Genomic DNA, 56024 nt, shown 5'->3' with positions numbered 1-56024 from the left:
TCCGGCAGGCGATCACGCGTTCGATCGCCGACCAGGCGCGCACGATCCGCATCCCGGTCCATATGATCGAGACGATCAACAAGATCGTGCGGACCTCGCGCCAGATGCTGCACGAGATCGGCCGCGAGCCGACCCCGGAAGAGCTGGCCGAAAAGCTGGCGATGCCGCTCGAAAAGGTTCGGAAGGTCCTGAAGATCGCCAAGGAGCCGATCTCTCTCGAAACCCCCGTGGGTGACGAGGAAGACAGCCATCTCGGGGATTTCATCGAGGACAAGAACGCGCTCCTGCCGATCGACGCTGCCATTCAGGCGAACCTGCGCGAAACGACCACGCGGGTCCTGGCGTCTCTCACACCGCGCGAGGAACGCGTGTTGCGCATGCGCTTCGGCATCGGCATGAACACGGACCACACGCTGGAAGAGGTCGGCCAGCAGTTCTCGGTCACGCGCGAACGTATTCGCCAGATCGAGGCAAAGGCGCTGCGCAAGCTCAAGCATCCGAGCCGTTCGCGCAAGCTGCGCTCGTTCCTCGACAGCTGAGCGGACGCGTTCGACACGCTTCGCCTGCAATGATCAGACGGCGTCCATGGAAGTGGGCGCCGTTTCTTTTTGCGGCGTGGGCGGTGTCGGGCAAGCGATGCTTCGACCGCGAGATCCTTCGACAAGACCGCTCAGGCGCACCGCGGCTCGCAGCTGGTTCGCCGGGCTTGACTTGGCGAGTTGGCTTGACACTGCGAGCTGGCTTGACGCTGCGGACGGGCCTGCATAAGCTCGCCTTCATGAACTGTCTTCACGCCATGACGACCTGCAATGTGACATCCCTGATGGGGTGCGCGCGGCGGCGGCGGGACTGATCGTTTCTCTCGCCGTCCGTGCCCTCTTTCCCAAGGGCGGCCCGGACGCGGTTTGCCCTTGATCCTCCAAGCAGCAACCTGATGCCACCCCTTTCTTTTTTCGATCGGCTGTCGCGCGCTCACGATCTGCCCGAAGGGCTTGCACTCCGTTCAGCCGAGCCCCGCGATGTCGCGGGCATCACCAGGCTCGCAAATCTCCCGCGCTATCGAGCAGGGACGCAGAGGTTGCCGTTTCAGAGCGAGGACGCCACGGCGCGGTGGCTTGCTGCAGGCGGCGAGGCGGCGTCACCGACGGTGGTGGCCGAACGCGACGGGCAAATTGTCGGGATCGGGGGGCTGCACCGTCAGACGGGGCGACGCCAGCACGTCGCCATTCTCGGGCTCGGTGTTCACGACGACTTTCAGCGCCAAGGGATCGGTCGTGCGATGTTGCACGCCCTGCTGGATGCGGCCTTCAACTGGCTGCAGATCCGGCGGGTGGAGTTGACCGTCTTCGCGGACAATGCCCACGCTATCGCCCTCTATGAACGTGCGGGGTTCGAGCGCGAGGGTCTCTTGCGAGCCTACGCGTTTCGCGACGGTGCTTACGCGGATGTCCTGGCGATGGCGCTGCTGGCGCCCGGTCTTACCGGGCCTGTGCCGCAGCGTGGGGAACGGCATGACGCCGTTGCGGGAAAGTAGCGGCGCAACCACCTTCTGCTTGGTCTCGTGTCGGAAGACGCCTATGTCCATGCCGTGACACCAGAACCGTTCCAGCGCCGTTCCCGGAGGCCGATCCTTGCGATCCTTGCCTCGCTGGCGCTTCATGCCGCGATCATCGCACCGTTTGTTCTGCAACTACCGGATCACGCGCCGGAGGCCGAGCCTGAGCAGAGCGTCGCCGTCGAGATCGTTCCGGACCCTGAACCTTTGAAGCAGCCGGAGCCTGAAGAGAAGCCGGACCAGCCGGCCCCAACCGAAAAGGCGGCGGATCAGCCGGCCTCAACTGAAAAAGCGGCCGATCAGCCGCCTGGCGAACGCAAGCCGCCACCGCCGGCCCCCGCCTCGGCCGCGTCACCGCCGCCGCCACCGACGTCGACGCCGGAACCTTCGGAGTCTGAGCCGGCTGCTGCGCCTTCGCGGCCGTTCGAGGCATCCGCGGCCGAGGAGACCGATGCGCCGCCGGACGCTGTCGATATGCCCGCACCGGAGGGCAGCACGCCGGTCCCTGCCGATCCCGTGTCGAAGCCGCCGGCGGATGCGGCCGCAACACCTGCTGATGTCCCTGACAAGCCGGATGCTCGACTGGATGGAAAGTCGGACGCAGAGCCGACGTCCCCGTCGGACGCCGACGGCGGCCAGCCGGAGGCCAATGTTTCGGCGCCGCCCGCGACGCCGCCGCCCTCAACGCCGCCGTCTTCGCCCGAGATCCTCGCCGGGAAGACTGCGACCTCCGGAGGAGAAGAGGGCGAGGCCGTCTCTCCACCGCCGGCGACCGCGCCGTCTGCCGACACACCCGCAGGTGCGGCCGAATCGGGATCAGGGGCTGCGGATCTTCGCGACGCGCCGATGACGCCCGACGAACAGGCAGCGTTCGTTCCCGAAGTGCCGGCGAAACCGATGACGAAGCCTTCTCCGGAACCGGCGCCCAAGGCGGCGAAGACGCTCTACGCCAAGAGCATCCTCGCCGATCCCCGCGTGCGGGGCGCCTTGGGCAAGCTGCCACCGCAGGACCGCATCGTCCAGATCTGCGGCATCGAAGCGCTGGAACAGGCGCGCCATTCCAGCGCGTCTTTCAGGCCGGATCTTCTCAAAGGCTTCGGCAAGAATGGCGGTCTGATCACCGGCCCTCATCTGCGTGCGCGCGGCGGCGCCGTTCGATCCCAGGGTGTCTGGCGCGAGATTACCTTCGACTGCACCGTCAACGCCGCGTTCGACACGATCACCACGTTTCGTTTCGCCCTTGGCGCGATCATTCCGCAAAGCGACTGGGCAGCGCGGGGTCTTGTGGCGAACTGAAGACTGCCGGACAGCCGGTTTTTGGCGCCCTCGATCCATTTCCCGGGAACAACTCGCGGGCCACTGCCTTCCTCGCCATATCGAAGGTGCGCCGCACGTCCAAAAGGGGGATACATGATGTATGTCGATGGCTTCGTGGTCGCCGTCCGTCGGGATCGGCTCGAAGCCTATGCGGATCTTGCGCGCCAGGCCGGCGCGATCTGGAAGGCGCACGGCGCGCTCGACTATGTCGAGTGTATTGCCGACGATCTGCCACAGGGACAGGTAACCTCGTTTCCGCGCGCCGTACAGGCAACAGGAGACGAGGTGGTGATTTTCGCCTGGATCATCTATCCCTCCAAAGCGGATCGCGATCTCATCGTGCCCAAGGTGATGGAAGACCCGCGGCTGACGATCGATCCCGAAGGAATGCCTTTCGATGGACAGCGACTGATCTATGGTGGGTTCGACATGCTGGTTCGCGCCTGACGCCGCTTGGCAGAGAGGCATCCGCAAATCCGTGTTGCCCACCTTGGCATTGACCGACGTGGCCCCGAGACGGCCTCTCCGCCGACCGGGGCACCATCACCATCCGGGAGATCTCATGCCTCTGACCACGCTCACTCTACCGACCCGGGGTGCCGGGCTCTACGCTTTTACCGACGAGGTGCAGGCCTTCGTGAGAAGGTCGCAGGTCGAGGAAGGTCTGTTGACCGTGTTCGTCCGGCACACCTCGTGCTCGCTGCTGATCCAGGAGAATGCCGATCCGGACGTCCGGCGAGATCTCGACATGTTTTTCGCCCGTCTGGTCCCGCCGTCCGACGATCCCGCGATGCGATGGATCGTCCATACCGATGAAGGGCCGGATGACATGCCGGCCCATATCAAGGCCGCGTTGACGGCGGTGTCGATCGGCATTCCGGTCGCGCAGGGCCGTCTCGTGCTCGGCACCTGGCAAGGCCTCTATCTGTTCGAACACCGCCAGCGGCCGCACCGGCGCGAGGTCGTCCTGCATCTCGGCGCCTGACATCGATCTGGTGTTTGCGCGGGCGATCCCGTCGCTTGACATCGGCGCGCCGGACCGCAACTTTTCTTCGGCGCGTCTGCCGCAACAGGCCGCGTGCTGAGGACGGAGGGAAGGATGACGGACGTTCAGACGATTGCCGAGCGGTTCATGGAGGCCCTGAACCATCGAGACTTCGAGACGATCGCCGGGTTTCTCGACGAGGACGCGGCGCTCGACACGCTGACGGGGCAGCGTGCGATCGGATCGCATCCGCTGCGCCTGGCGGTCATGAGTTACTTCCGCCACTTCGACGAGACGTTTGGGGACATGGTGCCGATGCGTGACCGGCTGGGTCAACGCGTCGCCGTTGATGTCACGGCCCGAGGCACGTACCGGGAGACGATGGCGGGCTTTCCACCTGCGGCCGGGCAATCCTATTCGATTCCGAGCGTTTTCGTCTTCGAATTCGAGGGGCCGAGCGTGACCCGTCTGACGCATTATCGCAACATCCGCATTTTCGAGCAGCAACTTCTGCGCTGATGCGCGTGCTGTGCGTCATGGACCGCAGGTGTCCGCGCGAGGGGCGTTTGGGCGCTGTCGAGATGAATGGTTTCTGAATGTGCGGTTTCACGTACATTCAGCTTCCCTCCGCTAGACAGGATGTATTCGCCGGATAACGGCGCAATTGAAGACCGCCCCGCTGTCATGCCGGCGCGGTCCCGAAGATGGAGGATACGCCATGAAGACCATGATGACCCGCCTTGCCATTGCCGCGATGATCGGCGTTTCCAGCCTTTCCGCCCTTGTCGGGACGGCTTCCGCCAGCGAGATCCGCCTCGGGCTGCACGCTGGCCCGGTCGTCGACGTCCAGTATCGCGACGAACGTGATTGGCGCCGCGACCGGCATGAACGCCGGGATTGGGGTCGCGACCGTCGTGGCGCCTGTGCACCCTGGCTGGCCGCCGACAAGGCCAGTGCCTACGGCCTGCGCCGCGCGCGCGTCGTCGCCGTGACCCCGCGCCGGGTCGTGGTCGAAGGCCGGTTCCGCGGCGATTTCCGTACGATCGCGTTTGCCAACATCCGGGGATGCCCGCGGATCGGCCGCTAAACGGCGTTACGCCCCGGTTTGAGGGGCGGACTGACATGAAAGCCTGCCCGGTCGACAGACCGGGCAGGCTTTTTGATGATGGGGCATGGATCTTCGTCAGGGACGGAGAGAGGTTCAGATCAGCCGAAGGCGATGCTTTGGCGACGGGGCTTCGCACATCCACCACCCGAGGGATCACCTTGCGAACCGGCTTTGCCGATCAACCTCAGGGGTCGATGGCGAAGGTCAGGTTGACGGTGACGGTATAGCTGTTTTCGCCATTGGCGATCGGCACGGATGCCTCGGCCATATCCTTTGCCATGGCGCGGGCCATCATGGGCATGGGTTCGGGGCGCCCGGCGTTCTCGCTGATCTCGATCACCCGTCCGAGTTTCACGCCGGCGGCCTCCGCAAGGATCTTGGCCTTGGCCATGGCATCGGCGACCGCTGCCTTGCGGGCATCGTTCAGGGTCGCGTCGGGCTTGTCGTTGGTGAACTGAATGCTGCCGCCCTGGTTGACGCCGAGCGTCACGGCCTGGTCGATGATCGCGCCGAGCTTGGCAATCTCGCGCAGCCGCACCGTCAGCGTGTTGGCGACCTGATAGCCGATGAGCGTCGGCGGCTCGTTGCCATTGTTGTTTTCGGGATAGCGATACTGGGGATTGACCGCGAAGCCGGACGTCTGGAGATCGCGCTCCGCGATGCCTCTGGTCTTCAGCGCCGCCAGCACGTCGGTCATCGATTTCGAGTTGGCGTCGAGCGCCTCCCGCGCCGTCTTGGCATCGGTCACGACACTGAAGGAGACAATCGCCATATCCGGCGCGACGGCCGCGCGGCCTTCGCCACTCACCTCGATCACGGCCTCGCGCAGCGGTGCGGATACCGGCGCGGAGAGCATGTGTCCCTGCGAGGGCTCTGTCGACGTCGACTGGGCAAAAGCGGGCAGGGCGGTCACCGCCATGACCGACAGGGTGAGAGCAGGCACGAAACCACCCAAGCGGGTGCGGCGCAGACGGAGCATTGACGACATATCCGGTTCTTTCTCTTCATCGATTTCGTCCCTGCACCCTTGTTGCGGATGGATTGTGAAGGGAATACGGCGGCGCCTTGTGACAATCCGAGAATTCCGCTAAAGCCATCCCAGCGGAGGCCACCATTGACCTCCCAGAAACGGCACCGCCGTCAGGGCCTGTAGCTCAATGGTTAGAGCCGGCGGCTCATAACCGCTTGGTTGGGGGTTCGAGTCCCTCCGGGCCTACCAAAATTTCACGATTTCAGCTGCTTAAATAGGCGTTAGCCAAGGCGGTTATCCAGCCGACTTTTCGGTCTTGATCCTGCGTGAGACGCGACTAAGTACCTCGATCGAACCCCAAGAGCCCCATTTCCTGCAGCCGGGCGCGATACAGCGGTTTTTTCGCACCTCTATCCCCGCCGGCAGAGATCGTTCTGTGGCCGTCGCCATGGTGCGATTGCCCATCTTCTGCCGGGGTGTCGTCCTCCTCATGCTTTCATAGGAACAGAGCGGTTGCGGAGAAGCTTTGGAGTTGCGGGAACGTGCCCTTGGACCTTCCGAGCCGAACCTTTCAGCAAAGCAGGCTGTGTTGCGTCGACGCACGTCCGGGCTGGTCGGTTTCTGTTCAGCTTGCATGCAAAAAGCACATGACCTCGGAGCGGGCAGGTCGAGGCGGGACCGTCAAGCCTCGGAATACGGACGCCAATTCAAGGGTTTTGCTCTGTCAGTTTCTGGCGGACTGTTGTTTTACTGGCCCTTTGTCCATGCTAGACAGACGTCCGACATAGGAGTGTAGGGTTGGGCATGCAAGTTGAGACGTCACCACTTTGGGCTGCGGTCGTCGGCCTTCGCTACGAAGGAAATTCGCGTCTCACACAGCTCATTCGCGACGTGCTCCCCGCCGATATTCCTGTTGTCGCTGAGATGTCTCTCAAGGATATGCAGAAGCAGTCGTCTGCATATCCGCTGGGCGGAGTGTCGACCTCTTCTGACAACATGTTCACCGTCGGGAAGCTGATCGACGCCGGCGAAAAGATACGCATCATTGCCTTTGTTGGGCATCCGGCGGATTTGATGACGGTACGGCATCCGGATATCCCGGATCAGTATCGCTTTTCTTTCGATCACTGCCTTCACCGGGCCGATAACGGTGTCGTAACCTTGAGCGATCTCGGCATTCTGCACATCGCAAGTTATCTGCGCGGCGTGCGCGGCCGGCGTCCCCCCACCCTGACTGTGCGATACGAGGATCTGAACGAGCGTCCGGAAAAGGTCGCAGAGACGTTGCGCGCTTTCCTCGTGGAGGGGCATCCTTGCGAGGATGAGAAGGATATCCCTGTTCCTGATCTCGGCGATCGGACGAAGGAGGATGTGTCCAGGATCGTCCGGCAATTTCGTTTGGCACCCGAGCTGTTCGACGTCGCAAAAGCCTGGGGCTATAGCGATGATCGATCATGGTTCGAGCGTATATCGGCCGGTTCACCCGAAGCCTCGGACGATAAGCCCGGAACGATCGTGGCCTATTTCACCAAGGGCACGCGTTACGAGGGGGAGGCCCATCGGATGATGGCGTCTCTCAGCAAGCTTGGTCTTCCCATTGCCTTGTCGGCAGTCGATGACGCAGGCGGATGGCTCGCCAATGTTCGGCGAAAGCCTCACTTTCTGAAGGCGAGACGAGATCAGCTTGTCGGCCCCTTGTTGTACGTGGACGTGGATGCGGTGGTTCATTCCGATCCCTGGCCGTATCTGCGGGGCTATACAGGTGATATCGCCGTCGCTGGACATCACGGCCGGAATTACATCAGCGGAACGATCCTGATCAACGATAGCGAAGGCGCCAGGGCGTTTCTCGATGAGTGGTGCGCAGATCAGTCATCCAAACCTGGAGCCTGGGACCAGCACAGTCTGCATGATGTCGTCATCGCGAATGCGATGCGGAGCCAGCCATCCTTCAAGGTGGACCATCTGCCGCCGGCAATGTGCATGGTGTTCGACCGTCGTTTCACGCAGCCAGTGACGCCTGTTATCGAGCATTTGCAGGCAAGTCGCGAAGAAAAGAAGGCAGCGGGCGATGCCGAGGTATCGAATGTTCGCCTCGACAGCCGCCTTGCGCGGGTATCCGAGCTCGAGGCTGCGTTGGGTTTGTCGAAGGCCGCCAACGTCGAGGATTTGAAGTCCGCCTATCGCGATCTCAAGGTCGACGATCGCATTGCCCGGACGGCCCAACTGTCCGTTCAGAACCAGAGCGATATCGCGCGATGGGCAGATAAGACGAACCTGTTGTCGCAATGGTCGGGCCGCGCCGAAATCGTGGCCGCCATGATCGATACACCCAATGTCGTCCTGGATCTCGGTTGCGGGGGGATGGACCTGGAACGGCATCTGAAGCCCGGCGTGACGTATCAGCCCTGCGATATCGTGTCGCGAGACGCGAGAACCATTGTTTGCGATCTCAACAAGGGGGAGCTTCCCGACTTTGATGCGTCGATCGTGTCGATGCTGGGCGTGCTCGAGTATATTCACGATCCGAAACAGCTTCTCGAGCGCCTGGCGGCAAAATGGCCGAGGCTTCTCGTCACGTATTATCCCACGGATTTCGATGGTACCCGGGACCGGTCCGCGCACGGCTGGTTCAGCGCTTTGTCTTCTGCCGGCCTCGTATCGGCCGCGCTGGGCGCCGGTTATGATCTTAAGTCAATCGTTCCGAGCAGCGACAGCCGGGAGAGAATCTATCTGTTTCAGAGCAATCGGTGCCCATCATGACCGCAGGCAACATCTACAGGCGAGATCAGACGAATGTCGGCGACTGGTACTGCGCTCCCTCTCGATACTTCGCGTTCCCGGACGCTGAAGGGGATATTCTGCATATCGAGAGCCTCCCCCTCGCGCAGCACGTGATCGTTGGCGGTGGTGGTCTCGTTGCCAAGACCTTTCATCCCCTCATGGAAAAGCTCGCGGCGCGCAAGCCGGAGATCCGCTCTTTGGTTGCGTGGGGAATCGGCGAGTCGGAGAATGTCGACAAGACCGGCAAGATCGTGCATCCCTACGACGGAGCCTATCCTGCGTATCTGAACGAATTTGATCTCGTGGGGGTCAGGGATTTCGGGACGAACTATCGGTGGGTGCCGTGCGTGAGCTGCATGTCCGAGCTCTTCGATCTGGAGTACCCCGTCACAACCGACATATGCGTTTACGAGCATAAACGAATCCCGCTCGGCATCTCGGGTTTCCCGACGATCTCCAACAGCGGCGACGACTTGCAGGCCGTGCTGCGTTTCCTCGGATCGGCTCATCTGGTGATCACCAACTCCTATCATGGCGCCTATTGGGCCACATTGCTCGGGCGGCGCGTGATTGTGATCCCTTCGATGTCAAAGCTTTATCGCTTCGCCCATGCTCCCGTCATCTGCACGGCCACGGAATGGTCGAGGTATGTCGGGGTGACACAGCAATATCCGAATGCCCTCACGGAGAGCAGGGCCGCCAATCTCGCCTTTCATAAGGATGTTCTTGCCTTGCAGGCCATGACCTGACGCATGCGATCAAGCGATGCGCTCGCTTGACGTTGCCGAAAGACAGCTCGGTCCAATTCTGGGCGATTTCGAGATTAATGGCAGATCGGCATGTCCATGCTGTGGTGTCGATGACACCACGGGCAGGGGCCGCCGCATGAGCCACCGGACACGCATCAACAGGCTCGATCCACACAGACCGCAAACTCTCCAGCTATCGTCTATAAAATTACTCGACAAATACCGAGGGGGCATTACCTTCGCTGAACGCCGCCGGTTCGGCCGGCTCGGTCTCGGATGCGGGGCTGCATGTGGGGAGGGCGGGGCTTGGCGTATGATGTGGCGATTGTCGGTTCGGGGTTTTCGGCGACGGCGGTCGGGGTTCACCTGTTGCAATCGCTGCCGGCCTCGGCCAGCATCGCAGTCGTCGGCGACGATCCGGCTTTCGGTCGGGGCACGGCCTATCGCACCGAGTTTCATCTGCACCGGCTGAATGTGCCGGCGGGCCGGATGAGCCTCTTTCCCGACGCGCCGGATCATTTCCTCCAGTGGCTCGAGCAACGGGGGCGCGGCCTGTCACGGGACTATTTCGCATCGCGCGGCGATTATGGACTTTACCTCCGCGACACGCTCGCCTCGCTGCTGCGGGATCGGGCCTCGCGGGCGAGGCTCGATTTCATCAAGGCGAAGGCGACGGGATGCGTCAGCCTGCAGGACGAGGGACTGTCGTTCCAGCTCGCCGACGGCCAGGCGCTGCAGGCGCGGGCGGTGGCGGTCTGCCTCGGCGTCGGCGCAGCCGGTCTGCCGCTTCGCGACGCGCGTATCGCCGACGCCGCCTGGCGGCACATCGTCCGCAATCCCTGGCAGTTGCAATGGCTGTCGAAGGTCAAGCCGGAGGACACGGTCTGTATTCTCGGCTCCGGACTGACGATGATCGATCAGGTGCTCACGCTGCGCGCGCGCGGGCATCGGGGCACCCTTCACGTTCTGTCGCGCCGCGGCCTTGTTCCCCATGCCCATACCCATGCCCATGCCCATGTCCATGGCCGCCAGCACGGCACGCCCGTGGTTCCCGATCTTCCAGGCGATCCGCTGACAGCGAGCGGCATCCTGGCGGCGTTGAGGGCGCAGGTTCGCAAGGGCGCGGACTGGCGCTCGGTGATGGACGGCCTGCGGCCGCGGACGCAGGCGCTCTGGCAGCGACTTCCGGCGGCGGAGCGGTCCCGCTTTCTGCGTCACGGGCTGGCGTGGTGGAACATCCACCGGCATCGCCTCGCTCCCGCCGTGTTCGCACGGTTCGACGCCCTGATCCGCGACGGCCAGGTCAAGGTCCATGCCGGATTCCTGGACGAGATCAGCATGGACGGCGGCCGTCCGTGCCTTGTGTACCGGCCCCGCGGCGGGCAGGGCGTTGCGCAGCTGACGGCCGACTGGGTGATCAACTGCACCGGCATGGAACGCGCCGGTCTCGCGCATTCACCGCTTTTGACCCAAATGGCCGACCAGGGCATCGTCGTTCCCGACGCGCTGGGGCTCGGCCTGCAGGTTGACGGCGGGTCTCGCGCGGTTGGTCGCGACGGCCGCGCGCGAACGGGCCTCTATGCCGTGGGGGCCCTCACGGCGGGTCAGTTTTGGGAGATCACGGCCGTGCCCGATATCCGGGTCCAGGCACAGAATGTCGCAAACGCCATTGCCGCCAGTGTCGCCACGACCATGCCGTCGATCGCCTGACGGTCCGGTCGCGTTGCTTCCGGGTGAAAATCCCGAGCCCTTGTGCGGATATCGGTCCGCCGCGGTTTAAATCATCGTCGCCAGGCCCTATACACACCTCGACACGCGATGATGCGGCCTTGCGCCGCGCGAAGGGTGGCGTCGACGCTGCCGCATGACAGGACGAAGGAAACGAACATGACCCTCACAGGCGAACTTCTGATCGGCGCAACGGCGCGGCGCGGGCAGGGCGGTGCGATCACCGGCACCGACGCGGCGACGGGCGAGGCCTTGCCCACGGTGTTTGCCGGAGCGACGGCCGCCGATGTCGAGGAAGCCGCAGCGCTCGCCTGGGAGGCCTTCGGCCTTTACCGCGAAACGGAACTGGAAGCCCGCGCGGCCTTTCTGGACACCATCGCCCAGAACATCCTCGACATCGGCGACGACCTGATCGCGCGCGCGATGGCCGAATCCGGCCTGCCGCGTGGACGGCTCGAGGGGGAGCGAGGCCGGACGGTCGGCCAGCTGCGGTTGTTTGCCGCCGAAGTGCGTGCCGGCGCGTTCCAGAGCCTGCGCTTCGACGCGCCGGACCCGGAGCGCAAGCCCGTGCCCAAGCCGGACCTGCGCCTGCGCAACATCGCCGTCGGTCCGGTGGCGGTGTTCGGAGCGTCCAACTTTCCGCTCGCCTTCTCTGTCGCCGGTGGAGACACCGCGTCGGCGCTCGCAGCCGGCTGCCCGGTGATCGTCAAGGCGCATTCCGCCCATCCCGGAACATCGGAACTGGTCGGCCGCGCCGTCCAGAAGGCGGTTTCCGATTGCGGACTGCCGGCTGGAACCTTCTCCATGCTGTTCGATGAGGACAGGGCGATCGGACAGGCCCTGGTGGCCGACCATCGCATTCGCGCCGTCGGCTTTACCGGGTCGCGCGCCGGCGGTACGGCGTTGATGAAAATCGCCGCCGAGCGCCCGGTGCCCATCCCGGTCTATGCCGAGATGAGCTCGATCAATCCCGTCATTCTCTTCGAGCACGCGCTCGCGCACCGCGGCGCCGCCATCGGCAAGGCGTTCGCCGGATCGCTGACGCTCGGTGCCGGCCAGTTCTGCACCAATCCGGGCCTGATTCTTGCGGTCGACGGTCCCGGCCTTAATGCCTTCATCGACGCGGCCGGCGAGGCGTTGCGCGCCATCCCCGCGCAGACCATGCTGACGAGCGGGATCTGCAAGGCCTACCTCTCCGGCGTCGCGCGCCTGTCCGGCCATGCCGAGGTGAAGACCCTGGCGCAGGGTTTGGAAGGCACGGCCATGCAGGGCCGGGCGGCCTTGTTCGAGACCAGCGCTAAGGCGTTTCTTGCGCATCACGCACTGCAGGACGAGGTCTTCGGTGCCGCCGGTCTCATCATCCGCTGCGCCGATGCCGGCGAGCTGGAAGCCGTCATCGATGCCATGGAAGGCCAGCTGACGGCGGCGCTCCATATCGATGACGCCGATCATGACGCGGCCCGCAAGCTCCTGCCGAAGCTCGAGCTTCTCGCCGGCCGTCTGCTCGTCAACGGGTTCGGCACCGGCGTCGAGGTGTCGCCGGCCATGGTCCATGGCGGTCCTTACCCGGCAACCTCGGATGGGCGCACGACATCGGTGGGGACGCTTGCGATCTATCGCTTCCTGCGACCGGTCAGCTACCAGGACATGCCGACGGCACTCCTGCCGCGCGCGCTGGCTCGGTAAGCCTTTACTTCTCCACCGCCCATTGAAGGGCGGGCGCCCGAAAGACTTGACGCCGCCCCGCCGATCCTGACAGATCGGCGGACATGCCGTGGCCCGCACATATGTTTCGCCTCCGGCTTTCTCTCGCCCCGAGGCGGCGTGCGCGCCGGCAATCTCATGATCGAACATACGCCGCTGGTGATCGCCATTGCCGTCGCTGCCGCTTTTCTGGTCGGGCTGTCCAAGGGCGGCCTTCCGATGGTGGGCACGATTTCCGTGCCGCTCCTCGCCCTGGTCATCTCGCCGGTCACCGCAGCGGCGCTGCTTCTGCCCATCTATGTCGCCAGCGACATGGTCGGGCTCTATCTCTACCGCAAGGATTTTTCGCGCCGAAACCTTGCGATCCTGACGCCCGCCGCGCTCTTCGGAGTCTTTTTGGGCTGGCTGTTCAGCGCGCATCTCTCGGCCGTGGTGATCGGTGCGCTGGTCGGGCTTGTCGGCGTGCTCTTCTGCCTGAACATCTGGTTCGGTGCGCGCTATCGGACAGTCGCGCGGGACGCCGATGTGCCGCGCGGTCTGTTCTGGGGCATGCTGACGGGCGTGACCAGCTTCGTCTCCCATTCCGGCGCGCCGCCCTATCAGATGTACGTGCTGCCGCAACGGCTGGAGAAGATGACCTTTGCCGGCACCTCCACCATTCTCTTTGCCATCGTGAATGCCGTAAAGATCCTGCCCTATTGGCAACTCCAGCAGTTCGACCACTACGATACGTCGCTGGTTCTCTGGCTGGCGCCAGCGGCCATCATCGGCACCGTTGCCGGCCGACGGCTCACGCTGGTCATCCCAGACGGTCTGTTCTTCCAGATCGTCCAGTTCACATTGCTGCTATTGTCGATCAAGCTTATTGCCGATTACGTGATCACCTTCGTCCCCTAAGCCTCTTCCTTTCGCGCTGCAGCACCATAACATTGGGTCTCGAAACGATGCAGCACGAGGATCCATGGAAGATATCGTTGAAAGCCTGATGCAGACGTTGGGACCCTGGGGCATTGCGCTTCTGATGTTCCTCGAACACATCTTCCCGCCGATCCCGTCGGAACTCATCATGCCGCTTGCCGGCTATCGCGCCTCGCAGGGAGATATGTCGATCGTGACCGTCATCGTCGCCGGCAGCATCGGCTCGCTGCTCGGCGTCATGCCCTGGTATTATGCCGGACGCAAACTCGGCGAAGCGCGGATGAAGCGGCTCGCAGCGCGGCATGGGCGTTGGCTGACCTTGACGGAGGGAGACGTCGATGCCGCAAGCCGGCGCTTTCGCGAGAAGGGCGCAACCGCCATCCTCGTTGGACGGCTCATTCCGACGATCCGAACGCTGATCTCGGTACCGGCCGGTATCGCCCGCATGCCTCTCGCCACCTTCACGATTTTCTCGCTGATCGGGACGGTCGTCTGGACCTCCGGCCTTGCTCTGGCAGGCTACCTGCTCGGCCAGGCCTATGACGTCGTTTCGGCCTATGTCGATCCCGTGTCCACGGCGATCTTCGTGCTGATCGTCCTCATCTACGCCTATCGCGTCGCGACGTTCAAGCCGCTGCGAGGCGAAAGCTGATACCCGGAAACACGACCTGTCGCAGCGGCGGGTCGATGCTGCCGACCGGCTTTCCAAAGCGATGCCTTGTCCATGACTGGACAGCGGCGAAAAGCACGGTATCTTGCGCCGCACTGTCGACGGGCGGCTTGACGGTCTGCTCTTCCTTCGAAGCCACCCGCCTTTGCGTCGGTGCGGCTTCTCCTGTGAGAAAGGCGGCTTCGTGCCAAGTCTTGATATCGCCGGTCTGATCGCAAGGGTCGCTATGGGCGACCGCGCGGCACTGGCGTCCCTTTATTCCGCCGTTTCCCCGAAACTCTTTGCCATCTGCCTGCGTATCCTCAAGGATCGGGCGGATGCCGAGGATGCTCTTCAGGATGTCTTCGTCAAGATCTGGCAACGGGCGGACCGGTATGCGGCGACGGGTATAAACCCCAATGGCTGGCTTGCCGCGATCGCCCGCAACCAGGCGATCGACATGATCCGGTCACGTCGGCCGGCAGCCGATACGATCGGCGAGGAGGGACTGGAGATCGTCGACGGCAGTCCCGATCCGGAGGCCGTTTCGATCGGCCTCGGCGAAGGGCGGCGGATCGACCGCTGCATGGGCGAACTTCCGCCGGAACGGGCCGATGCCGTCCGGAACGCCTATGTGGAGGGATTGAGTTATCAGGAACTGGCGGAACGCTATGACGTGCCGCTGAATACGATGCGAACCTGGCTGCGCCGCAGCCTCCTGAAGCTGAAAGAGTGCCTGGAGCGATGAGCGAAACCGATGACAGCGACAGAGACCGCTCCCGCGACGAAGTGCTTGCCGCCGAGTATGCCGTGGGCGTGCTGTCCTTGGCCGACCGGAAACGGTTGGAAGCGCGGATCGAACACGAACCGGCTTTCGCCCGGCTCGTTGCGCAATGGGAAGACCGCCTCAGTCCACTGGAGCCGCCGGACGAAGAAATGCCGCCTCGATCGGTCTATCCGAAGATCGAGGCCCGTCTCTTTGCCCCATCTGCCGGTATGGCGCGCTCGGGCTGGTGGCACTCCGTGGCGGTCTGGCGGGGCGTCGCCTTCGTGTCGATGGCCGCTGTCGTGGTCCTGCTTGGCTTGCAGCAAGGCTTGATGGACACGAAGCCGTCGCCTGTCTCCGCCCCGCTCGTGGCGGCCATGAAGGGCGAGGGTTCGCCGCTGGCATTGCTGGCCTCCTATGATGCCGCGAGCGGTCGCCTGGCCGTCACGCCCGTTGCTGCCGATGTCGGTCAGCCGCGCTCTCTGGAGCTGTGGCTGGTCCCCGGCGGGGATGCCGCCCCCGTCGCCCTCGGCGTCTTGCCGCAGGACGGGCAGGGCGTGATCGAAATCGCCCCGGCGCATCGTGCGAGCCTTGGCGACGGAATCACGCTTGCTGTCAGCGTCGAGCCGCCCGGCGGGTCGCCGACGGGTCTTCCCACCGGTCCTGTGATCGCCGCGGGACAGGCTCGTCATCCCTGAGCGCGATCTTATCAATCTTTCGTAAATTATTTCGGCCGGATCGCGATCCGGCCGAAACTGTTTCGGGACGGGCCTCGTATCTCCTGTGTCACCCGAGACGTGACGCCCTGAAAGGCGCTATCGCGCCGGGCCGAGAACCGAACAGGAAGAGGAACCATTCAATGTTGACATCCGCACTCCGTACCATCGCCCTTGCGACACTCGTTTCCGCCACCGCCGTTTCCGCCTATGCCGCCAATCCGAAGGTCGGCGGCGCTGCCATGTACGAAGACAAGAACATCGTCGAGAATGCTGTGAACTCCAAGGATCACACGACCCTGGTTGCTGCCGTCAAGGCTGCAGGCCTGGTCGAGACCCTGCAGGGCAAGGGCCCGTTCACGGTCTTCGCGCCGACCAACGAAGCCTTCGCAGCTCTTCCGAAGGGCACTGTCGAAACGCTGCTGAAGCCTGAGAATAAGGCCCAGCTCACCAAGGTCCTGACCTGCCACGTCGTGGCCGCCGACGCGATGTCGAAGGCGATCGCGAAGATGATCAAGGATGACGGCGGCGAGCACGACGTGAAGACGGTCGGCGGCTGCGTGCTGAAGGCCAAGGAAAAGGGCGGCAAGATCACGCTCACCGACGAAACCGGCGGCGTAGCGCATGTCACGATTGCCGACGTGAAGCAGTCGAACGGCGTCATTCACGTCATCGACAAGGTGCTTCTGCCGAAGATGTAAGTTCAGCCGAAACATGACGGCGAAAGCCGGCCGTTCCGAAAGGGGCGGCCGGTTTTTTCTTTTCCAAGAACCGCGTTCGGCCTGGCGGTCCTACCGTGTTTTGCGCAGCGCGACCTGAAGGACGACGGAGAGGCGTGCGACCGGTGCATGGGTGGTGTGAGGTCTTCACGCTGGTTGGTCGTGGCGTCGAGGGGTATAAAACGGTCATCGAACACCGACGAGGCTCACCGTCCCGGAGACATCCGGACCGGTCGAAAAAGCCCTCGAAAACCTTGGAAAGGGAACATCATGAACGTCGCTCGCTCCTTCACCACGTGGCGCAAGTATCGCCAGACGGTCAACGAACTCGGCCGCATGTCCACCCGCGAACTGAACGACCTCGGTATCGCCCGGAGCGACATCCGCACGGTTGCCCGCTCCGCCGCTGCGCTCTGATCCTGTTGAATGACGGCCGCCGTCCCCTGCGGGATGGCTCCCCAAAACGCCCGCGCCGTGTCGCGGGCGTTTCGCGTTTCTGCTGACAGTTCAAACGAGAACCCCCGCCTGTGGCGGGGGCTGGCCTTGGGAGGCATTTCGTGGAGAGCCCGTCTGCACCGGAGCGCGGACGGGCACCTTGCAGGCTGGCGGTTATGCCGCAGCCGGGAGGGCCGGCGCCGGTTCGGCAAGCGGAGGCGCGTTGCCAGCCAAAGCTGCCGCCAGCTGATCGGTATCCAGCTCGTTTTCCCAGCGGGCGACGACAACGGTTGCGACCGCGTTGCCGATGAAGTTGGTGAGCGCGCGGCATTCCGACATGAAGCGGTCGATGCCGAGGATCAGTGCCATGCCGGCAACGGGCACCGACGGCACGACCGAGAGCGTGGCGGCGAGGGTGATGAAGCCTGCGCCCGTGATGCCAGCGGCACCCTTGGACGACAGCATGGCGACAAGCAGCAGCAGTATCTGATCGCCGTAGCCAAGCGGTGTGTCCGTCGCCTGGGCAATGAACAGCGCGGCAAGCGTCATGTAGATGTTGGTGCCGTCGAGGTTGAAGGAATAGCCCGTGGGAATGACAAGGCCGACGACGGAGCGCTTGCAGCCGGCCCGTTCCATCTTCGCCATCAGCCCGGGAAGCGCAGCTTCCGAAGAGGACGTCCCGAGGACGAGCAGCAGTTCCTCCTTGAGGTAGCGGATGAGGGCCACGATGGAGAAGCCGTTGTAGCGCGCGACAGCCCCGAGGACGAGGAAGACGAAGATCGCGGACGTCAGGTAGAAGGTGCCGATCAGGAAGGCGAGGTTGGCAATCGAACCGATGCCGTACTTGCCGATGGTGAACGCCATGGCGCCGAAAGCGCCGATCGGGGCAGCCTTCATGAGAATGGCCACGAGGCGGAACATGGGGGCGGTGACGGCATTCAGGAACTCCGTGACCGGGCGTCCCTTCTCGCCGACCATGCCGAGTGCGATGCCGAACAGCACCGAGAAGAACAGGACCTGCAGGATGTCGCCATCGGCGAATGCGCCGACGATCGTCTGCGGGATGATGTTCATGAGGAAGCCGACGATGCTCGCCTCATGCGCCTTCGCCGTATAAGTCTCGACCGCCGTCGCGTCGAGCGAAGCCGCTGTGATGTGCATGCCGGCGCCGGGCTGGACCACATTGGCAACGACGAGACCAACGGCCAGCGCCAGGGTCGAGAACGTCAGGAAGTACAGCATCGCTTTGCCTGCGACACGGCCGACCTTCTTCAGGTCCGACATGCCGGCGATTCCGGTGGTGACGGTGAGGAAGATCACCGGCGCAATGATCATCTTCACGAGCTTGATGAAGGCGTCGCCGAGCGGTTTCAGCTGGGTCCCGAGTTGCGGGTAGAAGTGGCCCAGCAGGATGCCCGCGATGATCGCGGTCAGGACCTGAAAATAGAGGTGCCGGTAAAAGGGCAGCTTGGCCTGCGGCTCCATGGGTTCGGGCATCGCGTGCATGTCGTTCCTCCTTGCGTCCCCCGCCAACAGGCTCTCCCGGGACTGTTCCTACTCGGGAGGATAATTGCAAAGCATGTGCCAGTTTTCACGTCTCCCTTAAGCATCTGATATAAAACGATTATTTTTCCCGTCGATTTCCTGATGAGCAAGGGAGTGCGGAATTCCGCACAGGCCTGTTTGCGATATGTCCGAGTTTATGCACAATGGGTCATGTCGCATTCCCCGCAACCGTTGCGCTCCCGTCGGCTGGACCGCTTCCTTCCATGGATCGTTCTGGGAGCCTTTGTACTCGCGGGGCTGGCTGTGGTCATGGCGGCCGGGTCGCATTTCGGCAGGCAGGAGGCGCTTCGCAGTCTGGAGGCCCAGGCCCGCACCGATACCAATCTGAAGGTTGCACATTTGCGGGCGGTCCTCGAGCGCCCGCGCGCGCTTCCCATGCTCCTTGCCCGGGATGGTCAGCTGGCGGAAACGCTGGAGCGCCCAGATCCGGACCGAAGCCTCCGTCTGGACCGCAAGCTGGAAGAGATCGTCGCGGATACGAGTGCCGCCGTGATCTACGTGATCGGTCGAGACGGAATTGCGATCGCATCCAGCAACTGGCAGGAGCCGACGAGCTTTGTCGGCAACGACTACACGTTCCGCGAATATTTCACCAAGGCCATCACGGCGGGAACGGCGGAGCATTTCGCGCTCGGGTCGGTCAGCAAGCGGCCGGGACTCTATATTTCGCGGCGGATCGATGGCCCGGCGGGGCCGCTTGGCGTGGTGGTTGCCAAGATGGAGTTCGATCAGATCGAGGCTGACTGGCGGACGGCCGGCCGTGCGACCGTGGTGACGGATCGGAATGGCGTCGTGCTGATGACCAGCATTGCCTCCTGGCGGTTCATGGCGATGACGCCGATCGCCTCCGATCGCCTCGCGGCCATCCGCGCCAGCCTTCAGTTCGGCGATGCGCCGCTGACGCCGGTTCCGATGACGGTTCTCGAGACGGTGGCGCCTGGCGTCGAACGGGTGCGCGCCGTTCTTCCCGGGGAGCGTCAGCGCGATTTTCTGCGCCTGACCGTTGCCGTGCCGTCGACAGAATGGACGATCGGCTATCTCACGGAGACGGACGCCGCCGTCGCTGCAGCTGTCCAGAGCAAACGCCTGCTGGGCCTTGCCATCGTCGTGCCCCTTGCCGCCCTGGCCGCCGTGCTCACGGCCCGCCGCCAGCGCGCGATCGACCGGCTGGCGCAGGAACACGCCGCACGCGAAGAGCTGGAGCGCCGCGTGCGGGAACGCACGGAGGCCCTGACATCGGCCCGCGACCGGCTCGAGAGCGAGATTGCGGGTCACCGTGCGACGGAGACGAAGCTTCAGGGCGTGCAACAGGAGCTCGTGCATGCCAACAGGCTGGCGATCCTCGGGCAGGTGGCCGCAGGCGTGGCGCATGAGATCAATCAGCCGCTCGCCACCATTCGCGCCTATGCCGACAATGCCCGCGTCTTCCTGACCCGTGCACAGCCGGGTCCCGTGGACGAGAATCTCGAGAGCATTGCCGCGCTGACAGACCGTATCGGCAGCATCACCGATGAATTGAAGACGTTTTCGCGCAAGGGCCGTGCTCCGGCGGGGCCGGTCTCGGTCCGGGCCATGCTGGAAAGTGCCGTCATGTTGCTGAAGAGCCGGTTCGCCGGACGCCTCGATGCGCTTGAGATCGCTTGGCCGGAGGAGACGCTGCTTGTCCTCGGCGACCGTGTCCGGCTGGAGCAGGTGCTCATCAACCTGCTGCAAAATGCGCTCGAGGCTCTGTCCGGCCGTCCCGATGCCCGGGTGGATGTCGTGATCGCGGTGGCCGGCGACGATGTCGCCCTGCATGTCCGCGACAATGGTCCCGGCATTCCGAGCGCGATCATGAAAGCGCTGTTCACGCCGTTCAATACGTCAAAAGAGCAGGGCCTCGGGCTCGGGCTGGTGATCTCGCGCGATATTCTGGCCGACTACGGCGGAACCATCGCCGTGGAGAGTTCGGATGCCGGAGCACATTTCATCATCCATTTGAAAAGGGCGACGGCATGAGCGACCTTCATGTGCTCCTGGTCGATGACGATCCCGATCTTCTGAAAGCGACACGGCAGACGCTGGACCTCGCAGGCTTCACCGTTCAGGCCGTAGCGTCCGCACGCGAGGCGCTTACAGGCCTCGACCGGCGCTTTGCGGGCGTCGTGGTCACGGATATCCGCATGCCGCAGACCGACGGCCTCGAGCTGTTCGACCGTATCCGCCGCATCGACCCTGACATTCCCGTCATCCTGATGACGGGGCACGGGGATATCCCGATGGCGGTCAAGGCGATCCGGGACGGGGCCTATGATTTTCTGCCGAAGCCCTTTCCGACGGACCGACTGGTGCAAGGGGTTTTGCATGCGGGAGAAAAACGCCGTCTGGTCCTGGAGAACCGTGCGCTGCGCGAGGCTGCGGACGACGCGCGCGATGACGGTCTCTTGATCGGGCAGACCCCGGCGATGGAGCGACTGCGCGAGACCATCCGCCAGATCGCCGATACGGATGTCGACGTGCTGATGACGGGCGAGACGGGAAGCGGCAAGGAGGTCGTGGCCACGCTGTTGCACCGGTGGAGCCGGCGGGTGAAGGGAAACTTCGTTGCGTTGAATTGCGGCGCGCTTCCGGAGCAGGTGATCGAGAGCGAACTCTTCGGTCACGAACCGGGCGCCTTCACCGGCGCGCAGAAGAAGCGGGTAGGGCGGATCGAGCATTCGAGCGGGGGCACCCTGTTTCTCGACGAGATCGAGAGCATGGCACCGGCGACGCAGGTACAGATGCTGCGCGTGCTGGAAATGCGCGAGGTCACGCCGCTCGGGACGAACGAGGTGCGACCGGTCGATCTGCGCGTGGTGGCGGCGACGAAGGTGGACCTGGGCGACCCGCGCGCGCGGGGCGATTTCCGCGAGGATCTCTACTACCGGCTCAATGTGGTCACGCTTTCGATCCCGCCGTTGCGCGAGCGCCGGGACGATATTCCGTTGTTGTTTGCGACCTTCGCCGCCCGTGCCGCCTCTCGCTTCAAGCGCGACGTTCCCGTCATGAGCGATCCCGTCCGGCGTTACTTGGTCGAGCATGACTGGCCTGGCAACGTGCGCGAGCTGGCCCACTTCGCCGAGCGCACCGTGCTCGGGTTTTCGCCCGACGGGCCGTCCGGAAAGACCCTTGACGTGATCGATGCGGGAACCGGCACGCTGCCCCAGCGCATGGACCGCATCGAGGCGGAGGTCATCCGCGCGGCACTGCGCGAGGCCGAGGGCGACGTGCAGCGCACCGTGGAGGCGCTCGGCATCCCCCGCAAGACCTTCTACGACAAGCTGCAACGGCACGGGATCGTGCGAAGCGATTTTGCCGTCAAGTAAGCAGGGTATGCCGAGACGCAATGTCGAGGGCTGATTGCGCGACGTTTCAGGCGCTCTTGCGCAGTCCTCGCTCCGCCTGTCTTTCGTGGCGGGGCTCGGGCCGGGTGGCACCGGGATCCCGAGCCGTCGTGCGGCGGTTCAGCTGGAAGCGGCACACGAGATCGGCAAGCACGGCCGCGCCTTGCGCGAGCGTGTGGCTAAGCTCTGTCGTCCGCGCGACCATCGCCGCGTTCTCCTCGGTCATCCTGTCGAGATTGTGGACGGCGGCGCTGATCTCTCCGAGACCGGTGGTCTGCTCGGAGGTCGCGGCGGCGATCGCATCGATGTTTTCATTGATCGCGGCGACGAAGACCTCGATCTCCGTCAGGGCCCGCCCGGTATCGCCGACGAGGCGAACGCCTTCCACGACTTCGTTGGATGCATTCGAGATCAGACCCTTGATCTCCTTTGCGGCGCGGGCCGAGCGTTGGGCCAGTTCGCGGACCTCCTGCGCCACGACGGCAAATCCGCGGCCGGCTTCCCCGGCCCGGGCTGCCTCGACCCCGGCATTGAGCGCCAGCAGGTTGGTTTGAAACGCGATTTCGTCGATGACGCCGATGATATGACCAATCGAGGCCGAGGCGGTTTCGATGCGCTGCATCGCCGCCACGGTGTCGCCGACCACCGTGGCCGAATGTCCAGCCTGCTCCTTTGCCTGCTTTACGAGACTGCGCGTGTCCTGCACGCGCTCGTTCGACTGCCGGACCGTGACCGTGATCTGCTTCAAAGCGGATGATGTCTCTTCGAGCGCGGTTGCCTGCTCTCTGGTCCGCTCGGCCAGGACGTCCGACGCTTCGCGCATCGTATGGCTGTGGCCGTTGAGGTTCTCCGTCTGACCCAGCACATCGACAAGGGTTTGCTGGAAGCCGCCGATCGACAGGTTGAAGTCGTTGCGCAACTGTTCGAATTCCCGGATGAAGGGCCGGTCGAGCGTCTGGCGGATATTGGCCTGCGCCAGGCGGCCGAGGCCGGCACCCAGTTCCTCGATCGCGCGAACCCGCTCCGTCATGTCGGTCGCAAACTTCACGACCTTCATCACGCGACCGGATTCATCAACGATCGGATTGTAGGTCGCCTGGATATGCACGCGCCGGCCGCCCTTGCCGATGCGCAAGAACTGGTCGGTTACGAAGGTGCCACTGCCCAATTGCTTCCAGAACGTCCTGTAGGCTGTGGACTCGACATGGGCCGGCTCGCAGAAGATCGCATGGTGCTGACCGACGATCTCCTCCAGCTCGTATCCGAGAACCGAGAGGAAGTTCTCGTTCGCGGTCACGATCCGGCCATCGGGCGTAAATTCGATGATCGCCTGGGCGCGTGACAGGGCGTCGAGCTTGCCCTTGTCACTCAGGCTGTCGATCTTCGACTGGGTGATGTCGGTCGCAAACTTCACGACCTTGACCGGACGATTTCCCTTGAAGACCGGATTGTAGGACGCTTCGATCCAGACCTCCCGGCCGCCTTTCCCGAGACGCTTGTACTGCGCCTGCTGAAATTGGCCTTTTGCCAGTTCCTTCCAGAACGCGGCATAGGATGGCGCGCGGGATTCTTCCGGCAGGACAAACATGCTGTGGTGCTGACCGACGATATCGTCACGATCGTACCCCATGGTACGGCAAAAATTGTCATTCGCCTTGAGAATTTTTCCCGAGAGATCGAATTCGATGATCGCTTGTGATTGGTGGAGCGCGTGCAGGACTGCGCCGTCGGACGTGGAGAAAATCGACATTCGGCTGGGATCGCTTTTGAGAGGAGAACGGTTGGACGTTTCACCCCGAAAATAGGGAGGGAATTTAAATTATCTTTTAATATCAATTGCCTCCGTACGGTAACGGACGAAGTTTTCGGCTGTGTGCGAGAATTGATCAGCGCTGCAGCGCACGGTTCGCGTGGGCTTGCAGCATGTGCATTTCCGGTTGCGGCAGGTGGCCGAACGGTGCGGAAAGCGATGACATCGCCGCGTCGCGCCGCGGTCGGCTCGTGCTGAACCTTGTGTCGCGACAAAGGCTCTCCATATGCAATGAAGAGCTTACAAGGAGATGAATGACGATGCCAAGCACGGCTTATGCAACGGACTTTACGCGTACCGCCGATGACATTGATCGTGCCGAACGCCTGAGGCGCCTGCGCCGGCTGGCAAAGCTGGCGCGGATCATGGATACGGCCGTCGGCATTCCGGGTACGCGTTTTCGCTTCGGTGCGGACTCGCTCCTCGGTCTCGTCCCCATTGTCGGCGATGCCAGTGGCGCGATCATCGGCCTTGCGATCGTCAACGAGGCCCGCCGGCTTGGCGTGCCGAAGCGGAAGATGGCGCAGATGCTCTACAATCTCGGCCTCGACGCGACGCTGGGTGCGGTGCCGCTGGTCGGGGACGTGTTCGACGTCTACTTCAAGGCGCACAAACGGAATATTCAGCTCATCATGGACCATTTCGAGCTGACGGATCGCGATCTCTGAGATCGAGCCGTGCCGTTGTGGACAGGCGCTGTTTCCGGCGTCTCGACGTCGTCCGGTGTCCCAACGACATATTGCGAACAAAAGATGGAACCAGTTTCCTCCTGTTTCCATTCCGAAGAGTCTGAAAAAGGAGAAAAGCCCATGCCCCTGTCGAAGCACGCCATTCCGGTTGCGCAATCGAACGTCGTGACCGTGCAGGAAGCGCTGGAGCCGCTGTTCGTGAAATTGGAAGTCGAAGCCGATGCGCGCCTGATCCGGGCGGCCGTCAGTGCCGGCTGGACGGCGGAAGAGGCGGTCGCGGCGATCGACGATCTGCGGCGCCAGGACGTGGATCCGTCGCGCCACTGAGCCGCGACAATCACTGCGTCATCGGCACAAGCGCCCAGAGGACCATACCATAAAGGCCGGGTTAGACCCGGCCTTCTCGTTTCTCGTGACGCGCCAGGCTGGCGGCGCTTCGGGCTAGTGCTGGGTTTCCGACTGCGGTTCCGAATAATCCCAGTTCTTGCGGGCGAACTGGATGGCCGCTGCCTCTGCGCTTTCCTTCGTTCTGAAGCGCTCCGCAAGCACATGGCTCCGGTTGCGGCACTGGAGCAGGACCGTTCCGCTTCTGAAGTCGTACTGCACTCTCAGATGATCTGACGTTTCCATCATCATTCCTCCCATAGGCTTCGGCGACTCCTCATCGCACAGGTAAATGTATGCGATAGATCGTCCGGCGCAAGGAAACTTAACCGTAAATCCATTCACGGTTTCCTGATCCCACAGCCGTTTGCTCCATAAGTGAACGCTTTCTCATTTCGTTTACCGCGCTGTTTCACCCCTCATTTAAGGACATAACTTAGGTTCCCCGCTTGCGCCGCCGGATGCAGCGCCAGGGGTCGTCATTATGTTCAAGCGTTTTCTAGCCGATCGCTCCGGCAATCTGGCCATCATCGGGTCTCTCTCGCTCGTCCCGCTGCTGGGGACCGCCGGGCTTGCTCTCGACATCGGCAATGCGATCAAGGTGAGAACCGAGCTGCAATGGGCGGCAGACGCCGCGGTGGTCGGCTCCATCACGGATAAGTCGGACGGCGTGGCGGAAGCGATGGCGATGTCGGCGGACGGTACGGTCAGGGTCAGCGAAGGGGAGGCGCGTCGCATCTTCGATGCGCAGCTGGCGAGGGCAGCCGTGCCGGACGTTCCCGGACAGCCGGCACGCACGCCCCCGGATGATCTGGAAGTGACGGCGCGAGAATTTACGGTTACCGCCGTCAAGTCCGGACGCGACATCAACGTGTCGGCGGCGTTTGCGACCCTCGTGCCCACCACGTTCCTGCGCGTCTTGGGAAAGGACTACATCCGCGTTGACGGCGTGGCCAAGGCCACGTTCCAGTCGAACTCCTTCATGGACTTCTACATGTTGCTCGACAACACGCCCTCCATGGGCGTGGGCGCAACCCCTGCAGACGTGGACAGGCTCATCGCCGCCACGAAGAACGTTTCGGATTCGGGTTCGCGCAACTGTGCGTTTGCCTGCCATATCGTGTCGGAGAAAGGCGAACCCGACAAGAACAGCAACTATTTCGTGGCCCGAAAGGTCGGAGCCACCATCCGGATCGACGTCGTCGCCGAGGCCGTGGCGGCGCTGACGCGCGAGGCTGAAAAGACGGAGACCTACACGAACCAGTATCGGATGGCGGCTTACACCTTCGGGCAGAAGGCGGAGGACGCCAAGCTCTATCAGGTGTCCAAGCTCACCGACGATCTGAAGGATATCCAGACGAAGGTTGACACGATCTCGCTGATGAGCATTCCCTATCACGGCTACAACGGCGACCAGATCACGAGCTTCGATCAGGCTTTGACGCGGATCAACGCGGAGATTCCGGCACCGGGCGACGGATCGACCGCTGCGAAGGCGGAAAAGGTCGTCTATTTCGTCGCGGACGGCGTCGGCGACAGCTACAAGCCGAGCGGCTGCACAAAGAAGACGACCGGCGGTCGTTGCCAGGAGCCGATCGACGTCAGCTACTGCAAGACCATCAAGGATCGCGGCGTCAAGATCGCCGTCCTCTACACGACCTACCTGCCGCTGCCGACGAACGACTGGTACAACAAGTGGATCAAGCCGTTCCAATCGGAAATCGGCACGAAGATGCAGGCCTGCGCGTCGCCCGGGCTCTATTTCGAGGTCAATCCGTCCGAAGGGATCGAGTCGGCGATGAAGGCCCTCTTCGTCAAGATCATCCGCAGTCCCCGCCTGACGGGCTGAGGCGCACGCCACCTTGAAAGCCTTGCGGGGAGGCGCCGCAGCGGTCCTTCGGCGCTCCTCTGTACATTTGCTGATAGAGGGATTAAGAGATCGCCATGGTATGGGCCGCAGCGTGCGGTCCTCAAGGCATGTGCGCATTCTATCGTGCACGCTGCACGGTTCGAACTTCCGAGAGACAGACATATGACAGAATTCGCAGGGGTCGTTCCGGCGATCGCCGAGGCGTTGACCAAACGCGGCTATTCCACCCTGACGCCGGTCCAGACCGCCGTCATCGAAGCGGAAATGTCGGGTCGCGACGCGCTCGTCTCCGCCCAGACCGGCTCCGGCAAGACCGTCGCCTTCGGCCTCGCGCTCGCATCCACGCTGCTGGATGGCGCCGATCGCTTCGGTCCGGCGCACAAGCCGCTCGCCGTCGCGGTGGCTCCCACGCGCGAACTGGCGCTGCAGGTCCAGCGCGAACTCGAGTGGCTCTACGAAATGACCGGCGCGGTCATCGCCGCTTCGGTCGGTGGCATGGACATTCGTACCGAGCGTCGCGCGCTCGATCGTGGCGCGCATATCGTCGTCGGCACGCCCGGCCGTCTCTGCGACCATGTCCGCCGCGGCGCGCTCGATCTGTCAGCCTGCAAGGCCATCGTGCTGGACGAGGCCGACGAGATGCTCGATCTCGGCTTCCGCGAGGATCTGGAATTTTTGCTGGAGACGGCTCCGGCCGACCGGCGGACCCTGATGTTCTCGGCCACCGTGCCGAAGTCCATCGCCACGCTTGCCAAGAACTATCAGCGCGACGCGCTGCGCATCTCGACACAGGCCGAGGCGAAGCAGCACCTCGACATCGACTATCGCGCGCTCGTGGTCGTTCCCTCGGACCGGGAAAACGCCATCATCAACGTGCTGCGCTATTATGAAGCCAAGAACGCGCTGGTGTTCTGCTCCACCCGCGCCGCCGTCAACCATTTGACGGCCCGGTTCAACAATCGCGGCTTCTCCGTCGTTGCGCTTTCGGGCGAGCTCAGCCAGAGCGAGCGGACGCATGCGCTTCAGGCCATGCGCGACGGTCGCGCGCGCGTCTGCATCGCCACCGACGTTGCCGCACGCGGTATTGACCTTCCCGGTCTCGAACTCGTCATCCATGCCGATCTGCCGACCAACCCGGAAACGCTTCTGCACCGCAGCGGCCGGACCGGTCGGGCAGGACGCAAGGGCGTCAGCGCCATCATCGTTACCTCGAACGCGCGCCGCAAGGCCGAACGCCTGCTGCGTGACGCACGTATCGAAGCCGTCTGGGCAAAGCCGCCATCGGCTGACGAGGTTTCGCAGAAGGACGATGAGCGCATTCTCTCGGATGCCGCGCTGAACGATCCGATCCGCGAGGAAGAGGCCGCGTTCGTGCAGCAGGTTCTGGCGGGACACAGCCCCGAACAGGTGGCAGCAGCCTTCGTACGGCTTGCCCGGGCGGGCCGTTCCGCGCCCGAGGACATCATCGATACGCCTGCCTTCCAACCGTCGGGCCAGACAGGCGGCCAGGGTGCCGCCGATCGCGGCCCGCGGCCGGAGCGGTCCGCGCCGCGCGGCGATTTCGGGGATGCCGTCTGGTTCTCGCTGTCGGCCGGTCGCAAGCAGAACGTGGAGCCCCGCTGGCTGATCCCGATGCTGTGCCGCATCGGCCGCATCACCAAGCAGGAGATCGGCGCCATCAAGATGATGCCGGAAAACACGTTCGTCGAGATCGCGCGGGACTTTTCCGACAGCTTCATCGAAGCATTGGGGCCGAAGCGCATCCTCGAAAAGGGCATCACGGTAACGCAGCTCGACGGGGCGCCCGATCTGTCTGCGGCGCCGCGCAAGCCGTTTGCCCGCAAAGACAATGCCGCCTCCACCGACCAGAAACCCCGCTGGAAGGACAATGGCGAGAAGTCGGATCGCCCCGACAGCAAGCCTTGGGCCAAGAAAGCGGCCAAGCCCGGCTTCGCGAAGTCAGGCCCGCGCCCGGCTGATGATGGCGGGAAGCCCGCCAAGAAGCCGTTCAAGAAAAAGACGACCTGAGAGCACAAAAAAAGGCTCCGGCAGACATGCCGGAGCCTTTTTCGTTTCGCCTGTCACATGTGCGCGGCTCAGTCTTCGGAATAGCGCTGCTCCCGCCAAGGGTCGCCCAGCATGTGGTAGCCGTTCTTTTCCCAGAACCCGGCGCGATCGCCGGTCATGAACTCGATCTTCGACAGCCACTTGGCGCTCTTCCAGAGATAGAGGTGCGGCACGATCAGTCGTGCCGGAGCGCCATGCTCGCGGGTCAGCGGCTGGCCCTCCCACTCGGTCGCGACCAGGGCGTGCTCGCTTGCAAAATCAGCCAGGGGCAGGTTGGTGGTATATCCGTCATAGCTGGTCAGCATGACGTAGGTCGCCTCCGGCTTCGGTGCCACGAGATCGAGCAAGGTGTGCGTCGAGACGCCTTTCCAGCTGTTGTCGTACCGGGACCACGTGGTCACGCAGTGAATGTCCGACAGGAACTTGCTCTGCGGCAATGCCTTAAACTGCGCCCAGTCGAGCGTGACCGGATGTTCGATGGCACCCTTCAGCGTCAGCGACCAGCTGTGCGTCTCGATGATGGGATGCTGCCCGAGGTCGAGCACGGGCCAGTTCTTGACGAGATGCTGACCCGGCGGCAGTCGATCGGCATCGGCCCGCGCGACCTGGCCCGTCAGGAATCGACCTTCCTCTGCCCAACGCCGCTTGGAGCGTGTCAGTTTCGTGTCGTCGGACGGCTGCTCCGGGGGGGTGGTGTCCGACATCTTTTGCTCCTGGCTACGCGTTCGAACGGTAATGGTCGCCCGCCTGACAGGCTTTGGTCAAGTGGGAGGATGCCTCAAGGTGCGGGGCTGGGCTTTGCCAGGATCCCGGCCTCGCGCGCCGCGGCCATGAAGGACGCCTGCGCCTTGCGCGGGCTGAGAATGCCGTCGAGGGCATCCATGCAATGCTGGAGGGCGATGCGATAGGCTCTGCCGGACCGTCCGGCGGGCCAGCCGCGCAGAAACTCCAGGGCGTCCCAGGCCGAAGCGATGATGAATTCCTGGCTCTGCTGGAGAATGATCCGGACCGGCTTCGGAAAACGCTTGTAACTCATACTCGCCTCGCATGCTGTCTGTCTTGCGCGGACAAAACGGTTTGCGGGTTGTTTGGTTCCCAATGCGTTTAGAAAAATTATCTTTTCTTCTCAGTGCTTTAATCGTCTTTTGCTCAGCCGGTGATCAAGGCAGCAAGGCATCGCGAAGTTCGTGCGTTCGGCGGGCCCGCAGGTCGAGATCGGCCTCGATATGGTGGATATGGTGCACCATCAGGCGGCTCGCGCGGTCGATCTGACCGGCTTCGATCGCGTTGACGATGTTCATATGCTCGGTGTGGCCGCAGCTGGAGACGGTGGATTGTCCATAGAGCGCAATCACAAGAGACGAGCGTGCGATAAGCTCGTCCATGAAGCGCTGCATCACGGCATTTCCCGTCATGGCCGCGATATGCAGATGGAAGTCTCCGGATGCCTTGATTTCCGCGCGACGCGCACTCTGGCCGCGCTCATTCATCAGGCGGCCTTCGTCCAGAAGGCGTTCGCGGAGCTGGCGGATATGGGCCGGCGTGATGTGGCGTGCTGCCTCGGCGAGGATGCCGGGCTCGATGATCCGACGCGTTGCGAAGATCTGGCGGGCTTCCTCCGGCGATGGGTTGGCGACGAAGGCGCCGCGGTTTCGCTCGACGGTTACGAGACCCTCATGTGCCAAAGCCTGAAGGGCGCCGCGCACCAGCGTTCGACTGACATGGAAGAGAGCGCCGACATCCGTTTCCGTCAGTTTCGTGCCCGGCATGAGCCGTCGATCGACGATCGCATCGCGGATGGCGTCGCGAATGGCGCGCTGGCTGCCATCGTTTCCGTCAGCATCAGGCCGCAAGATCGCACTGTCCGGTGTGGTTCGGGAACTGTCCATGAGCGCCAAGTCTAATGCACATGACCAGCCGAAAGAAGAGCGATTCGTATTCAGAGATTCCGTCCGATTGTATACGATCTGGCATTTTATTTTGCACAATAGATGAAAATTTAGGCGGAACCGCACACGTGTCGTTTTTCGCGGCAGAAACGTGTTATTTTACCGTTAGGAAACAGTGACCTACGCTCTGCCTGTCGAACTGGCATGCTTGATGCATTCTCTTTGGTCAGAAGGGAATTCATCATGACCAAAGCGGCAGAGATCGACATCGTTTCCGTTTCCAAGATCTACGGAAGCACCACGGCTGTCCATTCCATCAGCCTGAAGATCCCGTCCGGCAGCTATTGCTGCTTTCTCGGTCCGTCCGGCTGCGGCAAGACGTCGACCTTGCGGATGATCGCCGGGCACGAGACCATTTCGTCCGGTGACATCCGGCTTGGAAACACGGTCGTGACCGATCTTCCGCCGGCCCGGCGCGGCACGGCGATGATGTTCCAGTCCTACGCGCTCTTCCCGCATCTCGATCTGGTCGACAATGTCGCCTTCAGTTTGAAGATGAAGGGCGTGGACAAGGAGGAGCGTCGCGCAAAGGCGCTCGAGATGCTTCGGCTCATGCAGATGGAGCCCTATGCCAACCGGAAACCGGCCCAGCTTTCGGGCGGACAGCAACAACGCGTGGCGCTGGCGCGCGCGCTGATCACCGACCCGGAAGCGTTGCTGCTGGACGAACCCCTGTCGGCGCTCGATCCGTTCCTGAAGATCCGCATGCGGGCCGAGCTGAAGAAGCTCCAGAAGAATCTCGGCATCACCTTCGTGCATGTGACGCACAGCCAGGAAGAGGCGATGGCGCTCGCCGACATCATCGTCATTATGAGCGACGGGCGGATCGAGCAGGCGGCAAGCCCGCGCGAGGTCTTCGAGCGACCGGCAACGGCTTTCGTCGCGCGCTTCATGGGAGACCACAACGTCCTGACCGGCCGGGTGATATCCAGCGCAGACGGCGTCCTCACGCTGCAGGTTCCGGAGGGGCAAACCTTTACGGTGGCGGGCGAGGGGCGGGCGGAAGGGTCCCCGATCGACATCGGGATCCGCACCGATCGCGTGCGGCTGAGCGAACCCGGCGAGAAGACTCTCGGCTTCAACGGCGTTGTTTCCAACGTCGAGTATCGCGGCGCTTCGGTGAAGATCACCGTCATGGGCGCCGGTTCCGAGGACTTTACGGTGATCGCGACCGACGCAGACTACTTCGAAAGGCCCGTCGCCGTGGGCGATGCGGTTTCCTTGAGCTGGCGCCTGGAGGATGCGGTCCTTCTCGGCAGCGCGGCCGCCTGACTTTCCACCCAGAACGACATCCGTCTCACCACAAGAAAAGGGGAACCGACCATGACCGAGATCAAGGATACGAAGACGCCGACCGGCCTCACGCGCCGCTCGCTGATGAAGACAGGGGCCGCGGCTATCGGCGCCATTGCAGGGTCCGGCGCCATCACCGGCTTCCCGACCATTTGGGCGCAGAACCCCATCACGCTGCGCCAGTTCGGCACAGGCGTTTCCAACATCAACGCCATTGCCGAGAAGTGCAAAGCGGACCTCGGCATCACGCTCGAGATGACGGCAACCGACTCGGATGCGGCCGCCCAGCGCGCCGTGACGCAGCCGGACAGCTACGATATCGCCGACATCGAATACTGGATCCTGAAGAAGGTCTTCCCCGCCGGTGTTATCCAGCCGATGGAAATCTCCAAGCTGAAGTACTACGACCAGATTGTGCCCCTCTTCAAGACGGGCAAGCTGACGCCGGACAGCGTCATCGCTCAGGGCACGGCGCCGCACACGGTCGGCTATGTCGAAAAGGTTGGCGATAAGACGTTCGCGAAGTCCGAAACCGATCTCTTCACGATGGTGCCGACCATCTACAATGCCGACACGCTCGGCATCCGCCCCGATCTCGTCGGCCGCGAAATCACGTCCTGGGCTGACATCATGGACCCGGCCTTCAAAGGCAAGACCTCCATCCTCAACATTCCCTCGATCGGCATCATGGATGCCGCGATGATCATGGAAGCGCTCGGCAACATCAAATATGCCGACAAGGGCAACATGACCAAGGCGGAGATCGATGCCACGATCGAGTTCCTGATCAAGGCCAAGCAGGACGGCCAGTTCCGCGCCTTCTGGAAGTCGTTCGACGAGTCCGTCAACCTGATGGCCTCCGGCGAAGTCGTCATCCAGTCCATGTGGTCGCCGGCCGTGGCCGCCGTCCGGTCCAAGGGGATCGCCTGCAAGTACCAGCCATTGAAGGAAGGCTATCGCTCCTGGGGCGGCGGTCTCGGTCTTGCGGCACATCTCCAGGGGGCACAGCTCGACGCGGCCTATGAATATATCAACTGGTACACGTCCGGCTGGGTCGGCGGCTATCTCAACCGCCAGGGCTACTACTCCGCCGCCATGGACACCGCCAAAAAGTTCATGACCGAGGACGAGTGGGGCTACTGGATCGAAGGCAAGGCCGCCAAGGGCGACATCATGTCTCCGGAAGGCAAGATCATGGAGAAGGCCGGGGCCGTGCGCGATGGCGGCTCTTTCGAAGAGCGCATGGGCAAGGTCGCCTGCTGGAACTCGGTGATGGACGAGGACCGCTACATGGTTCGCCGCTGGAACGAGTTCATCGCGGCCTGATGCTGGGGCCGCACCTACGGCGGCCTTTCACGCCCTCCCTGTCGGCGCTTGCGGGAGGGAGGACCTGCCCTGCTTTCCCTATCGATGGGCTCGGGCGGATAGCCACAACCTTCCTTCTCCCCGCAGGCGGGGAGAGGGTGCCGGCAGGCGCATGAGGGAGAGCCCTGTCGCGCCGCTGAGCGTGAGGACACAACGGAGATCACGGGACCCATGGCGACCATCGCTGCAAGCAAGCCGACACCGGCCACGAACGCGCAGGGGCGCAAGGCCTTAGGCTTTCGTCTGCCGCCGCGCACCGTCTCCTATCTGCAGTCGGCGCCGCTGATCGCCATTCTCGGCTTCTTCTTTCTGCTGCCGATCCTGATGATCCTCGTCGTCAGCTTCTGGGACTATGATTTCGCGGGTCTCTATCCGGATTTCCTGACGATGAACTACGAGGAGACGCTGGGCTCCTGGGTCACCTGGAAAACCTATCTCAATACCTTGAAATATACCGTCGTCGTCTGGGCGCTCACGACCTTCATCGGTTTCTGGGTTGCCTATTTCCTGGCGTTTCACATCCGCACGACGACGATGCAGATGGTGCTTTTCCTTGTCTGCACCGTGCCGTTCCTCACCTCCAACATCATCCGCATGATCTCGTGGATTCCCGTGCTCGGACGCAACGGCCTCGTGAATTCGACGCTGATCGAAATGGGCATCATTCCCGCGCCGATCGAGTGGCTGCTTTACTCCGAGTTCGCCGTGATCCTGGCCATGGTGCATCTCAACACGCTGTTCATGGTGACGCCGATCTTCAACACCTTGATGCGGATCGACAAATCGCTGATCGAGGCGGCGCGGGATGCAGGTGCCACAGGTTGGCAAATCCTCTGGAACGTCATCATTCCGCTCGCCAAGCCCGGCATCGCCATCGGCTCGATCTTCGTGGTCACGCTCGTCATGGCGGATTTCTCCACCGTGCAGGTCATGTCCGGCGGGCAGAGCGCGTCGGTGGCGCTCATGATGCGCAACCAGATGTCGCTGCTGCAATATCCGGCGGCAGCGGCGAACGCCGTCGTTCTGCTCATCGTCGTCCTCCTGATGGTGGCCGCGATCCTGCGCGTCGTCGATATCCGCAAGGAGCTGTGAGATGAACCACGAGAAACGCACCTTTGAATTCTATGTGCTCGCCGTTTTCTTCGCGCTGTTCGTGCTCTTTCTCTACGGCCCGCTGTCAGCGGTCCTGATCCTGTCGTTCCAGGGGCCGAACGGCGGTCTGACCTTCCCGATGAACGGTGTGTCCTTGCGCTGGTTCTACAATCTGTTCGAGCAGCAGGCGGTCGGCAATTTCGGCGCGTCGTTCCGGCGGTCGTTCTTTCTCGGGATCATGGTCATGGTCGTCAACGTTCTGGTGTCGCTGCTGGCGGGGCTCGCTTTCCGGCGCACGTTCCGCGGAGCGACCACCCTGTTCTATCTGACGGTTGCCAGCCTCGTCGTCCCCTCCATCATCATCTCGCTTGGCATCGGCGTGGTCTTCCAGCAGTTCGGTCTCAAGCCCGCCTGGTATTCCTCGGCCTTCGGGGCGCACCTGACGTGGACGCTGCCTTTCGGCGTGCTCATCATGTTCGCCGTCTTCAACCGGTTCTCGCCGGCCTATGAGGAGGCGGCGCGCGATCTCGGGGCGAGTTCGTGGCAGACCTTCCGCCATGTCGTGCTGCCGATGATTGCGCCGAGCCTGATCGGCGTCGGGCTGTTCGGCTTCACGCTGTCCTATGACGAATTCGCGCGCACGCTGATGACCTCGGGCACCTACAACACCCTACCGCTCGAAATCTACGGCATGACCACCAATGTCACCACGCCGGTGCTGTACGCGCTCGGCACGGTCACCACCGTGTTTTCCTTCACCGTCATTCTGCTCGCGCTCGGCATCATCCTGATGCTCGGTCGCAAGCAGGCCAAGCTGGTCTGATGTCCCGTATGCGCATTCTTGTCGTCAATCCGAACACCACCGTTTCCATGACCGAAAAGGCGGCGGAGGCGGCGCGCCTCGTCGCCGCACCGGGGACGACGATCATGGCGGCCACGGCCGCGATGGGGCCGGCCTCGATCGAAGGGCATTACGACGGCGCGCTTGCGCTGCCTGGCCTGCTCGCGGCCATCCGGGACGGCGAAGCGGCAGGCGCGGAGGCGGCCGTCATCGCCTGTTTCGACGATACGGGGCTCGACGCCGCACGTTCGCTCGCCTCCATGCCCGTGCTCGGGCTTTGCGAAAGCGCGCTCGTCACCGCCGGCTTTCTCGCGCAGCGGTTCACCGTCGTGACCACGCTCGAACGGTCCCGCGTGCTTCTCGAAAACCTGACCCGCCATTATGGCTTCGGCGGGCGTGCCAAGGTTCGGGCCGCGGATATTCCTGTCCTGGACCTCGAAAAGGAAGGGTCCGGCGCTCTCGACAAGCTTCGCCACCAGATCGAACGTGCGCTTGCGGACGATGGTGCGGAGGCCATTGTGCTCGGTTGTGCCGGGATGGCGGACCTTGCCCACGACCTGCAGACCATCTATCGCGTGCCGGTGATCGATGGTGTGTCCGCCGCGGTCAAGCAGGCCGAGGCCCTGATCGCCCAGCGGCTGACCACCAGCAAGCGGGGTTCCTATGCCACGCCCCTGGCAAAGGCCTATTCCGGCGCGTTGCGCGACTTCGCGCCCACCGCGACGTCCTGAATCCCGTCGTCATCGGAGCCGGTTGGCGCGCGTCAAAGTGCGGCTAGGTCGTAGGCTGGGCGGCATCGTCCGAGGCCTGACGTCCGTACCGGCACGTCGAAGGGTCGCATGTCCTTTCCGTCAGCGCTTGCTATATCCTTCGGACAGAAGGGCGCGGGTCACTGTGCTCCGGCCGGGCTTGCGGGAAGAGGATGACATGAGACTGGATGCGGATGTGATCGTCGTGGGGGCGGGCTTCACCGGCTTGGCGGCCGCGCGGGCCCTGGTCGATCGTGGGGTGTCCGTCATCGTGCTCGAGGCCCGTGCCGAGGTCGGTGGCCGCGTTCGTTCGTTCATGACGTCGGATGGCGTACGGCGGGATGCTGGCGGTCAATTCCTCTGCGACGACATGCCAGAGGTGATGGCTCTCGTGCGGGCAGCGCGCATCGAGACGGTCGAGACCCGCTGGAGGGGCGCGGCAAAGACCGTGTCGACGACGGCGTCCCGGCGTGTTCCCCAGCACGAGAACACGCTCTTCGCACGGATGTCGTCTGCCGATCCCGCGGACCCCGCCCTTTCCGGTCTTTCGATTGCCGACTGGCTCGACGCACAAGAGGCGACGGACGAGGCCAAGCGGCAGTTTCTCAGCATGGTGCACGGGCTCTGGTGCCTGCCGGCGGAGGTAATCCCGTTTTGGTATCTCGTCGACAGCGACCGCCGGAATACGGCCGAGATATCGGAGCTCCAGTATTTCCTGAAGGACAGCGCGGCGGCCTTGGCCGACAGCATGGCTGACGACCTCGGGCCTTCCCTTTCTCTCGCGACGCCGGTCTCCAGCATTCGGCGCGAGGCGGATCATGTCGTCGTGACGACGGACGATCGGGAGGTGACGGCGCGGCATGTGCTCGTGGCCGTCCCACCCGTCCGGGCGCGCGAGATCGTCCAGCACCCGCCGCTGCCGGCGCCGCTTGCACATGCGCTCGGCGGCTGGCGCAGCGGGGCCGTCATCAAGATCCTGCTGCGCTATCCCCGACGCACGTGGCCGCCTGCGGTTTCCTCCGGGCTCTCGTGGGACGACGTGAGCGGACTTTACGCGTTCGACGTCAGCCAGGACGAGACCCATGCCGGTTTCGTGGTGTTCATCGGCGGACCTCTGGCGCTGGACTGGCGCGCCCGCGGCGAGGCCTTCATCGTGCAGACCGTGCGGGAGCGCATGGCCGCCGTGCTCGGCCCGCAAGCGCCGGAACCGCTCGAACTCATCCTGCACGACTGGACGGATGACCGATGGAGCGGCGGTGGTTACAGCGACGTGATCGTCGATCCCGAGGCCCATGACGCCGAGGCGCTTCTGCAAGCAGGCGTCGGCCGCGTGACCTTCGCGAGCTCCGAGCTTTCGCCGTCCTTCCCCACCTATATCGAGGGCGCGATCGTCGCCGGACGGCTTGCAGCCGCAAGACTTGCGGATCGCCTTGTGGCCGACGGTACGGCTCATAACGACGCGATGGCCCTCCCGCGATGAAACATCGTGAAGGATTTGCGCCTACTTGCCGAAGAAGCCGGGGCGCATCTTCTCGCCGATCAGGCAATCCATGGCGGCCAGACTGGCGGCAGGGATGATGCGGACGGATGGCTGCCGTCCGCTTACTTCCATCACGAGCTTCTGCCGGATGGCGACGCCGAAATCGTCCGGATTGTGGATCGGCAGAACGAACGAGCCGGGCCCGCCGATCACGCAGTCACCGTAATACCGGTCGAGCCGAACGCCCACGCCGGTCGGGCGGATGATGATGGCAAGGCCGTTGACGACGACACCGCTGCGCACTGCGGTATCCCGGGCGGGCACGACCGGTGGCCCGAGATTGTTGGGCCCGTCACCCGAGACATCGATGACGCGCCGCTGACCTAAAAAGGCATTCGTGTCGATCAGGCCGCTCGCATAGGTCAGCGCATTGGAAATGGACGTGCCCCGGCGCGTGGTGATGGGCTTTGCAGCGATGTCGTCCGCAAAGGCCGCGGCGTCGGCTGCCGATTCAATCACGCGCCAGTCGACGCGTGAGCTCTCGTTGACGCTGCCGGCCCACTCGAAATAGCTGATGGCGATCCGACCGATCAGCCCACCGCGGACCGCATCGATGAATTCCCTGTGACGCAGGGCGTCCAGATAGCCGGCGCGCTGGATGCGGGCCTCCTCGAGATCCATCGATCCGGACATGTCGACAGCCAGAACCAGTTCGACATCGACCTCGCGGCCGGTAGGTTCGGCCGCCGTCCAGACGGGGGTCGCTCCGGTCAGATCGGGGCCCGGTCGAAGGGCCTCGCCGGAAAGGCCGAGCAGCAATGCAATTCCCGCCAAGATCATGTCATCCAATCCCCGCTTCGCACCGTAGAAGCGAACATTAACACAACGGGTGATGGCGGCGACCGGTAAGCGGCTGCAGGATGTCAACACTTGGTGAGACCATAAATTTTGAGAACGAGATGTGTGGCACGCCGAGCGCGCCCGCGTATGAGGAGTTGAAATGCTTTTCAAGGACACGACGGACGTCGGTCTGATCGACCGATTCCAACTGGGCGCATTCCGCTATTTCATGCGGTACACCGATCCGGTGACGGGCCTGGTGGCCGACAGTTCGCAGGAGGGTTCGCCGGCCAGCATCGCGGCCACGGGCTTCGGCCTGTCTGCACTGCCGGTCGGGGTGGAGCGGGACTGGTTGTCGCGCGAAGACGCTGCCATGCGGGCGCTGAAAACCTTGCGCTTCCTGCGGGACAGCGAACAGAGCCGCGATACGCTTGCAACAGGTTACAAGGGGCTCTACTACCATTTCCTGGATATGAAGACCGGACAGCGGGCATGGCGGAGCGAGATCTCGCTGATCGACAGCGCGCTGCTGATCGCGGGCGTCATCACGGTGGGCGCCTATTTCTCTGAGAATACGCCTGCCGAGAAGGAAATCCGCGATATTGCCGACATGGTCTATGCGCGCGCCAACTGGGCCTGGGCACTGGACGAGCAGGATACGCTTGCGCTTGGCTGGAAGCCGCGGAGCGGATTTCTTCCGTTTCGGTGGCACGGCTACAGCGAGGCGATCATCCTCTACACGCTGGCTCTCTCATCGCCTTCCTACCCGATCCCGCCCAAGAGCTATCTGAGCTTCGGCAATCAATGCGATTGGAAAGAGGCGTTCGGCAAACCGTATCTCTATGCGGGGCCGCTGTTCATTCACCTCTTCTCGCATGCCTGGATCGATTTTCGTGGTATCCGCGATGCTGCAATGACCGAGCATGACAGCGACTACTTCGAGAACACGCGCCTGGCGATCGAGGTGCAGCGCGACTACGCGGCGCGCAACCCCGAAGCGTTCGTCGGCTACGGCAAGGACTGCTGGGGCCTGACGGCCTGTGACGGTCCGGAACGGTCTCGGCGTCTGCGCGATGGTCGCCAGCAGCATTTTTCCGGTTATGCCGCACGGGGTGCGCCGTCCGGACCGGACGACGGAACGCTGGCACCCTGGGCGCCGCTCGCCTGCCTGCCGTTCGATGAAGGCGCAGCGCTTTCGGGAACGCGGCACATCCTCAGTGCCTATCCCGGTGTCGTCGATGAGGACGGTTTCATTGGCAGCTTCAATCCGAGCGTCCCCGCACGCACGGCGGAGGGCTGGATGAACACGCGCCGCATCGGTCTCGACCAGGGACTTCTCCTGATGATGATCGAGAACCATCGAACCGGGTTCTTTTGGAACCTGCTGCGACAGTCGGCGCCGATCCGGCGCGGGTTGAAGCGTGCGGGCTTTACGGGCGGCTGGCTTTAACCCGGATCGATCGATCCGGGCCATCTTGCGTCCGCCTCAGGTCTTGGGGACGAAGCGATCGTTGATCGCGCCGGAAACGGTCCCAAGGACAAGCCAGAACGCGAGCGTGGTCGCGAGCGCGGCGACCGCGAACTCCGCACCGAGCACGGCGGGTACCGGGCTTGCAAGATCGCCGGGCTGCGGCGCGCCGTAGAGATGGGGCACGGTGAGAAGACCCAATCCGGCCGCCTTGGCCCAGATCTCTCTGCGAAGCGCGATGATGCCGAGGCCGATCGCCGAGAGCACCGTCGTCATGAGCCACCAGGTCTGGCGATCAGCGAGATCGCCTGCCGGGAAGCCCGGGAGCTCGGGCGGCAGACCCAATGCCGGCAGCAGGTGAACCGTTAGCCAGCCCAATGCGCCCCAGGCAAGGCCGGTGCGCAAGGTCGGTGGCCTGCCCAAGGCGATGCCGAGGCCGCCGAGGATGAGGCCGAAACCGGCTCCCGTCACCAGGTTGGCAATCAGCGTGCCGGAGAAACGACTCAGACCGAACAGGATGCCGCCCCCTTCGTGTTCCGCGCCGTCATGTGCGTAGGCGGTCGGGATCGGGTCGAGTGCGGCGGCGAGGGACTGGAGAAACGTGCCGCTTGCTCGCGACGAATGCTCGTGAGCGGGCGTCGCGCCCGATCCGGGTGCAGCCTCGTAGGTTTCGGCTTTCAAGATGAGGGGCGTGAGGCGAAGTTCCTGTGCGGCTGTCATGAAGATGCCGGCAATGAGGCCTGCGCAGATGGCGGCCAGCAGGGTTCTGACGATCATGGATAGTCCTTTGAAGCAGCGCCTTGCGGCCTGCTTTGTCCTGTTGTGATTCGGATCGATACGTGGCCCCGGCACGCGGGCGATGCGGTGCTGCCGAGCGGGCGCGCGAAGGCGATCCCGATCGGGCCCGTCTTCCGTGCCGCACCGGCTATCGCACGCGCGTCTGCTCGGCCGGTCCGCTCAGGCGGACGCAGCCCGACCGTTTGCCTCGGCCACGGTCAGCGTTCGGTCGGAGATCCCAAGCCTAGTGGCAGGGGAAACCGAACGAGTGGCGAACGTCGTGCGCGGTGTCGTGCAGCGCCGACGAATGGGCGAGGCCCGCTCCGAACACCAGAAACGCCCCGATGAACAGGGACAGCAAAGCCGCGATCATGCGGTCATTGAGGGAAAGCGAAACGCCCGATGCGTTGGTAACAGCCATGACAACCTCCGTGATGGCACCGTGGGACATGTCCCACTCCTTTGGGCGATATGCCCGACATCAATCGGCAGGTTTCCTGGCTCGCGGCGTCTGATGCCTTCCGGCATCGTCGGATCCTTCTCGCCTTCCCGCAGGTCCGGGCGTGCCCGTCTCCACAGTGGCTTCTACCGGATGTCCGGTATGAAAGACCCTGACCGCTCTACAGTCGCGGGGTCGGCCGTGATGAAGGTGCCGCACTGGGTCCACCTGTCACGTTCCCATTTACTCCCCGAATGGTTCGACATCCGGAGAACCTCTTGATGCGGGTCACTATGACGGGTGCAGGGCGCCTGTCAATCGACTGTGTGCTCGCGTCGTCCGTCGTCCCCTGGGAGCGTTGCCGCAAGGGCCGCCAGCTGATCGGCGCATTTGCCCCAACCTTCGTGAAAACCCATCTGCTCATGGGCATCGCGATCTGTCTTCGTCCAATGGCGGACGCGAGCGGTGTAGAGCGTTCCCCCGTCTGCGGGATCGAAGGTGATGATGCCGGTCATGAAGGGTTTTTCGGAGGGTGTCCACGCGTCGATATAGGCATCGGTGAAAACGATCTTCCGATCGGGGACGATCTCGAGGTAGACGCCCCGATTGGGCATTTCTTCGCCTTCGGGGCTCTGCATGACGATGAGGTTCCCGCCGCCGACGCGCAGATCCACCTCGGCTGCGGCGATGGTCCAGGGTGGCGGAACGAACCACTGCTGGATCAGCGCAGGCTCCGTCCAGCACCGGAACAGGGCGTTCGGCGTGGCGGCGATGTGGCGGGTGATGACGAGGTCGCGATCGTCGGCGGCAGTGGCTTGGGTCATGCGCGGGATCCTGGAGCGGCGGGTCTTCCTGCCGAGTTTCCGTCATTGCGGCGTGACTGTCGAGACCCTGGCGAGAGGCATTGCCCCGACCCCGACATCATGGACCCGCGGGCGAGGACTGGATCTTGACGATCGTCGCTCTCCAGCGCGGCGCGTCCGGTGGGCCGGTCTTGGGCGATGGGAAGACGAGCGTCGTGCGGAGCGCGGCGGAATGGCCGGGCGATATCCGGGCAATGACCAGGGCGTCGTCGCTGCCGATCGTACGGCAGGCGCCGCCGGGGCAATCGTCGAGCGTCACGTCGAGGGTAAAATAGTCGAGGAAAGCCGCGCTGTCGTTGTGGATCGTGGCCGTTACGACATAGCTGCTGGCCGGCGTGCTCTTCTCGAATGTCAGGTTTTCCAGCCGTATTTCGGTTGGCGCAATCCTGTCGACAGGACGGTCCGCCGTGACGGGCGATACGGGGTCGCGGGGTCTGGCATTGTCATCCATGCGCCAGACAACGAAAGCACTGATCAGCCCGACGGCGACGAGCACCGAGAGCGCCGGCTCGGCAATCCGGCGAAAGCGCGGATTGCGAATGGCAAGGCCGACAATCAGAAGGCTTGCGCCAGCAAGCAATATCCACACCATGAACGGCCTCCCCATGTGGGTTCATATAGGGGCGCCCATGTCGGGGTCAAAGCGCGGGGCCGGATAGATGCGGGAACAAAGGGTGGGTGGTCTAGTTCTCCCAGCGCAAGAACACCGTTTGAACCGGCGCGCGGATCCATCGCGCGCGGACCATCCAAAGGAGAGAACAATGGCAGCGAAAGCACTCGAAGATCTGTTCCACGACATGCTCAAGGACGTCTACTATGCCGAACGCAAGATCGTGAAGACACTTCCGAAGATGGCCCGCGGCGCACAGAGCCCCGAACTGAAGGCTGCATTCGAGAAGCATCGGGAAGAAACCGAAGGCCAGATCGAACGCCTGCAGCAGGTCTTCGAGATCTTCGGTAAGCGTGCGACCGGCAAGACCTGCGCCGCGATCGAAGGCATTATCGAGGAAGGCGAAGAGGTTCTTGAGGAATTCAAGGGATCGCCCGCCGTCGACGCAGGGTTGCTCGCCACGGCGCAGGCCGTCGAGCACTATGAGATGGCCCGCTACGGCACGCTGAAGACGTGGGCCGGTCTGCTGGGTCTCGACGAAGCGGTGAAGCTGCTCGACGAGACGCTGAAGCAGGAAGAAAAGACCGACGCCGACCTGACGACGCTGTCGAAGGCCGTCAATGCCAAGGCGATGGACAAGGCGAAAGCCGCTTAAAGCTCGGTCTTTCCAGTTCATTGATGACGCCGGCCGGAGCTCTCCGCGCCGGCGTTTTCATGTCTTCAAAAGACGTCAACGCTGAAGGCTGATCCAATAGGCGCCTTCAAAGGGGACGGCCGCGAACCGTCTGTTGATTTCGGCAAGCGTCGCTTCGGGATCCAGATCCGCGAAAAGCTCCGGCCGCAGCCAGCGGGCGAAGGCCTCGGCTGCCAGTATATTGAGCGGGACCGCGTTGAAGAAGTTCCACAAGCCATGGACCCGGCCGTCGCGAACAGCCTTGAGGTTGGACAGTATGGGTGAGGCGACGACCCGCGTCAGTGTCTGGCGGGCATCGCCGCTGGTCACGCCCGGCCCGATGGAGAACGCGCTGTATGTGCCGCCGGGTGACCCTGTGGCGATGTAGACATCGGGATTGGCGGCGATCAGATACTCCGTGCTGATGACACCGCCCTGCGCCGGGAGATTGCCATCGGCGATGTTCCGGCTGCCGGTCAGGCCGATGAACGCTCCCAGGCCCCCTGTGCCGTAGGCGTAGCAGCACGTCTCCGGGTTGGGAAAAGCATCCATGAGCACTGTCGGGCCGGGTGCGGTTGTCTGCGCCACGCGATCGCGGATGCGCTGCAGGTGCGTCTCGTAGAACGTCGCAAAGGCTTCGGCCTGGGCTTCGCGATCGAGAACCGTGCCGAGCAGACGCATGGCGGATGGCGTGTTCTTCAGCGCGTCGCTGTTGAAATCGACGATGACGACCGGAACGCCGGTGCTTTCCAGATAGTCGATCGCACGCTTGCCAAGCTCGGTATCGGCCTGCCAGTTCGCCATGATCGCCAGATCCGCTTTCAGCGAAAGCATCGTTTCGAGAGACAGGCCGTCTCCCGTACCATCCCCGATGATCGGCAGCTTGGCGATATCGGGGAACTGCTTCTCGAAGGCCGTGTAAATGTCCGGATTGTCCGCCTTCATATCGCCAGACCAGCCCGCAAGAAGGCTGACGGGATCCGGGTGAAGAAGGGAGAGGGCGACGAGGTTGAACCCGCTGCCCAAAAGGATCGCCTTCGGCTTTTCCTCGACCGTTACGATGCGTCCGAGAGAGTCCTTCACTGTCAGCGGATAGGTCGTCGCCATCGCCGAGCCGGATGACACGATGCTGCCGAGCGCCATGAGACAGACGAGAACGGCAAGGAGCGGGCGGCAGAGCATCGACCTCAATGTCCCTGCTGCGTGGCCGGGCCGCGCTGGCTCGGCAAGGCACAGAGGGCGCCGCAGCTCGGAATGCCCGGGAGCAGGTAGCGCAGGCAGCACACCTTGCGGCGGCAAACCGTGGTCTCGCCGGCGGGCTCATGCCGCAGACAGCCGCGGAACGGATTTGCCGTCCCGTCGGCCAGAGCAGGCTGCTCGAACAGCTGCCGTGCGGCCCAGCCGTCGCTGTCACGCGTCGGTGCCGTCGTGTTGAAGGCATAGTCGATGTAGACGGCCGCATTGTTCCAGGCGAGTTTGGGCGCAAGGCCCGCTGCGGACTTGAGGGCTGCCACCACGGCCGCGAGATGCTGATGGACGAGCGGGACGACATAACCGTCCACGCCCTCCTGCCGGTTGCCCTCGCTCCAGTCGCCTTCGGTTTCCAGGCCGAAGGCGCGCGGAAGGCCATCGTCTGCCAGTGCGATTGTCATCCTGTCGAGATCGATCGGCAGGACGTAGTCCGCCCGGCGGGCCACGATGAAGGGAATCGTCAAGGCGGCGAAGTAGTAGAGCGACCACATGGAGACGACAGCCCGGCGGTCATGGCCCCCGTGCGTCTGGGCATATCGGTCGAGCGCGCCGGCAAATGCGGCCGATGCGAAGAACCCGGCAAGCGGTTGCGCGCCCGCCAGATCCCGTGACAGCATCATTTTTTCGCCGCACCAGGCATGTTCGCCGGTGAAGATGGACTTCAGTTCCGGCGGGCGGAACGCGTCGGTCGATGTGGAGGAGGGGGTCATGTCCATCTGCGGCTACCAGCTGTATTTGAGCGAACCGATCACGGTGCGCCCCTGGTCGCGATAGCAGAAACCCGCCGAGCACACGGCATCACGCCGATCGAACAGATTTGTGGCGTTCACTTGCAGTTTCAGACCCTCGTATTTCTTGTCGATGGCGGCAAAGTCATAGTGCACGGCGGCATCGAAGAGGACCCGCGACGCATTCTTCACGGTGTTGCTATCGTTGCCGAAGCTCGAGCCGATAAAGCGCGCGCCGCCGCCGATGCCCAGGCCGTGAGCGATGGTGCCTTCGGGAAGATCGTAGTTCGCCCAGACGGACGCCATGTGCATGGGCACTGACGACACGAAGTTTCCCTGGCTCTCCTCGGGTCCCTCGACGATCTTCATATGGGTGTATGTGTAGGATGCCGTCAGGGAAAGACCGTTGTCGAGGCTTGTCGTGGCCTCCAGTTCCAGCCCCCGGGATCGAAGCTTGCCGCGCTGGACCTGGATGTTCTCGGGCCCCGTCGGCAGGTTGACGACCTCATAATAGAGGCCATTGTCCTGATCGATGTTGAAGAGTGCGGCGGTCAGAAGCGTGTTGCTGTCGGGCAGCAGATATTTCACGCCGAGTTCCTGCTGCCGGCTTTCCGTCGGATCGAAGGGCCGGCGTGTCTCCTGATTGATACCCGCATTCGGCGAGAAGGCTGTGGAATAGCTCGCATAGGGCGCGAGGCCGAACTCGGTCTCGTAGGTCAGGCCAACACGGCCGGAAAAGGCTTTGTCGCGCTGCGCGGTGGTGGTCGTGTCGCCTGTGGCCAGCACGGTATCGTCGGTGTCGGTGTCCACCCAATCGTAGCGACCGCCGAGCGTCAGCGTCCAGGCGTCATAGCGGATCTGGTCCTGCACATAGGTGCCGATCTGCCATTGGTCCTGGACGGAGCGCGTTGAAAAAGGAATTGGATCGACGTCGCGCCCTGCATTGGGATTGGCCGTATCGAGCGGCGGTGCCGTGCCCGCACCATCAAGCGACCGGTAGCGAAGCTTCTGGAAATCGAGGCCGAAGAGCAGCGTATGATCGAAGGCGCCGGTGGAAAACTTCGCCTCGATCTGGTTATCGATGACGCCGGCCGTCAGGCGCTCGTCGAACGTCCCGGCGCTGCTGTCGAGCAATGAGGGGTCGAGCGCATTGGGTGCATAGGCAAAGGCGTAGTCGGCATCAATGTTAAGGGTCGACAGGCGGGCATTCTGCCGAAAGACAAAGACGTCGTTGATCCGCTGCTCGAATTCGTAGCCGATCCGCGCCTGCTTCTGGACGGAGCTGTTGAAGTCCGGGTTGCCGCCGAAAATGTCCGTGACCTCACCGGTCAGGGGATCGTTGTAATAGGCGGCAGTCCCACCCGACCGTGTACGGGAATACTCCCCGAGAATCGTCAGCTTGGTGTCCTCGTCCGGCTGCCAGGTGACGGCAGGGGCGATATAGGCTCGGTCATCGGCCACGGACACCTGTTCGGTATCGGCGTCGCGCAGCAGACCCGTCATCCGGTAGGTGACGGGATCCGTCTCATTGACCGGGCCGGAGAAATCGAATTGACCCTGGTAGCGCTGGTTGGTGCCGTATTGCAGCTCGATCTCGTTCAGCGGCTCGATCGTCGGCCGCTTGGTGATGAGGTTGTAGAGGCCGCCGGCGCCCGTTGCTCCGTAAAGGGCCGAGGAGGGCCCCCGCAGGATCGAGACGGCTTCCAGGCCGTAGGGTTCCGTCTTGAACAGCGAGGAGCCGGCGCCCGGCTGGCGCAGGTTGTCGCGGAAGATTCCGGAATAGGTGACGTCGAAGCCGCGCACGGAGAAACTGTCGAAGCGCGGATCGAAGCCGAAGGCCCCGACGCGGGTCCCGGGCGTGTAGGCGAGGGACTCCTGCAGTGACTGCGGATTGCGATCCTCGAGTTGCGCCTGCGTGACCGACGAAATCGACTGGGGCGTCTGGAGAAACGGCGTGTCCGTCTTCGCACCCGTTGCACTTGCGGTGCCGACATAGCCATCGCCGGTAATCACGCCGCCGCTCCCGCCGGTCACGACGATTTCTTCCAGCACCGTTGCCTGCCCGGTCGACGCATCTTGCGCAAAAGCCGGTCCCTGCAGGTCGCAGAGAACAAGCGTCAGGATCGACGAACTGGTAACGAGGGCTGTACGGATGGGAAAGCGGCTTGGCATGCGACCTGTCTCTCGGTGAAAGATGACTTTCACTATCAAGATTCTGTCGCGCTGCCAGCCCGTAAACATGATAATTATGTTCAAGTTTACCGTCTGTGGGAAATGCGCAACGCCTGTCCCCAGGCGCACGAAGGCCGCCGCGGGCGATCAAGCCCGCGGCGGTCCTTAAAGTCTCAGCCCTTGGCCTGCGAAACCAAAGCCGGCTTATCGCGGTAGACCGTCGGGAAAACGGTCTTCAAGTTTTCGATTTTCGGCAGGTCGTTATAGACGATGTAGGGATAGTCCGGGTTCAGGGTCAGGAAATCCTGGTGGTAGGCCTCCGCCGTATAGAAGCCCTTGAGGTCGTCGACCTCCGTGACGACCTTGTCCGGAAACACCTTCGCCGTGTCGAGCTGCGCGACATAGGCGCTTGCGACCTTCTTCTGCTCGGGGCTGAGCGTGAAGATGGCCGAGCGGTACTGCGTGCCGTGATCCGGCCCCTGATAGTTCAGCTGCGTCGGATTGTGGGCCACGGAGAAGAACACCTGCAGAAGCTGGCCGTAGCTGATCTGCGACGGGTCGAAGGTCACTTCGACGGCTTCGGCGTGGCCGGTCTTGCCGCCGCTGACGGTTTCGTAGGACGCGGTGTCCTTCGCGCCGCCGGAATAGCCGGACACAGCGTTGGTGACGCCCTTCACGTGTTGGAACACGCCCTGCACACCCCAGAAGCAACCGCCGGCAAAGACGGCCTTTTCGGTCTTGGCCGAGGTCTTCACATCGATGCTGGGGGGTGGGATGACGACGGCTTCCTCGGCGGCGCCGGCGCGCACGGCGGTGACGGCGATGATCAGAGCGGTCAGCGCGAACGCACCGAGGACGCCCCCGGTGAGGTTGCGACGGAGATTGGAACGAGAGGTCTTCAACATGCGGCAATCCCTGATGGCGCGAAGGGCTCGATCGGCTGGCGACGCGTCGTGATGTTGCGGGGGTATGGCCGGAATGTGGGCCGATCCGATGCCGGCGTCAAATCGCGATTTCGTGTAGTTTCGCGAGCAAGCGATGTGCCGGATACGCCAGGATCCTCAGGATCAGAATCAGGGCGTTCGTGCAGAGCGTGAACGACGCGGATTTCCTGTATCTTCAGAGTCGCTTGCGGCGGGACGCTGATGCAGGCTTCGATCACGTCTCGGGCCACGTCTCGAGCGCCGACACGGACACGCGGCGAGACGTTCGATGCCGATTGCGACATCGAACGCCATGGCGTCACCCGGCGAAGCGGGCCGACGCCGGCTGGACGCGGTGGCCGGTCAGGCTGTCGCTTCGACCTTCGAGAGAGCGATCTCGGCGCGCGCTGCGAGAATCTGGCGTGCCGCATGGGCTGCTTCGCCACCCTTGATCACGAAATGATCGGTGAAGAAGCGGATGTGCGCCTCGGACTCCTGGAAATGATGCGGGGTCAGGACCGCGGAGAGCACCGGTACGCCCGTATCGAGAGAAACGCGCATCATGCCGTCGAGCACGGTGGAGGCGACGAAGTCATGCCGGTAGATGCCGCCATCGACGACGAAGGCGGTGCCGAGAATGGCGGAGAACCTGCCGGTTCTTGCCAGGGTCTGCGCGTGAAGCGGGATTTCCAATGCGCCGGGAACGTCGAAGATCTCGACATCGGCCGCGTCGCCGCCAAGGTCCTGCCAGCGGGAGACGAAGGCGTTGACGCACTGGTCGACGATGGCGGAATGCCAGCGCGCGCGGATGACGGCGATTTTCTGTGTGGGGTGGGAGAGGATGGTCATGCAAGTGGCCTTTCAAGGGTTAGCCGTTCGACGGGATCCCTTGGGCGAACACGCGGCCGCGACCAGGCCCATGACGAGCCTGCCCTGCCGTTTGCTCTCTTTCATCCGGACTATACCGTCGGCCCCGGAATCACACCGGATCTGCTGACCTTCATGCCGTGCGGCATATGCCGGCAGACCTGAAGCGCTCGCGGGCTCCAGGCATTTCCGCCTGTTACCGCCGGTGGGGAGTTTCGCCCCGCCCTGAGAACGTACTTGATGACTATAAGCATCTGCAGCAGGGGATCAAATCTACTTTTTTCCCGAAGCGCCATTTTTGCAGAAAACTATTCCCGGACGATGAGGAGGTCGCCTGCCGTGAAGCGCAGGGTTACCGTTTCGCCGATCGCAGGCGGCTTCACGCCGGGGTTGTTGAACGTGTCGAACGAGATGACGCTCTCGCCAATCTTCATCCGCGTGCGGATGACGGAGCCGAGGAAGTTGCTGGCAACCACGCTGCCGGTCAACGCCGTGTCGCCCTTGGCGTCCGCGGCGATGGACCCGGCTTCCGGCCGCAGTGCGAGTGAAACCGTGTCGCCGGCCTTTGCCGCGCCGAGCGGTTCCCGCAGCGTGATGCCCTGGTCACCGATGGCGATGCGGTTTGCCGCAGGGTCCAGCACCGTGGCCTCGATCAGGTTCAACGTTCCGACGAAAGAGGCGACAAAGCGGGTGGCGGGACGGTTGTAGATCTCGAACGGCGTTCCGATCTGGTCGGCGCGTCCCGCATTCATGATGACGATCCGATCGGAAATCGACAGCGCCTCTTCCTGATCATGCGTGACGAAGACGGTGGTGATGCCGAGCTTCTGCTGGATCATGCGGATCTCTTCGCGCAGCGAGACACGGATCTTCGCATCCAGTGCCGAAAGGGGCTCGTCGAGCAGCAGGACCTGCGGCTTCGGCGCCAGGGCGCGCGCGAGCGCCACGCGCTGCTGTTGTCCGCCGGACATCTGGTAGGGATAGCGATCCGCGAGATGCTCGAGATGGATGAGCGCAAGCATCTCCTTCACACGCGCGTCGATCTCGGGCTTCGGCGCGCCGGCGACCTTCAGGCCGAAGGCAACGTTGTCGCGGACCGTCATGTTGGGAAACAGCGCGTAGGCCTGGAACACCATGCCGATATTGCGCTGGTTCGGCTTCAGCTCGGTCTGGTTCCGGCCGTTGATCATGATCGTGCCGGAAGAGGGGGTCTCGAAGCCTGCAATCATACGCAGGACCGTGGTCTTTCCGCATCCGGACGGACCGAGAAACGAGACGAATTCGCCTTTCTCGATCGCCATGTCGAAGTCGTGCACGACCTGCGTCTGGCCGAAGGATTTCCGGATATGGGTCAGGGTAAGAAACGACATGGAGCCTTTGACCTTTATGCCTTGGCGGGGGCGGACTTGCCAAAGCGCGAGACGAGATTGAGGAGGCCCATGGAGAGCCATGTGATGGAGAAGGCGATGACGGCGAGCGCCGACGGTTCGTAGGCCTTGTTGGCGCCGACGAGCTGCAGGTATGGGCCAAACGCCGGACGGTTCAGCAGCGCCGCCATGGTGAACTCGCCCATCACGATGGCAAGCGTGATGAAGGCCCCGGAGAGCACGCCGCTCATGACGTTCGGGAAAATGCAGCGGAACAGGATGGTCCCCCAGCTGGCGCCGAGGCTCTGGGCTGCTTCCGTCAGCGTGCGAACGTCGATCGCCCGCATGGCCGTATCGACGGCGCGGTACATGTAGGGCAGCGACAGGGTGATGTAGGAGAACACCAGCAGCACGTTCGTCCCTGTCGTCGAGCCGGTGAGCGGCAGCACGGAGGACGAATTGTACATGCGCAGATAGCCGAACACGATGACGATGGCGGGAATGACCAGCGGCAGAAGCGTGATGAACTCCACCACCGGCCGCATCTGCGGCAGACGCAGACGCACCCAGTACGCCGTGGGAACGACGAGCAGCATGCCGAAGATGATCGTCAGCAGCGCCATCAGCATGGAGTAGCCGAAGGTTTCGCGGAACTGCATGTCCGAGAACACAGAGCGATAGGCGTCGAAAGAATACTCGCCGCGGCGCATGCGCAGGGAGAATTCGAACGTGCCGATCAGGGGAATGACGAAATAGCTCGCCCCGATGGCCATGGCGATCCAGGCGCCGATCCGGTTCGTCTTCATTTCTGCCACCTCTCGGCACGCATGCGCAGCATGAGGTAGAGCACGTTGGACACGCCGGTGATGACGATCATGCCGAGCGCGATGGCATAGCCGAGGTTGGGATTGTGCAGAACGTCGCCGCGGATCTGCGCATAGAGCAGGATCGGCACGATGTTGAGCGAACTGCCGGTCAGCGCATAGGCGGTGGCGATGGCGCCGAAGGCATTGGCAAACAGGAGGAGCGTCGTGCCGAGAAGGCTCGGCCACAGGATCGGCAGGGCAACCATGGTCCAGTATTGCCGGTTGGTCGCGCCCAAGATCTCGGAGGCTTCGCGCCATTCCTTCTTCATGCCGTCGAGCGCTGGGGTCAGGATGAGGACCATCAGCGGAATCTGGAAATACATATAGGTCAGCGTCAGGCCGGTGAAGCTGAGGAGATTGAAGCCGGTGGAATAGAGATTGAAGCCGAACCAGTCACGCAGAAGCACGGTTGCCAGCCCTGTCCGGCCAAGGGTGGCCAAAAAGGCGAAGGCGAGGGGAACGCCTGCGAAATTCGAGGCGACACCCGAAAAGGTGAGGAGGGTCGAGCGCACCGCGGTCGGCAGTCCGCCAAGCACGACCGCCCAGGCCAGGAAGAAGCCGATCAGGGCGCCGCCGAGAGCCGAAGCCAGCGAGATGCGGATCGAGATCCAGTAGGCCGACAGGATCGACGGTGTGAACAGGTCGGTGATGTTCTTGAGCGTCAGCTGCCCGTCCGGCGTGAAGAAGGCGCCGATGACCAGATAGAAGGTCGGCGCCAGCAGGAACAACACGGCAAAGAGCATGAAGGGCGCGATGCCCAGCCAGTCGATGATCCGGTCCTTGTTGATGCTGGGGACCGATTTCGGGATCGGCGTTGTCACTGTGCTCATCGGCGAGCTTTCGTTCGGGAGGTCGTATGGCGAGCCTCCCCGCAGTGTGCGGAGAGGCGGTTGTCGGATGCTGGACGCGATCCGGCTTACTTGACGTTGGCGCCGACGACGCTGTCCCACTTGCCGGTGATTTCGGCCTTGGCAGCCGCCTGCTCGTCGAGCGTCGGGAACACGGCCTTCTCATAGGCAGCGGCCGGCGGCAGCTTGTCGAGCATTTCCTTCGGGATCTTGTTGTTCTTGGCCAGGTCGTTGAAGCGGATCGGGTGGCAGTAACCCTTCAGCCAGCCAAGCTGACCTTCGTCGGAATACAGATATTCCATCCACAGCTTCGCGGCGTTCGGATGCGGGGCGAAGGCGGAGATGGCCTGAACGTAGACGCCGGCGACGACGCCGCTCGTGGGAACGACGACCTCGACCGGCGGGTTGCCGTTGAGGCTGTCGCGCCAGGAGAGACCGTTATAGTCCCAGGCGATGACGATCGGGGTCGAGCCCTGTGCAAGCGATGCCGACTTGCCGATGACGGGCACGAGGTTGCCGGCCTTGTTCAGTTCGCCGAAGTAGGCGAGACCAGCGGTGCCGGCCTTCGTCGCATCCTTCTCGCCGGCCGCAAGGCCCGCCGCGTAGACAGCCTGAACGGCCTGGTTGGACGCGCGCGGGTCGCCAGCGAGCGCAACGCCGTTGGCGTAGTCGGCCTTCTTCAGGTCGGCCCAGTCCTTCGGCACGTCCTTGACGATGTCGGTGTTCACGACGAAGGAGAGCACGCCGTAATAGTCGCCGTACCAGTAGCCTTCGGCATCCTTGGCGCTGTCGGGGATCGAGTCCCAGGTCGAGACCTTGTAGGGCTGGATCAGGCCTTCGGCCTTGGCCGACGGGCCGAAGGAGAGGCCGACGTCGATCACGTCGGGCGCCTGCGGGCCCGTATTGCCCTTGTTGGCCTTGATCGCCTCAATCTCGTCACCGGAGCCGGCGTCGGGGTTCAGTTCGTTGACCTCGAGGCCGTACTTGGCTTTGAAGCCGGCGATGACGTCGCCATAGCCGCACCAGTTGTGCGGAAGCGCGATGGTCGTGAGCGTGCCTTCCTTCTTGGCGGCAGCGATCAGCTCCTCGCTCGGCGCAGCGGCGGCAAGGGCGGTGGAGGCGACAAGCATCGCCGATGTCAGCGACAGAAGGCGGTGGGTCTTTGACAGCACGAAAGTCTCCTTGGGTTTGTTAGGCGGCGGGTTTGTTAGGCGGGTGGTTTGTTAGGCCGGGGTTTCCGACCCGGTGGGTCAAGCTGATAGAGCGGCGTCATGAAGCTTCTATGACAGTCGCGGTGGACGGTTTCAGGCTTTGTTTCCCGGCTAAACCCCTGTCTTCAGGGTTGGCGTTGCCGGGTATCCGATTTCACCCCTTTTTCTCCTGAAAAGGCTTTCGAAACAACGGTGTGGCGTCAAACAACGTCTCCAGCGCCTTCATCCGGTCCCGGGTTTCCTCCCAGATCGAGTTCTGGACGGCTTCGATCAGCGCCTCGACGGTGAAGAGGGTGACGACGGAGCTGTCCCAGGCCGATGGCGCCTCGATGTGAACGCGAAAGACCTTGGCCGCGGACTTGGCGACAGGGGAAGACCACTGATCCGTAAACAGGATGATCTCTGCGCCGCGGGCGCGAGCAGCCTTTGCCATCGTCTCCAGTTCCTGCTCGTAGCGCCGGATGTCGAACACGACGAGAACGTCGCCTTTCTTCATGTCGAGCACGTAGTGGGGCCAGGGGCTGGAGCCGGACGCGATCAGGGTGACGCCGGCGCGGATCACCTGCAGATGCGTGAAGACGTAGTCGGCCAGCGTCCGCGTGATCCGCCCGCCGATCAGGTAGACGCGCCGCTTCGGGTCTGCGACGAGCGCGGCGGCGCCGTCGAAATCCTGCGTTTCCATCTGCGCAAGCGTGGCGCGCAGATTGTTGATGGTGGCATCGGCGAAACGGTTGAGAATGTGCGTGCCGGGCGCATTCGTCGCCCACCGATCATGCTTGCTGATCGGGTTGGAGATCGTCGCTTCCAGCTCCTGGTGCAGCCGGGCCTGAAAGTCGGGAAAGCCGCGAAAGCCGAGTTTCTGTACCATGCGCGCAACGGTGGGCGTCGAGACGCCCGCGTTCTCGGCCACGGTCGTGATGCTGCCGAGCCCGGAAACGGGATAGTTGTCGAGCAACGTTTCCGCCAGTTGCTTCTCCGCCCGCGTCAATGCGGTGAAGTTCGCGGCGATCACGTCCGACACCGTCTTGTGTGTTTCGGTGCTGATCACGATTTTCCCCTCAGGCCGATCTTCGCCAGCCTTGTGTGACAGAGTAAACATCGCTGTCACAATCGGAGTCAATGGGGTGCGTGAAGAGATCGTTTCAGTTTGCAATTGACAGACACGGGATTGTGAAGAATTCTCTTCAGTCAGTGGGACCCGTCATGACGGCGGGCGAAGGACGGAGCCGGGTGTGGGTGCGCTTTTGACCGTCGAGGATGGTGCGCCGGTGGCGCTGGAGAATGCGGAGGCTGGTTCCCGCATCCTTCTCGTCTGTGAGCATGCCTCGCGGCGTCTCCCGGAGCGGCTGGGCACGCTGGGGCTTTCGGCGGAAGCGCTCGAAAGCCATATCGCCTGGGACCCGGGCGCCCTGGCCGTTTGCCGGCTGCTGACGCACGCGCTCGATGCAACGCTCCTCTACCAGCGCTTTTCCCGGCTCGTCTACGATTGCAACCGCCCGCCGGACTCGCCGAGCGCGATGCCTCGCCTCAGCGAGATCTTCGATATTCCGGGCAATGCCGCGCTGTCGGACGCCGAGCGTCTGGTGCGCACGCAGGAGATCTACAGCCCGTTCCGCACGAGCCTGTCCGAACTCATCGCTGCACGGGTTGCAAATGGTCGGCCGCCCGTTATCGTCACGCTGCACTCCTTCACGCCCGTCTGGCACGGGCAGCCGCGGGAGGTCGAGGTGGGCATCCTGCATGATAGCGACCGTCGGCTCGCCGATGCGTTTCTGAGCGATGCCGCAGGAGACGACGCCTTCGTTACCCGTCGCAACGAGCCCTACGGGCCGCAGGACGGCGTGACGCATACCTTGATCGAGCACGGCGTCCACAATGGCCTGCTCAACGTGATGATCGAGATCCGCAACGATCTCATCGCAACCAAAGACGGCCAGAGGGTCCTGGCCGGCTATATCGGGACTCATCTGGGCAGAGCCCTGGCGAGTCTCGAAACCTAAAAGACCCGGGGAGCGGCTTGTCCGCGGAAACCGTTCCCGCCCGGTTGGCGGGAGCACTGGCACGACTGCGTGAAGACCTCGGAAAGAACCTGAAAAACGGGGCACACGCAGCACGATCAAGCGTTGCAGCGTCCGTGCGCCATGAGGGTCGCGCGCCGCTGCACCGGCATCCGGCAATACCGCCCGGCGCCGAGCGTTCAGAGGGGAAAATCATGTCCGACTATAGCGACGTCGACAAGCACGCGGACCTTCAGGTCCTGCATTCCATGGGGTACGCGCAAGAACTCGAGCGGCGGATGAGTTCGTTTTCCAATTTCGCCGTGTCCTTTTCGATCATCTGCATTCTTTCCGGCGGCATCAATTCGCTGGCGCAGGCGACCGCCGGGGCAGGCGGTGCCGCGATCGGCATCGGTTGGCCGATCGGCTGCTTCGTCTCCTTCGTCTTCGCCGTCGCCATGGCGCAGATTTCGTCGGCCTACCCGACGGCCGGCGGGCTCTACC

General features: G+C 63.3%; 55 protein-coding genes, 1 tRNA gene and 2 riboswitches (2 of these 58 cut by a window edge). Of the genes, 34 read left to right on the top strand and 22 right to left on the bottom strand.

The window, feature by feature from the left end; genetic code table 11:
• From rpoD to ASG03_RS17350, 7 genes are all read left to right on the top strand, one after another.
• On the top strand, positions 1 to 539 hold the 3' end of the coding sequence (gene rpoD / locus ASG03_RS17380) for an RNA polymerase sigma factor RpoD (RefSeq protein WP_062694784.1). Its footprint begins 1516 nt before the window's first position; the window shows 539 of its 2055 coding nt (coding positions 1517-2055); the start codon falls outside the window, past its left edge; its stop codon occupies positions 537 to 539.
• 395 nt (positions 540 to 934) lie between these two features.
• The gene (locus ASG03_RS17375; protein WP_062694782.1) at positions 935 to 1534 is read left to right on the top strand and encodes a GNAT family N-acetyltransferase; all 600 of its coding nucleotides are present in this window, start codon (positions 935 to 937) and stop codon (positions 1532 to 1534) included.
• A 54-nt stretch (positions 1535 to 1588) separates the two neighbouring features.
• Complete coding sequence (locus ASG03_RS17370; protein ID WP_156381859.1) at positions 1589 to 2851, top strand: DUF930 domain-containing protein; 1263 nt, start codon at positions 1589 to 1591, stop codon at positions 2849 to 2851.
• 114 nt (positions 2852 to 2965) lie between these two features.
• The gene (locus tag ASG03_RS17365) at positions 2966 to 3319 is read left to right on the top strand and encodes a DUF1428 domain-containing protein (RefSeq protein ID WP_062694777.1); all 354 of its coding nucleotides are present in this window, start codon (positions 2966 to 2968) and stop codon (positions 3317 to 3319) included.
• Positions 3320 to 3434: 115 nt separating this feature from the next.
• A complete protein-coding gene (locus ASG03_RS17360) occupies positions 3435 to 3857 on the top strand; it encodes a secondary thiamine-phosphate synthase enzyme YjbQ (RefSeq protein ID WP_062694775.1) in 423 nt (140 codons plus the stop codon).
• A gap of 114 nt (positions 3858 to 3971) precedes the next feature.
• Positions 3972 to 4376 (top strand): nuclear transport factor 2 family protein, encoded by a 405-nt coding sequence (locus ASG03_RS17355; RefSeq protein WP_062694773.1) that lies wholly within the window; start codon positions 3972 to 3974, stop codon positions 4374 to 4376.
• A 199-nt stretch (positions 4377 to 4575) separates the two neighbouring features.
• Positions 4576 to 4944 carry a hypothetical protein gene (locus tag ASG03_RS17350; protein WP_062694771.1) on the top strand — a complete coding sequence of 123 codons (369 nt, stop codon included), beginning with the start codon at positions 4576 to 4578 and terminating at the stop codon, positions 4942 to 4944.
• Between the two features lie 205 nt (positions 4945 to 5149).
• On the opposite strand, the gene ASG03_RS17345 is transcribed toward ASG03_RS17350, so the two are convergent.
• Positions 5150 to 5944 (bottom strand): SIMPL domain-containing protein, encoded by a 795-nt coding sequence (locus ASG03_RS17345; protein WP_062694769.1) that lies wholly within the window; start codon positions 5942 to 5944, stop codon positions 5150 to 5152.
• Positions 5945 to 6108: 164 nt separating this feature from the next.
• Here ASG03_RS17345 and ASG03_RS17340 point away from each other — a divergent pair.
• From ASG03_RS17340 to ASG03_RS21190, 11 genes are all read left to right on the top strand, one after another.
• A tRNA-Ile gene (locus ASG03_RS17340) sits at positions 6109 to 6184 on the top strand.
• A 555-nt stretch (positions 6185 to 6739) separates the two neighbouring features.
• A complete protein-coding gene (locus ASG03_RS17335) occupies positions 6740 to 8698 on the top strand; it encodes a hypothetical protein (RefSeq protein ID WP_062694767.1) in 1959 nt (652 codons plus the stop codon).
• Positions 8695 to 9468, top strand: coding sequence for a polysaccharide pyruvyl transferase family protein (locus ASG03_RS17330; protein WP_062694766.1), 774 nt, complete (start codon positions 8695 to 8697; stop codon positions 9466 to 9468). The genes ASG03_RS17335 and ASG03_RS17330 overlap by 4 nt, the downstream gene beginning before the upstream one ends.
• Before the next feature lie 306 nt (positions 9469 to 9774).
• The gene (locus tag ASG03_RS17325) at positions 9775 to 11178 is read left to right on the top strand and encodes an FAD/NAD(P)-binding protein (RefSeq protein ID WP_244475299.1); all 1404 of its coding nucleotides are present in this window, start codon (positions 9775 to 9777) and stop codon (positions 11176 to 11178) included.
• A gap of 177 nt (positions 11179 to 11355) precedes the next feature.
• Entirely contained in the window at positions 11356 to 12882 is a 1527-nt protein-coding gene (locus ASG03_RS17320; RefSeq protein WP_062694762.1) for an aldehyde dehydrogenase (NADP(+)), read from the top strand.
• 156 nt (positions 12883 to 13038) lie between these two features.
• Entirely contained in the window at positions 13039 to 13797 is a 759-nt protein-coding gene (locus tag ASG03_RS17315; RefSeq protein WP_062695289.1) for a sulfite exporter TauE/SafE family protein, read from the top strand.
• Between the two features lie 64 nt (positions 13798 to 13861).
• Positions 13862 to 14470 carry a DedA family protein gene (locus ASG03_RS17310; RefSeq protein WP_062694760.1) on the top strand — a complete coding sequence of 203 codons (609 nt, stop codon included), beginning with the start codon at positions 13862 to 13864 and terminating at the stop codon, positions 14468 to 14470.
• A 244-nt stretch (positions 14471 to 14714) separates the two neighbouring features.
• Complete coding sequence (locus ASG03_RS17300) at positions 14715 to 15215, top strand: sigma-70 family RNA polymerase sigma factor (RefSeq protein WP_062474292.1); 501 nt, start codon at positions 14715 to 14717, stop codon at positions 15213 to 15215.
• Positions 15212 to 15931: an anti-sigma factor gene (locus ASG03_RS17295; protein WP_062694756.1), complete on the top strand. Its 720-nt coding sequence runs from the start codon at positions 15212 to 15214 to the stop codon at positions 15929 to 15931. The genes ASG03_RS17300 and ASG03_RS17295 overlap by 4 nt, the downstream gene beginning before the upstream one ends.
• A gap of 161 nt (positions 15932 to 16092) precedes the next feature.
• Positions 16093 to 16650, top strand: coding sequence for a fasciclin domain-containing protein (locus tag ASG03_RS17290; protein WP_062694754.1), 558 nt, complete (start codon positions 16093 to 16095; stop codon positions 16648 to 16650).
• A gap of 288 nt (positions 16651 to 16938) precedes the next feature.
• Positions 16939 to 17085 carry a DUF1127 domain-containing protein gene (locus ASG03_RS21190; protein WP_082475825.1) on the top strand — a complete coding sequence of 49 codons (147 nt, stop codon included), beginning with the start codon at positions 16939 to 16941 and terminating at the stop codon, positions 17083 to 17085.
• 192 nt (positions 17086 to 17277) lie between these two features.
• On the opposite strand, the gene ASG03_RS17285 is transcribed toward ASG03_RS21190, so the two are convergent.
• Positions 17278 to 18609: a dicarboxylate/amino acid:cation symporter gene (locus tag ASG03_RS17285; RefSeq protein WP_062694752.1), complete on the bottom strand. Its 1332-nt coding sequence runs from the start codon at positions 18607 to 18609 to the stop codon at positions 17278 to 17280.
• Between the two features lie 210 nt (positions 18610 to 18819).
• Between ASG03_RS17285 and ASG03_RS17280 the strand changes: the two genes are divergently transcribed.
• Positions 18820 to 20667, top strand: coding sequence for an ATP-binding protein (locus ASG03_RS17280; RefSeq protein ID WP_062694750.1), 1848 nt, complete (start codon positions 18820 to 18822; stop codon positions 20665 to 20667).
• Positions 20664 to 22013, top strand: coding sequence for a sigma-54-dependent transcriptional regulator (locus tag ASG03_RS17275; protein WP_062694749.1), 1350 nt, complete (start codon positions 20664 to 20666; stop codon positions 22011 to 22013). Before ASG03_RS17280 ends, ASG03_RS17275 begins: the two co-directional genes overlap by 4 nt.
• Positions 22014 to 22059: 46 nt before the next feature.
• Here ASG03_RS17275 and ASG03_RS17270 read toward each other — a convergent pair whose 3' ends face one another.
• Positions 22060 to 23781, bottom strand: a complete 1722-nt coding sequence (locus ASG03_RS17270; RefSeq protein WP_062694747.1) for a methyl-accepting chemotaxis protein — start codon at positions 23779 to 23781, stop codon at positions 22060 to 22062.
• 320 nt (positions 23782 to 24101) lie between these two features.
• On the opposite strand from ASG03_RS17270, the gene ASG03_RS17265 reads away from it, so the two are divergent.
• Entirely contained in the window at positions 24102 to 24509 is a 408-nt protein-coding gene (locus tag ASG03_RS17265) for a DUF4112 domain-containing protein (RefSeq protein WP_062474639.1), read from the top strand.
• 141 nt (positions 24510 to 24650) lie between these two features.
• Entirely contained in the window at positions 24651 to 24857 is a 207-nt protein-coding gene (locus tag ASG03_RS17260) for a hypothetical protein (RefSeq protein ID WP_062694745.1), read from the top strand.
• A gap of 114 nt (positions 24858 to 24971) precedes the next feature.
• Here the strand turns inward: ASG03_RS17260 and ASG03_RS17255 are convergent, their stop codons facing one another.
• Positions 24972 to 25163 carry a hypothetical protein gene (locus ASG03_RS17255; RefSeq protein WP_162241406.1) on the bottom strand — a complete coding sequence of 64 codons (192 nt, stop codon included), beginning with the start codon at positions 25161 to 25163 and terminating at the stop codon, positions 24972 to 24974.
• Positions 25164 to 25398: 235 nt separating this feature from the next.
• On the opposite strand from ASG03_RS17255, the gene ASG03_RS17250 reads away from it, so the two are divergent.
• Positions 25399 to 26763, top strand: coding sequence for a TadE/TadG family type IV pilus assembly protein (locus ASG03_RS17250; RefSeq protein ID WP_062694743.1), 1365 nt, complete (start codon positions 25399 to 25401; stop codon positions 26761 to 26763).
• Between the two features lie 183 nt (positions 26764 to 26946).
• On the top strand, positions 26947 to 28812 hold the full coding sequence (locus ASG03_RS17245) for a DEAD/DEAH box helicase (protein WP_062474272.1): 1866 nt from the start codon (positions 26947 to 26949) through the stop codon (positions 28810 to 28812).
• Between the two features lie 68 nt (positions 28813 to 28880).
• On the opposite strand, the gene ASG03_RS17240 is transcribed toward ASG03_RS17245, so the two are convergent.
• From ASG03_RS17240 to ASG03_RS17230, 3 genes are all read right to left on the bottom strand, one after another.
• Positions 28881 to 29555, bottom strand: a complete 675-nt coding sequence (locus tag ASG03_RS17240; RefSeq protein WP_062694741.1) for a sulfite oxidase-like oxidoreductase — start codon at positions 29553 to 29555, stop codon at positions 28881 to 28883.
• 74 nt (positions 29556 to 29629) lie between these two features.
• A complete protein-coding gene (locus ASG03_RS17235; protein ID WP_062694739.1) occupies positions 29630 to 29887 on the bottom strand; it encodes a DUF982 domain-containing protein in 258 nt (85 codons plus the stop codon).
• Positions 29888 to 30011: 124 nt separating this feature from the next.
• Positions 30012 to 30740, bottom strand: a complete 729-nt coding sequence (locus ASG03_RS17230) for a GntR family transcriptional regulator (RefSeq protein ID WP_062695287.1) — start codon at positions 30738 to 30740, stop codon at positions 30012 to 30014.
• 243 nt (positions 30741 to 30983) lie between these two features.
• Between ASG03_RS17230 and ASG03_RS17225 the strand changes: the two genes are divergently transcribed.
• The 6 genes from ASG03_RS17225 to ASG03_RS17200 all read left to right on the top strand — a co-directional run bounded on the left by ASG03_RS17225 (position 30984) and on the right by ASG03_RS17200 (position 37620).
• Positions 30984 to 32072 carry an ABC transporter ATP-binding protein gene (locus ASG03_RS17225; protein WP_062695285.1) on the top strand — a complete coding sequence of 363 codons (1089 nt, stop codon included), beginning with the start codon at positions 30984 to 30986 and terminating at the stop codon, positions 32070 to 32072.
• Positions 32073 to 32123: 51 nt separating this feature from the next.
• Positions 32124 to 33419 (top strand): ABC transporter substrate-binding protein, encoded by a 1296-nt coding sequence (locus ASG03_RS17220; protein ID WP_062474266.1) that lies wholly within the window; start codon positions 32124 to 32126, stop codon positions 33417 to 33419.
• A 210-nt stretch (positions 33420 to 33629) separates the two neighbouring features.
• Positions 33630 to 34550 carry an ABC transporter permease gene (locus ASG03_RS17215; RefSeq protein ID WP_062474263.1) on the top strand — a complete coding sequence of 307 codons (921 nt, stop codon included), beginning with the start codon at positions 33630 to 33632 and terminating at the stop codon, positions 34548 to 34550.
• A gap of 1 nt (position 34551) precedes the next feature.
• Positions 34552 to 35373, top strand: a complete 822-nt coding sequence (locus ASG03_RS17210; RefSeq protein ID WP_062694737.1) for an ABC transporter permease — start codon at positions 34552 to 34554, stop codon at positions 35371 to 35373.
• 8 nt (positions 35374 to 35381) lie between these two features.
• Positions 35382 to 36122: an aspartate/glutamate racemase family protein gene (locus ASG03_RS17205; RefSeq protein WP_062694736.1), complete on the top strand. Its 741-nt coding sequence runs from the start codon at positions 35382 to 35384 to the stop codon at positions 36120 to 36122.
• Positions 36123 to 36318: 196 nt separating this feature from the next.
• A complete protein-coding gene (locus tag ASG03_RS17200) occupies positions 36319 to 37620 on the top strand; it encodes a flavin monoamine oxidase family protein (RefSeq protein WP_062694734.1) in 1302 nt (433 codons plus the stop codon).
• A 21-nt stretch (positions 37621 to 37641) separates the two neighbouring features.
• On the opposite strand, the gene ASG03_RS17195 is transcribed toward ASG03_RS17200, so the two are convergent.
• Positions 37642 to 38457, bottom strand: coding sequence for a DUF1194 domain-containing protein (locus ASG03_RS17195; protein ID WP_062695283.1), 816 nt, complete (start codon positions 38455 to 38457; stop codon positions 37642 to 37644).
• Positions 38458 to 38620: 163 nt separating this feature from the next.
• Between ASG03_RS17195 and ASG03_RS17190 the strand changes: the two genes are divergently transcribed.
• The gene (locus tag ASG03_RS17190; protein WP_062474256.1) at positions 38621 to 39910 is read left to right on the top strand and encodes a glucoamylase family protein; all 1290 of its coding nucleotides are present in this window, start codon (positions 38621 to 38623) and stop codon (positions 39908 to 39910) included.
• 36 nt (positions 39911 to 39946) lie between these two features.
• On the opposite strand, the gene ASG03_RS17185 is transcribed toward ASG03_RS17190, so the two are convergent.
• From ASG03_RS17185 to ASG03_RS17170, 4 genes are all read right to left on the bottom strand, one after another.
• Positions 39947 to 40705 carry a CbtA family protein gene (locus tag ASG03_RS17185; RefSeq protein ID WP_062694732.1) on the bottom strand — a complete coding sequence of 253 codons (759 nt, stop codon included), beginning with the start codon at positions 40703 to 40705 and terminating at the stop codon, positions 39947 to 39949.
• 244 nt (positions 40706 to 40949) lie between these two features.
• The gene (locus ASG03_RS17180; RefSeq protein WP_062474630.1) at positions 40950 to 41126 is read right to left on the bottom strand and encodes a CbtB domain-containing protein; all 177 of its coding nucleotides are present in this window, start codon (positions 41124 to 41126) and stop codon (positions 40950 to 40952) included.
• 49 nt (positions 41127 to 41175) lie between these two features.
• Positions 41176 to 41438, bottom strand: a riboswitch (cobalamin riboswitch).
• A 20-nt stretch (positions 41439 to 41458) separates the two neighbouring features.
• Positions 41459 to 41968 (bottom strand): SRPBCC family protein, encoded by a 510-nt coding sequence (locus ASG03_RS17175; protein WP_062694724.1) that lies wholly within the window; start codon positions 41966 to 41968, stop codon positions 41459 to 41461.
• Between the two features lie 97 nt (positions 41969 to 42065).
• Positions 42066 to 42599, bottom strand: coding sequence for a hypothetical protein (locus ASG03_RS17170; protein WP_062694722.1), 534 nt, complete (start codon positions 42597 to 42599; stop codon positions 42066 to 42068).
• Positions 42600 to 42768: 169 nt separating this feature from the next.
• On the opposite strand from ASG03_RS17170, the gene ASG03_RS17165 reads away from it, so the two are divergent.
• Positions 42769 to 43272, top strand: coding sequence for a YciE/YciF ferroxidase family protein (locus ASG03_RS17165; RefSeq protein ID WP_062474248.1), 504 nt, complete (start codon positions 42769 to 42771; stop codon positions 43270 to 43272).
• 75 nt (positions 43273 to 43347) lie between these two features.
• On the opposite strand, the gene ASG03_RS17160 is transcribed toward ASG03_RS17165, so the two are convergent.
• The 10 genes from ASG03_RS17160 to ASG03_RS17115 form a co-directional block, all read right to left on the bottom strand.
• Positions 43348 to 44472, bottom strand: coding sequence for an ABC transporter substrate-binding protein (locus ASG03_RS17160; RefSeq protein ID WP_062694720.1), 1125 nt, complete (start codon positions 44470 to 44472; stop codon positions 43348 to 43350).
• A 5-nt stretch (positions 44473 to 44477) separates the two neighbouring features.
• The gene (gene fhuF / locus ASG03_RS17155; RefSeq protein WP_082475823.1) at positions 44478 to 45257 is read right to left on the bottom strand and encodes a siderophore-iron reductase FhuF; all 780 of its coding nucleotides are present in this window, start codon (positions 45255 to 45257) and stop codon (positions 44478 to 44480) included.
• 6 nt (positions 45258 to 45263) lie between these two features.
• The gene (locus tag ASG03_RS17150) at positions 45264 to 47441 is read right to left on the bottom strand and encodes a TonB-dependent siderophore receptor (RefSeq protein ID WP_062694716.1); all 2178 of its coding nucleotides are present in this window, start codon (positions 47439 to 47441) and stop codon (positions 45264 to 45266) included.
• 173 nt (positions 47442 to 47614) lie between these two features.
• Entirely contained in the window at positions 47615 to 48346 is a 732-nt protein-coding gene (gene msrA / locus ASG03_RS17145; RefSeq protein WP_062474242.1) for a peptide-methionine (S)-S-oxide reductase MsrA, read from the bottom strand.
• Positions 48347 to 48727: 381 nt separating this feature from the next.
• The gene (locus tag ASG03_RS17140; protein ID WP_062474240.1) at positions 48728 to 49213 is read right to left on the bottom strand and encodes a 6,7-dimethyl-8-ribityllumazine synthase; all 486 of its coding nucleotides are present in this window, start codon (positions 49211 to 49213) and stop codon (positions 48728 to 48730) included.
• Between the two features lie 89 nt (positions 49214 to 49302).
• A riboswitch (FMN riboswitch) is annotated at positions 49303 to 49468 on the bottom strand.
• Between the two features lie 71 nt (positions 49469 to 49539).
• A complete protein-coding gene (locus tag ASG03_RS17135; protein ID WP_062474237.1) occupies positions 49540 to 50601 on the bottom strand; it encodes an ABC transporter ATP-binding protein in 1062 nt (353 codons plus the stop codon).
• 14 nt (positions 50602 to 50615) lie between these two features.
• On the bottom strand, positions 50616 to 51404 hold the full coding sequence (locus ASG03_RS17130; protein ID WP_062474235.1) for an ABC transporter permease: 789 nt from the start codon (positions 51402 to 51404) through the stop codon (positions 50616 to 50618).
• On the bottom strand, positions 51401 to 52294 hold the full coding sequence (locus ASG03_RS17125; protein WP_062694714.1) for an ABC transporter permease: 894 nt from the start codon (positions 52292 to 52294) through the stop codon (positions 51401 to 51403). Before ASG03_RS17125 ends, ASG03_RS17130 begins: the two co-directional genes overlap by 4 nt.
• 86 nt (positions 52295 to 52380) lie before the next feature.
• Positions 52381 to 53484 (bottom strand): ABC transporter substrate-binding protein, encoded by a 1104-nt coding sequence (locus ASG03_RS17120; protein ID WP_062474231.1) that lies wholly within the window; start codon positions 53482 to 53484, stop codon positions 52381 to 52383.
• 193 nt (positions 53485 to 53677) lie between these two features.
• Entirely contained in the window at positions 53678 to 54622 is a 945-nt protein-coding gene (locus ASG03_RS17115; RefSeq protein ID WP_082475822.1) for a MurR/RpiR family transcriptional regulator, read from the bottom strand.
• Between the two features lie 133 nt (positions 54623 to 54755).
• On the opposite strand from ASG03_RS17115, the gene ASG03_RS17110 reads away from it, so the two are divergent.
• Both ASG03_RS17110 and ASG03_RS17105 read left to right on the top strand, forming a co-directional pair.
• The gene (locus tag ASG03_RS17110) at positions 54756 to 55523 is read left to right on the top strand and encodes an N-formylglutamate amidohydrolase (RefSeq protein ID WP_062694712.1); all 768 of its coding nucleotides are present in this window, start codon (positions 54756 to 54758) and stop codon (positions 55521 to 55523) included.
• Positions 55524 to 55735: 212 nt separating this feature from the next.
• Positions 55736 to 56024, top strand: the beginning of a protein-coding gene (locus ASG03_RS17105) for an amino acid permease (RefSeq protein WP_062694710.1). It continues 1295 nt past the right edge of the window; only the first 289 of its 1584 coding nucleotides appear in the window; its start codon is at positions 55736 to 55738; its stop codon lies beyond the right edge, outside the window.

Source organism: Rhizobium sp. Leaf341 (assembly GCF_001424325.1).
In the GTDB taxonomy this organism is placed as follows: domain Bacteria; phylum Pseudomonadota; class Alphaproteobacteria; order Rhizobiales; family Rhizobiaceae; genus Ferranicluibacter.
This window is presented reverse-complemented; position numbering and strand designations above follow the sequence as displayed.

Excerpts from the sequence above, each read along its gene's own strand:
- ASG03_RS17280 (WP_062694750.1), top strand. The coding sequence starts at position 18,820 with ATGTCGCATTCCCCGCAACCGTTGCGCTCCCGTCGGCTGGACCGCTTC.
- ASG03_RS17375 (WP_062694782.1), top strand. The coding sequence starts at position 935 with ATGCCACCCCTTTCTTTTTTCGATCGGCTGTCGCGCGCTCACGATCTG.
- fhuF (WP_082475823.1), bottom strand. The coding sequence starts at position 45,257 with ATGGACATGACCCCCTCCTCCACATCGACCGACGCGTTCCGCCCGCCG.
- ASG03_RS17360 (WP_062694775.1), top strand. The coding sequence starts at position 3,435 with ATGCCTCTGACCACGCTCACTCTACCGACCCGGGGTGCCGGGCTCTAC.
- ASG03_RS17290 (WP_062694754.1), top strand. The coding sequence starts at position 16,093 with ATGTTGACATCCGCACTCCGTACCATCGCCCTTGCGACACTCGTTTCC.
- ASG03_RS17205 (WP_062694736.1), top strand. The coding sequence starts at position 35,382 with ATGCGCATTCTTGTCGTCAATCCGAACACCACCGTTTCCATGACCGAA.
- ASG03_RS17285 (WP_062694752.1), bottom strand. The coding sequence starts at position 18,609 with ATGCACGCGATGCCCGAACCCATGGAGCCGCAGGCCAAGCTGCCCTTT.
- ASG03_RS17335 (WP_062694767.1), top strand. The coding sequence starts at position 6,740 with ATGCAAGTTGAGACGTCACCACTTTGGGCTGCGGTCGTCGGCCTTCGC.
- ASG03_RS17235 (WP_062694739.1), bottom strand. The coding sequence starts at position 29,887 with ATGAGTTACAAGCGTTTTCCGAAGCCGGTCCGGATCATTCTCCAGCAG.
- ASG03_RS17320 (WP_062694762.1), top strand. The coding sequence starts at position 11,356 with ATGACCCTCACAGGCGAACTTCTGATCGGCGCAACGGCGCGGCGCGGG.
- ASG03_RS17260 (WP_062694745.1), top strand. The coding sequence starts at position 24,651 with ATGCCCCTGTCGAAGCACGCCATTCCGGTTGCGCAATCGAACGTCGTG.
- ASG03_RS17130 (WP_062474235.1), bottom strand. The coding sequence starts at position 51,404 with ATGAAGACGAACCGGATCGGCGCCTGGATCGCCATGGCCATCGGGGCG.
- ASG03_RS17200 (WP_062694734.1), top strand. The coding sequence starts at position 36,319 with ATGAGACTGGATGCGGATGTGATCGTCGTGGGGGCGGGCTTCACCGGC.
- ASG03_RS17190 (WP_062474256.1), top strand. The coding sequence starts at position 38,621 with ATGCTTTTCAAGGACACGACGGACGTCGGTCTGATCGACCGATTCCAA.
- ASG03_RS17170 (WP_062694722.1), bottom strand. The coding sequence starts at position 42,599 with ATGGTGTGGATATTGCTTGCTGGCGCAAGCCTTCTGATTGTCGGCCTT.
- ASG03_RS17165 (WP_062474248.1), top strand. The coding sequence starts at position 42,769 with ATGGCAGCGAAAGCACTCGAAGATCTGTTCCACGACATGCTCAAGGAC.
- ASG03_RS17220 (WP_062474266.1), top strand. The coding sequence starts at position 32,124 with ATGACCGAGATCAAGGATACGAAGACGCCGACCGGCCTCACGCGCCGC.
- ASG03_RS17350 (WP_062694771.1), top strand. The coding sequence starts at position 4,576 with ATGAAGACCATGATGACCCGCCTTGCCATTGCCGCGATGATCGGCGTT.
- ASG03_RS17210 (WP_062694737.1), top strand. The coding sequence starts at position 34,552 with ATGAACCACGAGAAACGCACCTTTGAATTCTATGTGCTCGCCGTTTTC.
- ASG03_RS17185 (WP_062694732.1), bottom strand. The coding sequence starts at position 40,705 with ATGATCGTCAGAACCCTGCTGGCCGCCATCTGCGCAGGCCTCATTGCC.
- ASG03_RS17140 (WP_062474240.1), bottom strand. The coding sequence starts at position 49,213 with ATGACCATCCTCTCCCACCCCACACAGAAAATCGCCGTCATCCGCGCG.
- ASG03_RS17355 (WP_062694773.1), top strand. The coding sequence starts at position 3,972 with ATGACGGACGTTCAGACGATTGCCGAGCGGTTCATGGAGGCCCTGAAC.
- ASG03_RS17245 (WP_062474272.1), top strand. The coding sequence starts at position 26,947 with ATGACAGAATTCGCAGGGGTCGTTCCGGCGATCGCCGAGGCGTTGACC.
- ASG03_RS21190 (WP_082475825.1), top strand. The coding sequence starts at position 16,939 with ATGAACGTCGCTCGCTCCTTCACCACGTGGCGCAAGTATCGCCAGACG.
- ASG03_RS17150 (WP_062694716.1), bottom strand. The coding sequence starts at position 47,441 with ATGCCAAGCCGCTTTCCCATCCGTACAGCCCTCGTTACCAGTTCGTCG.
- ASG03_RS17230 (WP_062695287.1), bottom strand. The coding sequence starts at position 30,740 with ATGGACAGTTCCCGAACCACACCGGACAGTGCGATCTTGCGGCCTGAT.
- ASG03_RS17175 (WP_062694724.1), bottom strand. The coding sequence starts at position 41,968 with ATGACCCAAGCCACTGCCGCCGACGATCGCGACCTCGTCATCACCCGC.
- msrA (WP_062474242.1), bottom strand. The coding sequence starts at position 48,346 with ATGTTGAAGACCTCTCGTTCCAATCTCCGTCGCAACCTCACCGGGGGC.
- ASG03_RS17250 (WP_062694743.1), top strand. The coding sequence starts at position 25,399 with ATGTTCAAGCGTTTTCTAGCCGATCGCTCCGGCAATCTGGCCATCATC.
- ASG03_RS17225 (WP_062695285.1), top strand. The coding sequence starts at position 30,984 with ATGACCAAAGCGGCAGAGATCGACATCGTTTCCGTTTCCAAGATCTAC.
- ASG03_RS17115 (WP_082475822.1), bottom strand. The coding sequence starts at position 54,622 with ATGTTTACTCTGTCACACAAGGCTGGCGAAGATCGGCCTGAGGGGAAA.
- ASG03_RS17345 (WP_062694769.1), bottom strand. The coding sequence starts at position 5,944 with ATGCTCCGTCTGCGCCGCACCCGCTTGGGTGGTTTCGTGCCTGCTCTC.
- ASG03_RS17330 (WP_062694766.1), top strand. The coding sequence starts at position 8,695 with ATGACCGCAGGCAACATCTACAGGCGAGATCAGACGAATGTCGGCGAC.
- ASG03_RS17315 (WP_062695289.1), top strand. The coding sequence starts at position 13,039 with ATGATCGAACATACGCCGCTGGTGATCGCCATTGCCGTCGCTGCCGCT.
- ASG03_RS17295 (WP_062694756.1), top strand. The coding sequence starts at position 15,212 with ATGAGCGAAACCGATGACAGCGACAGAGACCGCTCCCGCGACGAAGTG.
- ASG03_RS17240 (WP_062694741.1), bottom strand. The coding sequence starts at position 29,555 with ATGTCGGACACCACCCCCCCGGAGCAGCCGTCCGACGACACGAAACTG.
- ASG03_RS17180 (WP_062474630.1), bottom strand. The coding sequence starts at position 41,126 with ATGGCTGTTACCAACGCATCGGGCGTTTCGCTTTCCCTCAATGACCGC.
- ASG03_RS17275 (WP_062694749.1), top strand. The coding sequence starts at position 20,664 with ATGAGCGACCTTCATGTGCTCCTGGTCGATGACGATCCCGATCTTCTG.
- ASG03_RS17310 (WP_062694760.1), top strand. The coding sequence starts at position 13,862 with ATGGAAGATATCGTTGAAAGCCTGATGCAGACGTTGGGACCCTGGGGC.
- ASG03_RS17365 (WP_062694777.1), top strand. The coding sequence starts at position 2,966 with ATGATGTATGTCGATGGCTTCGTGGTCGCCGTCCGTCGGGATCGGCTC.
- ASG03_RS17135 (WP_062474237.1), bottom strand. The coding sequence starts at position 50,601 with ATGTCGTTTCTTACCCTGACCCATATCCGGAAATCCTTCGGCCAGACG.
- ASG03_RS17125 (WP_062694714.1), bottom strand. The coding sequence starts at position 52,294 with ATGAGCACAGTGACAACGCCGATCCCGAAATCGGTCCCCAGCATCAAC.
- ASG03_RS17270 (WP_062694747.1), bottom strand. The coding sequence starts at position 23,781 with ATGTCGATTTTCTCCACGTCCGACGGCGCAGTCCTGCACGCGCTCCAC.
- ASG03_RS17215 (WP_062474263.1), top strand. The coding sequence starts at position 33,630 with ATGGCGACCATCGCTGCAAGCAAGCCGACACCGGCCACGAACGCGCAG.
- ASG03_RS17300 (WP_062474292.1), top strand. The coding sequence starts at position 14,715 with ATGGGCGACCGCGCGGCACTGGCGTCCCTTTATTCCGCCGTTTCCCCG.
- ASG03_RS17160 (WP_062694720.1), bottom strand. The coding sequence starts at position 44,472 with ATGCTCTGCCGCCCGCTCCTTGCCGTTCTCGTCTGTCTCATGGCGCTC.
- ASG03_RS17265 (WP_062474639.1), top strand. The coding sequence starts at position 24,102 with ATGCCAAGCACGGCTTATGCAACGGACTTTACGCGTACCGCCGATGAC.
- ASG03_RS17255 (WP_162241406.1), bottom strand. The coding sequence starts at position 25,163 with ATGATGGAAACGTCAGATCATCTGAGAGTGCAGTACGACTTCAGAAGC.